This is a genomic window from Deltaproteobacteria bacterium, assembly GCA_015233135.1.
In the GTDB taxonomy this organism is placed as follows: domain Bacteria; phylum UBA10199; class UBA10199; order JADFYH01; family JADFYH01; genus JADFYH01.
The window spans coordinates 57,672-100,469 of record JADFYH010000006.1; the positions used below are offsets into that span (position 1 = coordinate 57,672).

A 42,798-nucleotide genomic window follows, 5' to 3' on the forward strand; every position below is an offset into this window, starting at 1 on the left:
GCAGTGGATACAAGGCCCCGGAAGATGCAGCCCCTCGCGCCTTAGATGCCTTGAAGCTCCTCACGATGGTTGCCTTCAAAAAGAAATTCGCTGACATCAAAGACGATGCGACCATTGAAGAAGTGGCCGCAGGAGATTCTGCCCCAGCCAATGAACTCGTCACCAACGCCAAAAATGAATTTGGAGGAGTCAACTTTGCCGGTAAGGGAAGTGTGAAGTTTAGTGATCTGGCGACGATGGTCACGAACTACAAAAAGATTGGCCCCAAGGTAAATGAATTGCTTACCCAAAATGTGGCCTCCAAATTACCCGGTGGTTTCAGTGTTTCGAAACTGCGTGAGTATCTGAAAAGTGAGTGGGCCTTAGGAGAAGGCCGCAGCGAAGGGGTATTGATTTTCGCTCTGGTCTCTGCCCCAGAAAAACGTTTTGAAGATGAAACGGCCGCTAAGGTTTGGATTGATAGAGTGGTTCAAGAATATGCTACTGCTCAAAAAATCGAACTCGTGAAACCTAAAGATTTGGTACAAGCCGGCGGCGAGGGTGGAAACGCCGTGGATGAGGCGGTACTGAACGAATACAAAGCCAGAGGAGAAGCCCACATTAAAGAAATGATGGCGGCCCACCTTCACTTTTTGGGAGAAGATCCACAGGCTGCGGAAAAAGCCATACAAATGGAAAGACAGTTGCGAAACGATCTTGAGAAAGAACTGGACGCCATCCGCAAAGAACATGGCCAGGAATATCTGGATGGCATTCGCGGAGTATTCTCAGGCAAGAAATTCAGAAATTATAATGCTGCTTGGGCCTGGGGAAGACAAGACGCCCTCATTTTATTCCACGATCTGATGAATCGTCGCCTGACCCTCGAAGACGATGCAATCTTTGAAAAGGCATTTCATCTGCTCAATCGGGCAACACCCGAATTGCTCAAGCAAATCAACTTCCATGCAGAAACCGCCCAAAAAGCCAAACGCAAAGAGGTGGCTGAATTCTTTGCCGATATGGCGGCAAAAATCCAAACCCGCCTCGACACCAAAACCTCACCCCGCACACAAATGCTGGAAGGCTCCAAAGCTCCTCGCACCACCTTTAAAGAAGATGGCAGCATGGAGTTTAAAGAGGTTGCTCGCGAAGGAATTAAAACGGGCGTCGATTATGTGAACGAAATGGAACGAGGAGGCCAGGTAGAAGTCACTCGTGAAAATGATGAGAATAAACGAACTTTGCTGCAAGGCTTCCTAAGAACACAGAAAAAACTAGTTAAAGGCTTTAGAGATGCTTTAACACAAGACCTGGATGTTCGAAGATTATTAAACTCAGCTCTTAATGCAGTACGGGAGATCAGCGGCAGCCTGAACGGTAAAAAATCGGTCGCCTATCTGAGAGCCGTAGAAATTGATTCTCCTAAAGAAACGAACCTGGAACAAACCCAAGCCTACTTTGAAACCTTGCATGACATGGCCAAGAATGGGCTTTCGTTAAAAGGTAAAGTGGCTTTGGTCACCGGTGCAGGCCCCGATTCTATTGGGCTGGCCATGATAGAAGACCTGCTACGAGCCGGTGCCACCGTCATCTGCACTACCTCTACCTTTAGCAAAGAACGGACTGATTTCTACCGCCGCATTTACAAAAATTTTGGCGCATTGGAAGGAGAACTCATTGTTCTTCCCTTCAATCAAGGCTCTGTCGCCGACGTGAATGGCCTGGTCGATTACATCTACAGCCCTACAGACGCCAAAGAAGGCCGCGCTAAAGGGTTGGGTATGGATATCGATTTCATCATCCCCTTTGCGGCCATGGAAGAACGCGGCAAAAAGATTTCCAATTTGGATAACAAATCGGAACTCTCCCACCGCATCATGCTCACCAATACCTTGCGATTGATTGGCGCCGTTCGAAATAAAAAGGTGGAGAAAAATATCCTCAACCGCCCTGCACATGTGGTGGTGCCTTTATCTCCCAATGATGGAGAATTTGGTGGCGATGGTTTGTATGCCGAATCCAAGTTGGGATTAAGATCGCTCTTGAAGAAAATCGGGTCCGAAGATCACAGCAATTATTTGAGTATATCGGGTGCCATCATTGGTTGGACGCGCACACGCCTCATGAGAGAAAATAATGCCGTCGCCGAAGAAATGGAAAAACGTGGTGTGAGGACTTTCAGTCCTCGCGAAATGGCCTTCAATCTGTTGGCCTTGTTACATCCTCGCATGATTCGCGAAGCCCAAAAACGTGCCCTGTTACTGAACTTAAATGGCGGCTTTGAAGAAATTCCAGAATTGGCAAACTTGAATCGGAGTTTAGGCAAAGAAATTTTGGAGAGAAAAACTCTAAAAGAAGCCCTCTTCAAAGAAAATGCACGCGAACTCGAAGCCCTGGGACGCACGGAGACAAAAGCCCGCGAAAGTAGTGCCAAAGCCAACTTTAACTTTGGCTTCCCGGCCCTGCCTTCTCTGGAAAGACTGCAAGAATTGAAACGTCTGCAAGGCATGCACGACCTTTCTAAAGTAACCGTCGCAGTAGGATTTGGCGAAGTGAGCCCTTGGGGGAATGCGCGTACGCGTTGGGAGATGGAAAGTACCGGTGAATTTTCAATGGAAGGCTGCATTGAGATGGCCTGGATCATCGGCAAAATCAAGTACCACAATGGCCCCCTGGAAATTGAAGGAAAGATGCAAAACTACGCCGGCTGGATCGACATCAAGACCAAAGCCCCCGTGGCGGCTCATGAAGTGAAAGCAAAATATGAAAAGGAAATATTGGAACATTCGGGCATACGCATCGTGGAACCCGAACTGGTGCATGGTTATGATCCCAGTAAAAAGATGTTCCTCCGCGAAGTAGCCCTGACCGAGGATTTAAACAATATTGAGGTAGCCAACGAAGCGGAAGCCGATAATTTTATTCTTCAGCATGGAAAAGACAAAGCCATTAAACAACAAAGAAACGGGACCTGGTTTGTCACTCTAAAAGCAGGGGCGGTGATCCGTGTGGCAAGGGCCATGAAGTTCAACCGCTTTGTTGCCGGACAAATTCCCACGGGATTTGATCCTACTCGTTACGGGATTCCAGAAGACTTCGCCAAAAAAGTGGATCCCACTACCCTCTATACCCTCATCTCTACCGCAGAGGCGTTGATTTCTGCGGGTGTCACTGATCCTTACGAATTCTATCAATACATTCACAACTCCAAATTGGGAAACACCATTGGAGGAGGAATGGGTGGAATGAACAGTATTCGTTTGAGTTTCAGAGAGCGTTTGTTGGAAGCTCAGGTCCAAAGCAATATCCTTCAGGAACAATTAATCAACGTCATCCCCGCCTGGGTAAATATGATGCTGCTCTCGGCCTCTGGCCCCGTCATTACCCCCGTGGGAGCTTGTGCCACAGCCGCGGCTTCCATTGAAGCCGGTGCAGGACTGATTGAACAAGGCAAAGCAAAAATCGTCATGGTGGGCGGTGCGGATGATTTTGGTGAAGAAGGTTCTTACGAGTTTGCAAACATGCAAGCCACCAACAATTCTGAAGAAGATATTGCCGCAGGGCGCGTACCCGCTGAACATTGTCGCCCAGCTACCGATACCCGGGCAGGCTTCCTCGAGTCTCAAGGTGCCGGTGTCCAAATTTTGATGTCTGCTGATATGGCCATTCTCATGGGACTTCCTATTTACGGCATTGTGGCTCTCACTCATACCGCGATGGATGGTCAGGGCTCTTCTGTCCCTGCACCGGGCCAGGGAATTTTGACTTCCGCTCAAGAAATAAAAAGCGCTTGGCGAGAAAATGATTTACTCGATTTTAATACTCGGCGTCGTGAGGTGCAAAGCCGAGTGAACAAGATTAGAGCCAGTGAACGCAGGCAAATCGATAAAATGAACCGCACTGCCACTGAACTAAGAGCAAGTGCTGGTGAAAGTGCAGCCCAGGCCTTTATCTGGGGAGAATCGGCAAGAATCGCCATCGACACACAAGCCGATATCAGTATGGTGCATCAAAAGTATGGTCAGGGTTTCTGGCGAACGCACAACGCAGCCATTGAACAACTCATCAACAATAATGAAGGCAGATTCAGTGATGAGGTAAAAGCAGAAGCCTGGAAACATTATATCTCTCCCTTGAGAGGCGCTTTGGCGGTTTGGGGACTTACCCCCGATGACATCGAATTTGCGTCGTTCCATGGAACCTCCACCAACGCAAACGATTACAACGAAAGCCAGGTCAACGATAAACAACAACTTCATCTGGAAAGAAGCACTGGAAATCCCTTGCTCACCATCTGGCAAAAATGGCTTACCGGACATCCTAAAGGCGCTGCCGCTGCCTTTATGGCCAATGGTGCCTTGCAAGCCATGCAGACAGGCATTGTCCCAGGAAATCAAAACCTGGATAACGTGGACCCTGCCCTGCGTAAAAATGAAAACCTGGTCTTCCTGGATAGCAGCGTCAATCATGGTCGATCGCTTAAAGCAGGCCTACTCAAGAGCTTTGGCTTCGGCCAGGCCGGCGGAGAAGTATTACTCATTAACCCGGAATATCTCTTTGCCTCTCTGGAACGACCTGTTTTTGATCGATATTCTCAAGATAGAAATAAACGCCTCAACGCAGCTCATCAATTTAACATGAACACTCTGCTCGGAAGACAAAATTTAATTAACTTTAAGTCTGCTCCTCCCTATCTTCCTGAAGATCGGGATCGAGTTTTCACCGATCCTTCCGCAAGGGCAAGATGGAGTGAAAAGTTTAAATGCTGGATTTATCATTCGGATGATACAGAGGAAGCACGACGTAAAAAGGCCGCAAAAGCCGCGGATGCTGCTGCTCCTGTCTCTGCTTAAAAAAATAAATGGACTTCAGCCAGAGGAATTAGCCTCTGGCTGATCCCCTATGCTTCTCGTTTTATGAAATCCGATTTAGAAAAACTGCTTTATAATTCAAGTCTAGCACTCAGCGGAACTTCGTTTGGAATTGGAGTAGACGTAGAAATTTTGGAAGGGTGGAAAGATCGTCTTCAAAATCAAGATTTTTTAAAGGCAAATTTCAGCCCTCAAGAAATCGAATATTGTCAAACCACCCATCATCCCCAGCAAAGCCTTTTAGGCCGCTGGTGCGCGAAAGAAGCGGTTTTAAAGGCCATGTCGAGCTTTAAACCTCATGAGGCTATTGTCAGGGGTTTTGGACAAGACCTTTCTGAAGTGGAAATCATCCCTTCCGCAGTAAAAACCCCGCTCTGTATTCTACACGGAAAACTCGAACAACGCCGAATCGAACGCGGTATACAGCAAATTAAAATATCCATCAGTCATAGTGAACAATATGCTATTGCAGTGGCAATTTGTCTTTAAGGATTCACCCCAAAACTCAATTCCTGCATCTGCAATTTTTTAATCTCATCACGCAATCGTGCCGCTTCTTCGAACTCCATATCCTTGGCGGCTTGCTGCATTTGTTTTTTCAGTTTTTGAATTCTCTTTTCGATTTGCTCAGGCTTCAGTTTTAGAATTGTATTTTCTTCTTCTAGAGACACCGTCACATAATCCTGTTCGGGCACACTTTGGATGAGATCGGCAATCTTCTTTTGAATGGTGGTGGGCGTAATCCCATGGGCCTTGTTGTACTCCTCTTGAATCGTACGTCGACGCGAGGTCTCACCCATGGCTTGTTTCATCGAATCGGTAAGATGATCGGCATATAAAATTACTTGACCCGAAGCATTTCGCGCGGCCCTTCCAAAGGTTTGAATCAGTGAGCGAGCCGATCTTAAAAAGCCTTCTTTATCCGCATCCAAAACCGCCACTAGAGAGACTTCGGGTAAATCCAGACCTTCTCGCAGCAAATTGATTCCCACCAACACATCGTATTCGCCTCTGCGCAAATTGCGCAGCAGGGCCATGCGCTCGAGGGTTTCTACTTTCGAGTGCAGATAGCGGACACGCACACCAATTTCTGAATAATATTTCGTGAGGTCTTCCGACATGCGCTTGGTCAGCGTCGTAATCAGCACACGCTCATTTTTGCCTACGCGAATTCGAATTTCTTCCAGCAGATCATCCACCTGCATATTCGCTGGCCGCACTTCGACGAGGGGATCCAACAAACCCGTAGGCCGTATCACCTGTTCGACAATCTCACCTTCTGAATGTTGCAGCTCATACTCCGCCGGGGTCGCCGAGACATACACCACCTGATGCATCAACTTTTCGAACTCTTCAAATTTAAGAGGGCGATTGTCCAAGGCTGAAGGCAGACGAAACCCATAATCCACCAGATTTTTCTTTCGTGCCTGATCTCCATTATACATGCCGCGCACCTGAGGAATAGTCAGATGCGACTCGTCTAAAATCATCAGAAAATCTTTTGGAAAATAATCAATCAAGGTTGGCGGAGGCTCACCGGCAGCCCTTCCAGTAAGATGCCGTGAATAATTTTCAATCCCCTTGCAAAAACCAATTTCTTCCATCAGTTCCAAATCGTAATTCGTACGTTGCTCAATGCGTTGCTGTTCCAGATATTTATTTTGATGGTGATACTCTTCCATCCGCTGTTTTAACTCGGCACGAATCGTGAGAATTGAGTTTTTCATGCGATAGTCTTCGGTGACGTAATGGCTGGCCGGATAAATGGCAATCCTGGCTAAATCGTGTAAAATCTCGCCTCGCAGGGGATCCATCTCCAGAATCCGTTCCACTTCATCCCCAAAGAATTCGATGCGAATGGCCTTTTCTTCTTCATGGGCCGGAAAAATTTCAATCACATCTCCCCGCACTCGAAAAGTGCCACGATGAAAATCGTAATCGCCCCGTTGATATTGAATCTTCACCAAATCTTTGAGGATGACATTTCGGTCGATGGATTGACCCTTTTCTATTTCGACGTGCAATCCCTTATAGGCCTCCGGCGAACCTAAACCATAAATGCAAGACACCGAAGCGACGATGATGACATCGTTTCTCTCCAGCAAGGAACGAGTCGCGGAGTGGCGCAGTTTGTCGATTTCTTCGTTGATGGCCGAATCTTTTTCGATGAATAAATCGCGAGAGGGGACATAAGCCTCGGGCTGATAATAATCGTAATAACTCACAAAATATTCCACCGCATTTTCGGGAAACAAATCTTTGAATTCCGAATACAACTGGGCTGCCAAGGTTTTATTGGGGGCCATCACCAGAGCGGGCTTTTGCACACGCGCGATCACCTGGGCCATAGTAAAGGTTTTACCCGAACCGGTCACTCCCAGCAAAGTCTGATGTTTTCTACCTTGGAGAATACCCTGAGAAAGTTTTTCAATGGCTTGGGGTTGATCGCCGCAGGGTTTAAAATCGGAGACAAGTTTAAAATTTCCCATGGAACTAACCCTTCACACTCCACTCCACACTCCCATCCGGTTTATCTTTTAAGACTATATTCATTTGCGCCAGTTCATTTCGAATTTCGTCCGAACGCTTCCAGTTTTTGGAGAGACGAGCCTGCTTACGTTCTTCAATCAGCTGAAGGATTTTGGATTCATCCAAATTTTGATCTTTGACTGCACGAGTTTGTGTGCGTGAAAAAAAGGCCGCTGCATCGGGCTGAAAGCATCCCAGCACCGATGAAATTTTCTCTAAATTGGAAAGAAATTCTTGTAGGGGCGCTGCTTGCCGCGCCCCCACCTGGATTTGATCGAGCATTTTATTCACTTCTCGAACCGATTCAAAAAGGAGTCCAAATACAGCAGCGGTGTTAAAATCATCATCCATGGCTTGCTGGAAGGAAGAGAGAATGTTGCTCAAAGTGTTTTCACCCTCTCCCGCCATGGGAGAAGGAAGATCAACTCCCTCCCCCCTTGAGGGGTGAGGAAAAGCCGCAGGGTTTTCGGGAGAGGGGCCATTCAAAAACTCCCTCACTCTTTTTATCGTCGTATAATAGCGCTCCAGCGCCTCGCCCATGTCGTGTAAATTTTGATCTGAAAAATCAATCGGAGAACGATAGTGCACCGAAAGCAAGAAAGCCCGAACCACTTCCCAATCGTACTGTTTCAAAATGTCTTGGATACTAAAAAAATTTCCCAGCGACTTGCTCATCTTCTCGGCATTGATATTCACAAAACCATTGTGCAACCAATATTTCACAAAATGTTTTCCGGTGGCCCCTTCCGATTGGGCAATTTCATTTTCATGATGAGGAAAAATCAGATCCCGCCCGCCGCCATGGATATCAAAACTCTCTCCCAAATATTTCATCCCCATCGCCGAACATTCGATATGCCAACCCGGGCGGCCTTTCCCCCAGGGCGAATCCCAGGAGGGCTCATCCGGTTTTGCGGCCTTCCATAAAACAAAATCCAGTGGATTTTCCTTGGCCTCCCGAATATCCACCCGCGCCCCGGATTCCAGGTCTTCGATGTTTTTCCCGGAAAGCTTTCCATAATCTTTAAAGTTTTTTACCCGGTAAAACACATCCCCGTCTGCAGTATAGGCAATTCCCTTATCGATGAGTTTTTGAATCAGTTGAAGCATTTGGGGAATGTGCTCGGTCGCCTTGGGTTCAAGCGTGGGACTCCCATTGCCCAAGGCTCGCATGTCGTTATGAAATTCAGCGATGTATTTTTCGGTCAGTTCTTGCCAGGGAATTTTTTGTTCATTGGAACGCTGGATAATTTTATCATCCACATCCGTAAAATTTCGCACAAACTCGATTTGATGATCTGGAAAACGGTGCTTCAAATAACGATAGATCACATCAAAGGCCACATTGGCGCGGGCATGGCCCAAATGGCATTTATCGTAAACCGTCACTCCACACACATACATGCGGATTTTTTTGGGTTGAAGAGGAATGAATTCTTCTTTTTGAGAGGTGAGGGTGTTGTAGAGTTTGAGTGACATTTACTTGATCCCTCCCCTTAAGCTAAGGGGAGGTCAGGAGGGGTTATGGATTCAATTGCATCCACTTGCCATAACGCCCCCTAACCCCCTCTTAGCTTAAGAGGGGGAATATTAAATCGACCTCGCCGCATTCATCTTCCAAGCCAAGGCGGCATCTTTTTCAACAATGGCTTTTTTCATCAGCAGCACCACTGCTTTTGCGGCCATGCCTTCGCCCGCACCGGTAAAACCCAAACCTTCTTCTCGAGTAGCCTTTACCGAAATTTGTGAAGGAAGCACCTGAAGGACACGCACAATGTTTTCTATCATCTGGGGAATATGCGGAAACATTTTGGGCTGCTCCGCAATAATCACTGCATCTAAATTTCCCAACTCGTATCCTTTGTCAGAAACCAGTTTATAAATGTGCTCCAAAAGTTTCAGACTGGAAATACCTTTGTATTGCGGATCCGTATCTGGAAAATGTTTTCCCAAATCTCCCAAGGCCAAAGCGCCAAGCAGGGCATCACCGATGGCATGCAGCAAGGCATCAGCATCCGAATGCCCTTTGAGCCCTTTTTCAAAAGGAATTTCCACTCCGCCCAAAATGAGTTTTCGACCTTCTACCAGGGAATGCACATCATAACCAAATCCAATTCGCATTTTAGTTTACTCCTGTTTCTTGTAGTAAAATTTCTGCAATTTTAAAATCCTGGGGCTGCGTCACTTTTAAATTGAGCGGCGTTGATTCGACGATAAAAACTTCTTCGCCCATAGCTTCTACCAAACTGGCCTCGTCGGTGCCTAAAAAATTTTCAACTTTTGCTTTTTCAAAGGCCTTTCTTAACAAATGGATTTCAAAAACCTGAGGCGTTTGGGCCAAATAAATTTTTTCTCGCGCATGAGTTTTGACAATCGCTTTTTGATCATCCACCTCTTTAATGGTATCGCTGGCAGGGGCTGCAAGCAGCGCGGCTTTTTTTTGAGCTGCAAGTTGAATCACTTGTTCCAACAAGCTCATTTTCAAAAGAGGTCGCGCCGCATCGTGCACACAAACAAGATTGATGTCGTCGCCAATTTTCTTCATTCCTGCCTGAGTGGATTCCTGGCGGTTTTCGCCCCCTGCGACGACCGATTTTAGCTTGGAGTAGAAAAAACGAGAAGCAATTTGATCTTGAAAATAAGAAATATAATCCTGAGGGAGTACCAGAATAACTTCATGAACAAGGGTACAGGCTTCAAAAAGATCTAGGGAATAACAAAGAATAGGTTTGTTACAGAGTGTTAAAAATTGTTTGGGAAGTTCAAAGCCCGCGCGAACTCCCCTTCCGCCAGCAACTAAGACTGCTGATGTTTTCATAAAAAAATCCCCTTCAGAGTTAACTAAAGGGGATTTTAAGCAGACATTCAATTCAAATTACAACGATTTGAAGATTTCGTTAATTTCTTCTTCAATATCGTCTTCATCTTTTTCGGTGCAGATGGACAGTTCTTTCATCAGTAACGATTTTGCTGTATCCAACATCTTTCTTTCACCGAAAGAAAGCTCTTTATCAAAACGCAAGATGGAAAGATCGCGAACCACTTCAGCAATTTCGTACACCGAACCGGTTTTAATCTTATCCATATATTCCCGGTAACGACGATTCCAGGTCTGGGTATCAATCTTTACATTTCGTTCCCGAAGGATGGTATACACATCATCCACTTCGGCCTCTGAAATGATTTCACGAAGACCCACAGCGTTTACGTTATTGGTGGGGACCATGATTTTCATGCCACTGTCTAAAATCTGAAGGACATAAAAGGTTTGTCTGCTACCCAAAATCTCGCGATTCTCAATGCTTTTTACTTCACCTACGCCATGAGCAGGGTAAACAGCCATATCTCCCACTTTAAAAGGAAGCTTTTCTTTTCTTTCTACTTTTAAAACTCCTTTGGCCATTTCATTCTCCTTAGAGGTTTAAGTGTTAAATACGGATTAATTGTTTGCTCACACTCCCCGTCCTTTTTTATGAGGCCGTCCTCCATAGCACAATTTTTCAAAGAGAGCAACGCCTTGTGTCACAGGAAGGCTTATAATTTGTTTATCGGCAGATTTGAAAAAACGTTGCTAAAAATACTGAAAAATCGTTATTTAAATAAATATAAAATAAACATGAAAAAAGCATAACTGTTTGAAATTAATAAATTTTATGGAAAAAGACTCTAAAAGATCGCGGCAAATAAAATCATTTATTGCAATGGAGGTTCTGGAAAAAAGTCAGGAAATGGAAAAAGCAGGAGAAGATGTCATCTCCCTTTCCATTGGCGAACCCGACTTACCCGCCCCTAAGGTAGTCAAACAAGCGGCCATTGAGGCCATCAGAAGAGATTTTACCAAGTACACGCATTCGCAAGGCCTAATTGAATTTCGCGAGGCCGTCTGCGAGTTTTATCATAAAAAACATCACGTGAAGGTGCACCCCGACCAGGTATTTGTCACTTCCGGGAGCTCTCCAGCATTTCTACTGGCCTTTGCCTCCATCCTCGATAACAAGGAGGAGATCATCGTTTCAGACCCCTGTTATCCCTGTTACCCCAACTTTATTAACTTTTTAGAGGGCAAAGCCAAGTTTCTGCCGGTTTATGAAAAAAATCAGTTTCAATATGACCCCGATGAATTGAAAAAAAAGATCACTAAAAAAACCAAAGGGATTTTAGTGACTTCCCCAGGAAATCCCACAGGCTACCTTCTGCCCGCAAAAACCTACGAGGCCTTAGCCAATTTAGGACCTTATTTGATTTCGGATGAAATTTATCAAGGCCTGGTCTACGAGGGAGTAGAAAGATCTGCCTTAGAATTTACAGACCAAGCCTTCGTTTTAAATGGATTTTCTAAATCTTATTCAATGACAGGATTTCGTTTGGGCTATCTCATCGCTCCCAAAAAGCTCTGCAAGGCCATTGCTCGCATGAGTCAGAATTTATACATCTCGGTCAGCTCTTTCATCCAACTCGCCGGCCTAGCTGCTTTAAAAGAGGGGCAAAAAGATCAACTTAAAATGAGAGAGATTTTTAGGGCTCGCCGACAAGTGGCCCTGGAAGAACTCGCCAAAATTGGACTTTCCCCCACCCACATCCCTCAAGGCGCCTTCTATATTTTTATCAATGTAAAAAAGTACACCCAAGATTCTTATAAATTTGCCTTTGACTGTTTGAAAAAAGCCAAAGTAGGCATTACCCCTGGAATTGATTTTGGAAGACATGGAGAAGGCTACATTCGAATTTCTTATGCAAATTCGATCGCGAATATTCGGGAGGGGATAAGGAGGTTGGGGAAGTTTATTGAGGGGTTATAATCATTTTTTACTTTTTACCCCAATTTTCCAAATTCCTTTTTCTAAAAAAGCTTCCAAGGTTTGGCGTTTGGCTTTGTTGATCAAGTTGGAGTGGGAGGTCTTATTTTTTTTTGATACCCAAGCCTCTCAAACCCAGCGATATCAAAATCTTCATCAAAACTAAAAACTTTGGAAATTTTCTGATCCTTAAGCAAGGCAAAAGAAGTTGCATCTGTCATGGAGAAATCTTGATCCAAGTATTTTTCAAGCCAGTTTAAAGCTAGAAGTTCAAGACTGGAGCTAATGGAAATAATCCGAATAGCCGCTGTTGAATAAATTTCACGCGCCACCCTTAAGGCTTTAAGAGTGCCAAACCGGTAAACTAAAAGTGTGATCAACTCACATAAAACAAAATTACTGGTAACACAAGTGTAACGATCTTTCTGAACCTGCTTCCAAAGTTCCAGGCTTTGAACATGCAAGTCGTCTCTCACTACATATTTTGAATAAAAAGCCCCGGTATCAATAAAGAGGTCATGCTTCATTTTTGTTTTTTCTTGGAGTTCTTCTTAAGGAAGGATTCGCTTAAGTAACGATCATGAAAGCGGGAAACATCTTTTGGGCCTTCATCTTCCAAAAGAATTTTATTGGAAAAGAAGGAGTCTTCTTGGGCTGAATGGTGTTTGGATAAAAGATATTTTTCCAAAGCTTTTCGGACCATTTCCGAAAAAGAAATTTTCTCACGAGAGGACTCTTGTAGCACTCTTCGTTTTAAAGTTTCAGGAAGGACGAGTGTAGTTCTATACATAAAGTGGACATAAAGTTATGCCCCCTATTATGTCAATTAGTTTTAAATTAAACGGAAGCAAATCACTACCACCCCCTCCGTCGCTATCTGGTTTAAGTTTGGTGGCGGCCCACATCTATCAACCAAGGCTCATCCGGTTTCTGTTTTGCCGATTGAGCGGCTTCACGAAAAAGTTGTTCGTCTAAAATTCGACCCTTGGCCAGTTCTTGATCAAGATAAGCGCCCAGCCTTGCCATTCTTCCGCTATGGCTACTGTCCACAGCTCCTGAAGCACGGAGGGCAGATCCAATCCCAGATTCTTCGACATAACCCATATGTTGTGGGTTTACTCCTTCCAGTGGTCCTTGAAAAAAATGCTCGGTCGATTTCCAAACGCGAGGATATTTTTTATAAAGGCGCTGTATAATTGCCGCCATGGCCTCCCGATGGTAGGTGTATAAATTACAACTGTCATACACATGATCAAGAGCCTTGGTTCTCAGGGAAAGTTTTTGTTTTTTACACTCGATCAGCAATTCTCGCAGAAAACTCTGAGCTTCTCTTAGTTGTTCGGAACTCGACAAATCGAGAGAAAGATAAAATTTGTAATATCTTGCATTTTCTACGGAGGCCCAGTCACAACCCGTCTCCCATAAACTCCCAACATTGACACGTAAGCGTTGGCCTTTGCGTAATGGACGTCGGCCCAAGGCAAATCCCTCATCCAGTAAGAATTGAGTATCGAGCTGAAAAGCTCCTTCACAAGAATAAGCGCTCTCTCCACCCAACACTGCAGCATAGGAACCATATTGATCCACAAGGGGTTTTAGACTTCTTAAATATTCAATATGCTTTTGAACGCGTTGGCTTTCTACAGAAGCAGTATCCGTACCAATCAATGAAACTGTTTGAGGAGTAGCCGCATCAATCTTTACTGTGGCACCTTCATGAGATGAATGATCCGGCGGAGCTGCCTTTTTTGACCTCTTACTTGTTATCCAAGCAGCCATCCTCGAAAAAATTCCCCCCAGCATCAAAGTGCCCGTGGCCAAAGAAAAGGTTTTAAGATCTACTCCGGGCTGTAACATGCCAGCCAAGATAAGAGGACTGTGGGCTGTACCTTCCACCATATGCGGAGCTTGAAATAAGTTTTCCACCCAATGCAAGGCATAGGCAGAAAAAGCAGTGGTGGCATCTAGAGCGTGGTGAAAGCCTGCACTCATTTGATTTACAAAGGGAAGCACATCATAATTTGTTGCAATTCTTGCGGCTACACTTACACCAGAAGCCACACAAACTTCGTGCTGAATTACATCCACTGAATTTTTCGACCTACTCGAAAGAAACTCCTGCTCCGCTGCAACCCCCAATCCTCCCACATGCAGCAAGGCTACAGGGCTGAGACCATGAGTGAATCCCCCACCCACTTCCTGCGTGGCATTTTCAATAAAGCCATAGATCCCTCGGGCTTGATTCAGCTGTGTTTCTTCCAATCCAAGCCGGACGCCAATCCAGTCCAATAGATCCGTCGAAACTTTTTCTCCTTCTACGTCTCCCAAACTGAAGGCAGCTGCGGATAAAATCATTTTTCCAAAAGGATGAGTGAGGGGAAGACCGTGAAGTATTTGTCCTACCAGACATTCCGCAAAGCCAGACCCTGCGCCAATGAGAGCCCCTTTAATTCCCTGCCAGACCAGTGTCGTTCGATTTTGATGCAATTGTTGTTCGTTCATTTGCCCCATTTGATGAGTGATATTGACGCAAGATTGCGTCGCGCCATTTACCAGGCCGATGACGGCGGAGAGCAGCAGGCTGTGCATCGAGAGTGGTGTGCGAGCCAGTTGATATTGTGCATAGCCGGAAACTACCGATGCGGCGTAATTGGCGAGGAGGGAGAGTCGGTCGCTGGTGCCCGTCGCAAAGAGAATGCTCGCATTACGCAAAGAATTCTCGACTGCAGCCAGGCCAATGCGTTGACCCAGGCTTCCATCGAGATGCTGCTCTGCCAAAGTATGATCGGCTTGATCCACCGTTCTTAAAAGATATTCGAGGGCTTGCGCTCGTCCTTGTTCTCTCTGTTCTTCCGGGCTGCTGTGAAAAAGTCCTTGATGAAAACAAAGGCACCACGAATCCACAGCCGATTTAGAAGCGGAAAGCAGATCACGTCCCAAATCCAACAATTCCTGGCCCAATTGAGACCTCTCCCCTGCCCCTCTCCTTTGTAAGGAGAGGGAGTGAACCAATAAAACACCAACACCCATCAAACGCGCAAAAAGCAAGGGCTGGGGAGCCAGGCGCTCCGCAGTGCGCAACAGAACAGATAAATCTCGGGAACTGAAGGGTTGTGAAGGGTTGTATGGCTCTGTAGGAGATGGAGTGCTTCGCGGTCTGCAGGATCTTGAGATAAGACAGTGCTTACTTCGCTTGGAAGGGTATTAAAAGCTCCCTCTTGAGCTGAAGAATCTTGCGTGAATTGCCCGAGTGGAGAACCTAAGCGGGGCCGAGTGTGCGGTGAATTTCCCATACCCATGACTTATCGGCAGGGAGGGGAAAAAGTTGCTAAATAATCCGCCTAAAACCCAGTCTTAGCCGCCTGCAGCGTATTCTTCAACAACATCGCAATCGTCATTGGGCCCACACCACCCGGCACCGGAGTGATGTAAGAAGCTTTTTGAGCAGCGGAATCAAAGTCGACATCGCCACACAGTTTGCCGTTTTCCATTCTATTGATTCCCACATCAATCACCACCGCCCCCGCTTTGATCCAATCACCCTTTACCATTTTGGGAACCCCTACCGCAGCAACGACTAAATCTGCCGAGCGAATTTCTTCTTCAATATTTTTTGTCTTGCTGTGCACCACAGTCACCGTCGCACTTTGCTGTAACAACAAAAGGGCCATGGGTTTACCGACGATATTTGAACGCCCCACCACCACGGCTTTCTTTCCGCTACAATCAAAATGAATTTCTTGGAGCAGACGCATCACACCCGCAGGGGTGCAAGAAACAAAGGTTTCCTTGCCTTGGGCCAGGCGACCTAGACTGAGGGCATGCAGGCCATCGACATCTTTTTTGGGATGAATCGCTTCTAAAAAATAATCGGCATTTAAATGTTTGGGAAGTGGGAGCTGCAGAAGGATGCCATGCACGCGCTCGTCGCGATTTAAATTTTCGATCCACAAAAGTAATTCTTCGGATGAAGTACTCTCAGAAAGTTCATGATGAAAACTTTGAATGCCTGCTTTTTTGCAAGCAGCGATTTTGTTGCACACATAGATTTGGCTGGCAGCATTAGATCCAACAAGGATTACCGCAAGCCCTACTTGAATACCTTTGGCCTCTAATTGTTGCACTTCTAGGGCCACTTCGTTTTTCACTTTTTCAGCAATGGCTTTTCCGTCGATGAGCTTAGCGTTCACGGTCTTCTCCTTCTTTTTTAGCAAGTAAAGGGAAAAGACTCACTCGGGCATGCCCAGGTTTTAAAATCCCCAGTTCACGAGCCGCGGCATAAGAGAGATCGAGAATTCTTCCTTTAATGAAGGGCCCTCTGTCGTTCACGGTTACTTCCACTTCTTTTCCATTATTTTCATTCACTACCTTCAGTCGCGTTCCAAAAGGGAGAGATCGGTGAGCTGCAGTAAATGCCTGCTTGCGAAACACCTCACCAGAAGCAGTACGCCTGCCATAAAAACCAGGGCCATACCAAGAAGCGAAACCCTCTTGAAGAGAATCGAGCACTAGATTGGAATTCTCCATTTCGGTTTCAAAAGAATTCAGGGCATCTTCTTTGGTAGGAAGCTTTAAAGCAGAGCTTTGAACCTGTTTATTGGGGAAGGCACAGGCATTCAAGAAAGCAAGAATAGCCAACCCTGTTAAAAAAAGTATCTTTTTGCACATAGCGCAGTCCAGTAACCAAAAAAAAAGTAGGTGAAAAGCTTTATTTTGCATTTTCAGTATTGACCTATTTGTCATTTAAGTCATAATAGTAGACATAGGAAGGAAATAAACGAAATGCTAGAGAAGAAGACTCTGACCACGGGTGAAGTGGCGAAACATTGTGGGGTACATTTTAGAACCGTAATTCGCTGGATTGAAAAGGGACACCTCAAGGCCTATCAACTTCCGGGCCGGGGGGACAACCGGGTAACGCTTGAAGATTTTCTGAATTTTCTTCAAAAGAATCACATCCCGGTTCCAGAAGAGCTTCAAGGCCACTCGGCTAAGATATTGATTGTAGATGATGAAATTCGAATGGCACATGCCATCGAACGAGTCCTTAAAAAGGAGGGTTGTTATGACACTCAAATTGCGACCGACGCTTTTCAAGCAGGTGTTTTTCTGGGGACTTATGCTCCTGCTGTTATTACTCTAGACCTGATGATGCCTAGTATCGGTGGAATTGAAACCTTGAATTTTATCCGAAGTCGTGAGGAGGCCCGATCTATGAAAATACTGGTGATCTCAGCAGCTCCCCAGAAATTAATCGACGAGGCCCTACAATCGGGTGCTGACGATTTCTTGGTAAAGCCCTTTGAAAATGGAGAATTAATCGAAAAAGTTGCCCTCTTGATGAAAAAGAAGACACCCTCCTAAGTTTACCTATCGCCCCCTAACGAACCCCGGGTCCACTCTGCCCCCTCAGATGGATTCGGGGTTTTCCTTTTACACCCACAGAAATTCGGTTAGAATGAGGAATGGACTCAAAAGAAGAACTCCCCAAGATTCTGGAAGAATATAAACAAAACAAGCGTGCCCTGGAAAAAGCCAACGAAGATCTTAAAAAGCAGCAAAGTCAGCTGGTGCAGTCCGAAAAGATGGCAGCCCTGGGCCAACTCGCGGCAGGGGTTGCCCACGAAATCAACAATCCCATCGGATACATCCTGACCAATATTTCCCTCTTAAAAGGCAACCTCCAAACTTTTAAAATTGTTTTACGAGAACTGGCTCAAGCGCTGGAGGCTCACCAGGAACAAAATATCGACAAACTCAACGCGACGCTAGAAATATTGAAGCACATCCACGAAAAAGAAAACTTGGACTTTATTACTTCGGACCTGGAAAGCCTGGTCAATGAATCGCTGGAAGGTGCGGATCGGGTAAAAGAAATTGTTCAAAGCCTGAAAAGTTTTGCACGGGTGGATGAAAGCGAACTCAAAGAGGCCAACGTCAACGATTGCATCGAATCGACCCTCAAAATTGTCTGGAATGAAATCAAATATAAGGCAAAAGTGCTGAAAGAACTCAGCCCCCTCTCCCCTCTAAAATGTTATCCGGGGCAACTCAATCAGGTTTTTATGAACCTGCTGGTGAACGCGGCTCAAGCCATCACAGGATGGGGAGAAATAAAAATAAAATCGGAAGAAAACGAAAAAGAGATTCTGGTGCATATTTCGGATACAGGAAAAGGAATTCAACCCGAGCATCTTCCCCAGATCTTCACCCCTTTTTTCACGACGAAAGACGTCGGCAAAGGAACGGGGCTGGGGCTCTCCATCTCTTATGATATTGTCCAAAAACACAAAGGCAAAATTGAAGTGCAAAGCGTGCTTGGGCAAGGAACTAGCTTCACGATCCATTTACCCAAATAAATAAACTGGCCAGTTTAATAATTTACATCCAAACCCATTTTTCTCTTTTCAAAAGCAGAGGCTTTGATTACTGATCATACTTGCCATGAAGAAAATGTTATTTATTAGTTTGTTTGTGTGCTTCTTATCCTGTGTCACTACACTTGTTTTCCCCCAAGAAAAAACAAAATTAAAATTAAGCCTCAAGGAAGCCGTCGAAAAAAGCCTGGCTCAATCTTTTCAAAGCCAGACCGCTGAGCTGAGAGTGAAAGAGGCCCAGAGCATTTCCAATCAAGTGCGTTCGCAACTTTTCCCTCAGGCGGCGCTTAATTTGAGTGAGTCGAATCAAATCAACAATCTCAGCACCTTTGGTCTTAAACTCCCCGGCTTTCCTTCCCTGGTGGGACCTTTCGATGTGTATGAGGCACGACTGGATGTTTCTGTGCAACTGATCAATTTCAGCAATATCGCTCGATTTTATGCCAGCTTGAAAAACACCCAGGCCAGCAAAACCAGCCTGCTCAAAACTGAAAATGAATTGAGTGCCGCTGCGGCCAAACTTTATTATTTGTTAAAAATGAATGAAGCCCAGATTCGCGAAGCAGCTGCCACCCTCAAATTATTTCAGGCCATCGAGAAGTTGAATCAATCGCAACTGAAGGTGGGCGTTAATACGCCCCTGGAACTCAATCGTGCACAATATCAGGTGTCGCTTCAAAATCAGCGCAAGCTGCAATTTGAAGAAAATTATCAGCAGAACAAACTGGGTTTTTTAACCCTGCTCAATGAAGATTTTAATCAGGAGATAGAACTTTCTGATAATTTCAACCTCACTTTACTTTTATCCCCTCAAGAAGAAAAACTGGATTTACCCACTGCGATTGCCATGGCCTTCGAAAAACGACCGGAACTTTTGGAAATGCAGGAAAAAATAAAAGCCAAGGAACAACTCCTCGCTGCCGAGAAAGTCAGCCGTTTTCCGAGTCTCTCTGCCAATTTTCACGGCGGATACAATGGAGATCAAGTGGAGCAATTAGATTGGAATCGCCAAGCCACCCTGAATTTAAATCTACCGATCTTTAGCGGTGGCCTCATCCAGACAAAAATCACTCAGGCCTCGACTCAACTGCAACAACAGCTGCTTGAAAAAAAGCAGCTCGAAAAACAAATCGAACAGGAAGTGCGTCAGGCTGTTTTGCATAACAGCAACACAAAACAGCAGTTGGAATTGGCAGAAAAAAACAAAATTTTATCCAAGAAAGAACTACAAATGGCCAGTGACCGCTACTCTGCGGGCCTGGGAACCAATTTGGAATTGAGTCTGGCTCAAACTAATTTTGTGAGTGCCCAGGAAAATTATTTGGCACGTCAGGCGGAATTAATCCTCTCGCAAATTGAATTTCATCGCGCTTTAGGGGATGTTAAAGATTGGATTATCGGAGAAAAAAATGAATGAAGAAAAAGAAGAAAAAATAAAATCGGGGTTGCAGAATTTCAAAATCCGCCTGCTTCTTTTTTTTATCACCCTGGGAATCGCCTTATTCGTCCTTCATTTATTGCGGGAGGCTTATCTCTACGAAGAAACAGAAAATGCCCAAATTGAGACACGGGTTTATCCCATTGTGTCGCGGGTTTCCGGCTTTGTGAAAGCGGTGCTGGTTCAAGACAACCAGGGCGTGCATAAAAACGATTTATTAATTGAACTGAATCCCCAGGATATCGATAAAAATTTAGATCAAGTTAAAGCCGCCAAAACACAGGCAGAAGCCAATCTGACCTTGGCGGAGGCCCAAAAAAAATCAGCGCTCGCCCTGTTGGATAAAAATGACAAAGATCTCTCCCGCTTTTCTGTACTCGTCAAACAAGAGGAAATTTCCAAAAAAGATTTCGATGCCATCCAGGCCTCGCAACTTTCTGCCCAGGCGCAAAAGGAAGTAGCCGAGGCGCAAATCAGCTCGGCCCAGGCCATCTTAAAAGAAAAACAGGCGCAGCTGGAAGGGCTGGAGCTTCAAAAAAGTTATACTCAAATTTTTGCTCCCGATTCGGGAGAGGTTTCGCGAAAAAATGTAGAACCCGGGCAGTTCATTCAAAATGGTCAGATGCTCATGGCCATCGTGGATTCCCAGAACCCGTGGGTGCTCGCCAACTTTAAGGAAACCCAACTCAAAAATCTTCATGTGGGTCAAAAAGTAGAGATTAACATCGATCAGTATCCCAGCCAAAAATTTGAAGGTCACATCGAAAGCATGCAATTAGGAACCGGCGCCCGTTTTAGTTTGTTTCCGCCGGAAAACGCCACCGGAAATTATATCAAGATTGTGCAACGGATTCCCGTCAAAATATTATTCGACCAGGATATGTCGAAATACAAACTTGCGGCTGGGATTTCAGTCACTCCAAAGGTAAAAATACGCTGATGGAAAACTGGAAACCCAAATACCCTCCCCTGCTGATCGCGCTGAGCGTGACCTTGGCCACCTTCATGGAAATTTTGGACACCAGCATCGCGAACGTTTCGCTGCCACACATTGCGGGAAATTTATCTTCGAGCATTGAGGAAAGCAATTGGGTGCTCACCGCCTATCTCATTTCGAATGCCATCGTGCTCCCCTTAAGTGGATGGCTTTCTTCCCTCATCGGCAGAAAACGCTTCTATATGATGTCCGTCACTTTATTTACCCTCAGCTCACTGCTTTGCGGACTGGCGCCCAATTTAACTGCCCTGATTTTCTTTCGTATTTTGCAGGGAATCGGTGGAGGGGGCCTGCAGCCCAGTGAACAAGCGATTTTGGTGGATACCTTTCCTCAGGAAAAACGGGGCATGGGCATGGCCATTTATGGCATGGCCGTCGTCACCGCACCTATCATCGGGCCCACCTTGGGTGGTCTGATTACAGACAACTTCAATTGGCGCTGGATTTTTTTGATTAATATCCCTGTGGGAATTATTTCCCTCTTCCTCACTCAAAAAATGATTGAGGATCCTCCGTATTTAAGACGCATTAAAATAAAAGATTTTAAAATGGATTATTGGGGCCTTATTCTCATCACGCTCGGCCTGGGTTCTCTTCAGTACGTGCTCGAAAAGGGGGAACGGCTGGACTGGTTCAATTCACACAGCATCCTTATTTTTAGTCTCATTGCTATTGTAGGATTAGCCAGCGCAGTAAGCTGGGAGCTGCGTCAAAAAGAACCCATTGTCGATTTACGTTTGCTCAAAGAGCGTAATTTCATGATCTCCACTTTTTTCATGTTCATGTTGGGCTTTGTCCTGTACGCCAGCACGGTCTTGCTGCCCTATTTTCTACAGGTGCTGTTGGGCTATACTGCAACCCTCGCGGGGATGGTCATCTCCCCCGGTGGAATTTTAACCATGCTGCTGATGCCCGTTGTCGGAATCCTGCTTTCAAAAGTGCAGGCACGATGGCTGGTCTTGCTGGGTTTTGTTTTAGTCTCTTTGGGATTACTGGACATGGCGCATTATAATTTAAGCATCGACTTTGCTACTGCCGTGCATTCCCGCATGATTCAAGCCGCAGGACTTTCTTTTCTCTTTGTTCCCATTAATGCGATGGCCTTTGCCTTCGTACCTAAAGAAAAATCAAACAACGCCACCGGCATCATCAACCTGTTTCGCAACACAGGAGGCAGCATGGGAATAGCATTTGGAGCCACTTTGCTGGCGAGACGCGCGCAATTTCATCAAAGCCAATTAGTGGAAAATCTGAGCCCTTACTCCTTGGCTTTTAATGAAAAACTCCATGGCATTCAGCAATTTTTAAATTCTCATTTGGGATTACTGTCTCAAAAAGCAGGCGAGCAGCTCTTTTATCAAGAGCTGATGCGGCAATCGAGTCTTATGGCTTTTTTGGATGTGTTTTATGTGTTGGGATGGGCCTTTCTTTGTTTGTGCCCTTTGGTTTTTTTACTGAAGAAAACGAAATTAGGGGGAGAGGTGGTGATTCATTAGCTCAACCCCAAAATCCCCCTCGCCTCCTCCAAACTCGCGACACTTCTCCCTCGCTCTAAAATTTTCTTTACAGCCACATTCACCAAATCAGCATTGGAAGTCGCCATCTCGCCTGAAGGCAAATAAAAATTATCTTCCAAGCCCACACGAATATCCCCGCCCAAGGCAAGTGCCTCTTCAATAAGACGCCATTGGTCTCGCCCAATCCCAATCACTTCCCAATGCGAGCCCTCAGGCACATTGGCCGCCATGGCCGCCAGGTTTCCAGCTCGAGTGGAAATACCTCCCAGCACACCCAAGATCAGAGAAAAATGGGCAGGCATTTTCAGTAGGCCCATGTCGATAAAGGGTTGAGCGTTAGCGACATGTCCGCAGTCAAAGCATTCGAGTTCTGGCAAGGCCCCCGCCAAATTAATCTGTTCGAGACAATATTGGATATCCCGAAAAGGGTTGGCGAAAACAAAATCGTGATAAAACTTTTTCTGCTTCGAACTGTAGATGGCGTAATTCATCGATCCCATGTTCAAGGCCGCAATCTCAGGTTTGTGCTGCACAATATGCGGAGTTCTTTCTTGAATGGGAAGACCAATCCCCCCTGAAGAAAAATTGAGAATCACGGGGCAACGCCTTTGAATTTCCGCTTTAATCTCCCCAAAAACGTTCGGCTCCCAAGAGGCTGCTCCTTCGGGTGTGCGTGCATGGATATGCACCACGCTGGCTCCAGCGTCATAAGCACGACGCGCTTCTTCGGCAATTTCTACAGGAGAATAAGGGATGGCAGAGCATTGCTCTTTTTTGGCCAATACACCCGTGAGGGCGCAGGTGATAATGGTTTTTTTGTTCATACCGGCATCACTCCATGCTTCTTCTTCGGCCAATGCATCTGTTTATTTTGTGCAAGTTCCAGAGTTCTTAAAATCCATTTTTTGGTATCGCGTGGATCAATAATGTCGTCGATATAGGCGCCGGCTGCGGCTTTTTCCAGGCTGATTTCTTTTTGATATTTTTCAACCAGCTCTTTTCGGGTCTGTTCGGGATTTTCAGATTCTTTGATCTGTTTTCGGAAAAGAATATTCACGGCCCCTTCCGCCCCCATAAGGGAAATCTCGGCAGAAGGCCAGGCCACAATGCCATCCGGTTCATAGCCTCGGCCACACATCACATAATAACCCGCGCCATAGGCCTTGCGGACAATCACCGTCAGCTTGGGCACCGAGGCCAGCGACACCGCATAAAGCATTTTTGCGCCGTGACGGATGATGCCTTGTCGTTCTACTTTGGAGCCCACCATAAAACCCGGCACGTCCTGTAAAAAGAGCAGGGGGATATTGAAGGCATCGCACAAATTAATAAATCGTGCCCCTTTATCGGAGGAGTCTACATCCAGCACACCCGCTAACACCAAGGGTTGGCTGGCGACTATCCCCATGGGTCTGCCGCAGAAACGACCCAAGCCTACAATCAGATTTTTGGCAAACTGGGGTTTGATTTCCAAAAATTTTTCATGGTCGACCAAGCGACGAATCACTTCATGCATGTCGTAAGGACGTTTTGAATTTTCAGGGACGACCTGCAAGATAGAGGCATCTACCTGATCGCTGGGAGCTTCTTCTTGATATTCGGAAAAAGAAAAATCGTCTGAAGTGGAATGAATTTTTAGAGGAGGTTTTTCGCCGCAGTGTTGAGGAAAAAAACCCAGATAGTCACGAATCACCTGAATACACTCCTGGTCGTTCGCTACTTCTAAATCCCCCACGCCACTCACTTCACAATGTATTTTTGAGCCCCCCAAATCTTCGACACTCACCTCTTCACCAATCACGGCCTTCACCAAATGGGGCCCTGCCAAGGCCATAGAGCTTGTACCTTTCACCATAGGCACAAAATCGGCCAAGGCCGGGATATAAGCGGTTCCCGCAGCGCAAGGGCCCATCATCGCCGCTACTTGAGGAATAAAGCCACTCATTTTCACCTGATCGTAAAAAAGCTTCCCACTCTCTGCAAACTGCGAACCCGCTAATTCCTGAATGCGAGCGCCTGCAGAATCCAAAAGCCAAACCAGAGGAATACGCTCACGCAGGGCCAGTTCGCGCAAGCGATCTACCTTGCGTTCTTGCACATAGCCAATCGACCCTGCCATCACTGTAAAATCGTAGGCTACACAAGCGACCAATCGCCCTTCAATTTTCCCATAGCCTGTCACACAGCCATCCGCAGGAGTGCTGCGTTCCTGCATGTCCGGATGCGTCGATTGATGATGAGCCAGAATCCCCATCTCGATAAAAGTACCTTTATCGAAAAGCAAGTCGATGCGCTCGCGCACACTGAGTTTACCGGCCGCATGTTGACGGGAAACTTCTTCAGCACCTCCCATCTCGAGAACTTTTTCTTTTTTGGATTTGAGTTGTTTGGATAATTCTTCGAAAGACATAGATGTGTAGCCCTCTTTACAGATTTAATAGAAAAACGAGTGTCATAAACACCAAGCACAAATTCATCCAAAATAGAACAAGATTATTAGCGTAACTGAGATAAGGGCACTCTGTGTTCAAATGATCATTTTAGATTGATCCCTCAAGCGTTAAATGCTTGAAAGACTTTCATGGAAAAAACTCTACAAACCATTTTTAGGCCCAAGCTTTTCTCCACTCTCAAAAAATATACCCTTGCCCTTTTTTGGGGGGATCTTTCAGCGGGTCTTATTGTGGGCATTGTTGCGCTTCCTCTGGCGATTGCCTTCGCTATTGCCTCAGGGGTGACCCCAGAGCGAGGGCTCACAACCGCTATCCTCGCAGGTTTTATTATTTCAGCCTTAGGAGGATCCCGAGTTCAGATTGGAGGCCCCACAGGGGCCTTTGTGGTCATCGTTTACGGCATTGTTGAGAAATATGGGATCGATGGGCTTATTCTTTGTAGTTTGATGGCAGGGGTGATGCTCATTCTCATGGGTCTCCTGCAACTGGGAAGCATCATCAAATTTATTCCTTATCCTTTGACCGTGGGCTTTACTTCAGGCATTGCCATCATTATTTTTTCCTCCCAAATCAAAGATTTCTTTGGATTAAAAACGCCCGCCCTGCCCGGAGATTTTATTGAAAAATGGGAAATCTACTTTCATGCCTTTCGAACACTCGATCATACCACCACGCTTCTTTCCTTGGCTTCCCTGGCTATTCTCGCTCTCTGGCCTCGAATTAATCGAAAAATTCCTGCCTCTGCCATTGCTCTTTTGTTCATGACCCTTATCGTGCATTTTTTTCATCTCCCCGTAGAGACCATAGGCTCACGCTTTGGAAAACTTTCTGCTGGATTACCCAGCTTCAATTTCCCCTATTTCACCTTGGCTCAAGCAAGAGGACTGATCAGCCCCGCCTTTACCGTTGCCTTGCTGGGCGCCATCGAATCTCTTCTTTCTGCAACCGTTGCCGATGGCATGATTGGAGGCAGACATCGATCCAACACAGAACTCATTGCCCAGGGAATTGCAAATCTTGTCGCCCCACTTTTTGGCGGTATTCCCGCCACGGGCGCCATCGCGCGAACTGCCACGAATATCAAAAATGGAGCCCAAACACCTGTAGCAGGCATCATTCATGCGCTTACTCTTCTTTTCATCGTCCTTCTTTTTGGCTCCTGGGCTAGCCAAATTCCCTTGTGCGTCCTCTCCGCCATTCTGGTGGTGGTCGCCTATCACATGAGCGAATGGCATGCCTTCAAATCTTTGCTCAAAGCGCCTCGTATGGACATCGCTGTGCTGATCGTGACTTTCCTGCTCACGGTTTTCTTTGATTTGACTGTAGCCGTAGAAGTTGGACTGCTGCTCTCCCTGGTGCTTTTCATGAAACGAATGACCGACGTCACCAGCATCCGTGAAATTACTTCGGAGATCTCTTATTCAGAGCCATCTTATTCTGAAAAAGATGAACTAGGAAAACCCAGGCAGAAGGATGTAGTCGTTTACGAGGCCGAAGGGGCCTTTTTCTTTGGGATTGCCGAGCTACTTCGAAATACCCTGGATATCGGAAGTGAACCGCCAAAAATTTTCATTTTGAGAATGCGGCATGTTCTGGCTTTGGATGCGACAGGACTTCAGGCACTTCGCGATCTCCACAGACAGTGTCAGCACCACAAGACACAGCTGATGATTTCAGGAATTGGTGCCCAACCTTTTCTGGCGATGCAACGCTCCGGTTTTCTTCAAGAGATAGGGAGAGATAACGTGCTGGCCACACTCGACGAAGCCATGCGGCGTGTGCAGGCACTCAAGGCGGCATAAGGGCTGGATCATCATGCAATATCTTTTATGATTTCTTTTTTTATCCATGCCGCATTTTTTTTATGACTGATTTTTCTGCCTTTCTCCTGAACATAAACCTGCACAAAAGAAGCCCCTAAAAATAACAGGAGAGAAGAATAATAAACCCAGACCAGAATAATCACGAGGGACGCCGTGGCTCCGTACACATTGGCGATATTGCTTTTGAGAATATAAAGGGCGATGAGATATTTCCCTGCGGCAAAAAGTATTGCTGTAAACAAGGCCCCTGGGAAGACATCCCTCCACTGCAATTTCACATCCGGTAAAACTTTATAAATAATTGCAAGCAGCAGGGAAACTACTGCCAGAGAAACGATTCCATTCATGAAGCTTAATGCCCCCGCAGAGATGTGAAAATAGGGAAAAATAAAATTACCAAAAAGGCTGATGCTGGCGCTCAGGATTAAAAAGAACAGGGAAAAGAAGGCAAAGACAAGAATCATCGCCAAAGAAATGAGCCTGTTTTTAAAAAAGGAGATGAAATCATTCACCTCAGGCGCTGCTCGCACGGACCATATCTGATTGAGCGCCCCCTTGAGTTGCGCAAAACCAGCACTGGCCGCCATCAAAAAAAGAAAGAGCCCAATAAAAGTGGCCCACGTGGCATGACGTTGTAACACAAGATGTTGAACCATCTTTTTTATAGTATGCGCACTGTCCCTGCCTATAAGACTATTAATTTCCAAAAACACTCGACCTTCTGCAGATCTTTCTCCAAAAATAAATCCTGAAATTCGAATCACTAATATTAAGGTAGGCCCGAGCGAAAAAAGTGCCCCATAAGCAAGCGCTGCCGCGTGCTCAAAAACGTTGTTTTGCAACCAATTTAAAATTACTTTTTTGAAAAAAATAAGCATAGGGTTATCCCTCACCCAATCGAGATAGATATTGCAGCACTTGAGAAAACACACTAGTTATTTTCGTTCCTTGCCATCTAAAAATTAAAAGTGGACTGGTTTAAATTTTAGAAATGGGCTAAAGACGAATTCCCCTCTCCCCTTGGGGGAGAGGGCCAGGGTGAGGGGAGAAATAAATGGGGACACTGCTTGGCATTTCAAAATTACTCCGAAAGAAAAGTACAAATACAGAAAATGATCTTTGGTACTATTTGAGATCCAGGCGTTTAAAGGGGTTGAAATTCAGAAGACAATATATTCTTGGAGCTTATATTGTGGATTTCGTATGTTTGGAAAAGGGGTACTAAAGTATTACGATTTTGGAATTTTGGAATAATGAATTTTATGAGAACCGTGAGGGAGTGTTGAATCAGATATTGGAAGCAAGTAATGGACCCCTCACCCTGCCCTCTCCCCCGAGGGGAGAGGGGAATAAATGAGTGAACAGTTAAAGTATATTATTTTATCCGCTCGATAGTGCGAAGACCAATTTAAGTTTATTTCCCTTTGGGGCTCTTTTCCTTTTCTCCCCAGACGTCAATCTCCAAATCATCACTAGCCGTGCGACCTGCACTGTCGCTCACAAAAACACGGATCACTGCACTCGTATTATTGACGGGGGCTCTATAAAGCACGGTGTCTCCTCCGGTATCAGAAAGACTTCCTGCCCCGCTCAGCAGGCTCCAGTTATAAGTGACTGAACCAGAAGCATTGCCCACAGTGGCTTTCATGGAAACTGTAGATTGGACATGAGCCAATTGATCTTCTCCCAAACTGACACTCAGCGGCGGAAGCAGATGGCTAATGCTGCCTGTCCCATATTCACTTTCATCTTCGTTATTACCCTCATTTTCACCATGGTCTTTATCACCATCCTTTTTATTGTCTTTATTTTTGTCTTTGTCCTTGTCCTCATCTTTATCTTCGTTCTCTTTGTGATCCACATCGGCCACACTTACGGTCACGGTATTCAGAGTTAAATGATTATAATTCCCATCCGTGCTGGCACTGGTGTGTGTGAGTGTGCGAGTTCGGCTTCCTTCCTGGATAAGATCAGGCAGCACACTCACCTGAACCGTCTGCGCAATGTTCCAGTTGCTGCTACCAAAGTTCAATATTCCTATACTGGAGGCCTTGGCACCCGGAACAGTCACCAGGACAGGGCTTGCCGCCGTTACGGTGATACTGACCTCTGCCGCAGGTTCTGCGTTGAGCATCACCGTGTAAGTATCGGTCGTTCCATCCTCCCCCACACTGACTGCGTTTTTAGAGAGCTGGATTCCAGCACTGTCATTGTCGAAGACTTGAACCTTCAAGTCGACTGCCGCGAGCGAATTATAATTCGCATCGGCAGAACTCACGAAGTGCCGGATGATATGAGTTTGAGTGCCTTCTATTTTAAAGTCGTCTAGCGCTGTTACCGTAATGCTTTGCGGGATATTCCAGTTGTCTGGAGTAAAGGTAAGATTGGAACTTGTGAGCTTGAGCCTGTTCGTTGCATCAATTGGAACAAGGCTCACAGCCACTGGCCCAGTGGGTTGAGAAGTCAGAACCACACCATAACTATCCGTTGTTCCGCCTTCTGTGACCTGAGTGGAACCTCCGCTTTCAATCAAGCTCAAACCCGCCTGATCATTATCGGTGATGTTGGCCTTTACCGAGGCTGCCGCAATCCCATTGTAGTTGGGATCAGCACTGGTGACACTCTGCTGAACTAATCCCGTGTGCAGCCCTTCTTGCACGGCATCGTCCACGGCAGTCACCGTCACGGTTTGAGGCACCTTCCAATTTTCGGCAGTGAAAACCAGAGAAGAAGGAGCCACACTGACCTGGCTGTCTGTAGCGATATTCACAGTCACCGCAGCAAGCGGTTCGCTATCCAGTATCACCGTATAAGTATCTGTAGATCCTCCTTCCGTGACATCCGTAGAGCCTCCGGTTTGGACGATGCTCACCCCTGTTACTGTAATATTAATGGATCTCGTACTCTCATTGGCGGCAGGATCTTCAGCCTTAAAGGTGACCTTACTAAACAGCCCTTTTTGTGACGCAGTGGGCATCCAGGCTACTGCGCCCGAGCTTGAATCCACTGATAATCCTGTAGGACAGTTTGACACACAAGAGTAAGTGATAGGATCGGCATCCGCGTCTACTGCATTCAGAGTAAAGGCAAGACTGCTTCCACTCTTAATCGTCTTATTTCCAGGATCTGCCAGCAGAGGCGCATGATCATCATTGAGAATGGTTCCCAGACCCTGACTCTTGCCGAGGCTTGCATTTACTGGCGAAGACAGATGGACATAAAAAGTTTCATCCATTTCAACTTTTGCATCTCCAAGAATACTGACATTCAAAGTTTTACTGTTTTCGCCCGGATTGAAAAGCAGAGTCCCCGAAGTACTGATATAATCGGAACCTGCCGTCGCGGTGTTATCGGCCGTTTCGTAATTCACGCTCACGGTTTTTCCGGATACGGCAGACAAAGTGACCGTAAAGCTCATGTTGCTGCTTCCTGAATTTCCTTCGGTCTGCGAAACATCATTAATGGAAATCGATGGAGCGCTGTCGTCATTGAGAATGGTTCCCAGCGCCTGACTGCGACTGATCGTCGCATTGGAAGCTCCCGACAGATTGACAGTGAAAAACTCATCGGGTTCATCGGTGGTATCGCCTAGAATCGGCACATAAAGAGTTTTAGTAGTTTCTCCGGGATTAAAAACAAGCACGCCAGAAGTGCTGTTATAATCAGAACCCGCGAGAGCGGTCCCATCGGCCGTGGCATAATTTACGCTTACAGTTTTAGCGGAGGCCTCAGATAAGGTAAGCGTGAAGCCCATATTGCTGCTTCCGGAATTTCCTTCGGCCTGAGAAGCATCTGCGATAGAAAGCGTGGGAGCCGTGTCGTCATTGAGGATGGTGCCTATTCCATAAGCCAAGCCAGAAATATCGGCATTCACAGGATTCGATAAGTTCAGCGTGAAGCTTTCATCCGGCTCATCCGTCGTATCTCCCCTAATACTCACTTGAATCGTCTGAGAAATTTGTCCGGCAGGAATAAGGAGTGTCCCGCTAGTGGCCGTGTAATCGGATCCCGCTGTTGCAGTGCCATCTGCGGTCGCATAATCTACCGTGGTGCTGACTCCGGAAGCCGCTGAGAGCGTGACGGTGAAGAGGAGAGGCGTCGTTCCCGAATTTCCTTCCAGCACACTGGGATTGTCTATACTGAGGCTGGGCCTGATCATTGTAGCTCCACTCACGGCCTTATCTTGATCAATGATATGAGCGGCATTGTCCTCCGTCTTAATCGAGAAAGTTCCTGTCGCTCCACTGCTTGTGGGATTACGCACGCCGGATAATACAATCGTCACCGCAGTGCCGCCAGTGAGGACTCCGCCTGTGCCATCTCGGCTCAGCGTAATAATATCGTTCATTCCATCTCCGCTTGAGAGGAGCGGTGCATTGAAGGAACCCGTAATATTTTTAGATACCAGGCTAGCTTTAGCCGCATCAAATCCGGCCGGCAAATCGATCACCAGCTTTCCATTGGTTGGCCAGGGATTGGCGGTCGTAAAGCTCACCGTGATATTTCCTTCCATCCCTATCATCAAAGACGCAGGTTCTACCTGGGTGTTCGTTAGGCTGCCGGGTAAAATTGTAGTCGCCGAAACATTGGCATCGCTATCAATAACCGCATCTGAATTGTCCGTCGTTTGAAGAATATAGACGCCTGTGGGTCCACTCACTTGAGGGTTTCGGATATTTTCGATGAAACAGCTCTGCGCCCCTAAAGAGCTTATCAATCCCGTAGAACGTGTCAGAGTGAGCATTTGACCAGACACTGAGGTGGTAAAGCTTCCATCGATACCACTACAACTCCCATTCGTTGCAGCGCTGACGTCAAAGCCTGCGGGGAAAAGCACTTTGATCTTGCCATCGACAGGAATTGGATTCGCATTCGTAAAATTCACAGTGACCGCGCCTCTTGCCCCTGCGACTAAACTTGCGGGTTCCACCTTCGTATTCGTTAAACTTCCTTGCGTCTCATTCACCGTAAGGGTGATGGACTGAGTGTCGGTATTCACTCCATCCGACACCTGGAACGTTACATTGCTATAAGTAGCGGCCTGCGAATAAGTGGGAGTCCATGAAACAGCTCCAGTGCCTGCCTCTACCGAGAGTCCCGTCGGACAATTGGCGGTGCAGGAATAAGTCAGCGGATCTCCATCCGCATCCGTGGCACTCAGACTAAAGTTGAGAGCCACATTCTCCGCCACAGACTTCGCTCCGGGATTCGTGAGTACCGGCGCATGATCGTCATTGAGGATGTTTCCTAGCGCTTGACTACGACTGATCGTCGCATTGGAAGCCCCCCACAGATTGACAAAGAAAATCTCATCGGGTTCCACTTTTTTATCTCCGAGGATACTGACATTAATTGTTTTACTGCTCTCTCCAGGATTAAAGCTGAGAACTCCAGATAGGCTGCTATAATTGGAACCTGCGGTGGCCGTATTATCGGCCGTTGCATAATTCACGCTCACGCTTTTTCCGGACATGGCCGACAAAGTGACCATAAAGCCCATGTTGCTGGTTCCAGCATTTCCTTCGGGCTGGGAAACATCCGTTATAGAAAGTGTGGGGGGGCTGTCATCATTGAGGAGTGTTCCTGTTCCATAACTTGAACCGGAAATACTGGCGTTCACTGGGTTAGATAAATTAAGCCTTAGCGTTTCATCCGGTTCATCGATCGTATCTCCGATAATATTCACGGGAATCGTCTGAGAAATCTGTCCGGCAGGAATAGTGAGCGTCCCGCTAGCGGCTATGTAATCGGATCCCGCAGTTGCAGTGCCATCTGCGGTGGCATAATCTACCGTGGTACTCACTCCAGAAGCCGCTGAGAGTGTGACGGTAAAGAGGAGAGGCGTCGTTCCCGAATTTCCTTCCAGCATACTGGGATTGTCTATGCTGAGGCTGGGCGTAATGATCGTAGTTCCACTCACGGCGCTATCTTGATCAATAAGAGAAGCGGCACTATCTTCAGTCTTGACCCAGGAAGTCCCCGTGGCTCCGCTGCTTGTCGGATTACGCACGCCGGATAAAACAAGCGTCACCGCAGTCCCGCCAGGAAGGACTGCGCCGCTGCCATCTCGGCTCAAGGTAATAATATCGTTCGTTCCCTTTCCACTGGAGAGAAGCGGTGCGTTGAAAGAGCCCGTAATATTTTTGGATAGCAGGCTAGCGTTAGCCGCATCAAATCCGGCCGGCAAATCAATCACCAGCTTTCCATCGGCTGGCCAGGGATTGGCGGTCGTAAAGCCCACCGTGAGGTTTCCCTTCATCCCTATCATCAAAGAGGCGGGTTCCACCTTTGTATTCGTTAAATTTCCTTGAGTCTCATTCACCGTAAGGGTGATGGACTGAGTGTCGGTATTCACTCCATCCGACACCTGGAAAGTTACATTGCTATAAGTAGCGGCCTGAGAATAAGTGGGAGTCCATGAAACAGCTCCAGTGCCTGCCTCTACCGAGAGTCCCGTTGGGCAATTGGCAGTGCAGGAATAAGTCAGCGGATCTCCATCCGCATCCGTGGCACTCAGACTAAAGTTGAGAGCCACATTCTCCGCCACAGACTTCGCACCAGGATTCGTGAGTACTGGCGCATGGTCATCATTTAAAATAGTACCCGTTCCACTGCTGGTTGAAATTGTTGCATTCGTTGCGCCACTCAAAGTCATCGTCAAGGTTTCATCGGGCTCAAGCAGCCTATCTCCATTCACACTCACCTGAATCGTTTTGGAAGTCTCCCCTGGTGCAAAGGTGAGGGTTCCAGAAGTAGGCATATAATCGGATCCCGCAGTTGCAGTACCATCGGCAGTCGCATAATTTACCGTGGTGTTCACTCCTGAAGCGACGGAGAGGCTCAGCGTAAAGTTAAGTGCCGTGGTGCCCGAATTTCCTTCCAGCACGCTGGGATTATCGATGCTCAAACTAGGCTGTGTAATGGTATTCGCAGCCACGGCAGGGTCTTCATCTATCATCGAGCCCAGACTATCCGTCGTTTTGATGGCATAAGTTCCTGTCAATCCACCCACTTGAGGATTACGGATATGATCAATCGTGCAGATCTCTGCAGCTGCTGCGGTTTGGATACTCCCCGCCGATCGAGTGATGCTAACTGTTTGACCTGAAACTGCAGTCGCAAAAACTCCATCCATATTACAACTTGCGCCTGAAGCAGCACTCACATCAAATCCCGAAGGGAAAACCACAAGCACTTTTCCATCCAAGGGAATAACATTTGTATTTGTAAAACGGATAGTCGCTGTACCGCTAGCCCCCACAATAAGAGTGGCAGGGTCTACATGGCTTGAAGTCAGGCGACCTTGAGTGTCATTCACGGTAATCGTAATGGCTTCAGTACTTGTATTAACCCCATCGGAGGCCTGAAAAGTAACTGAAGGATAAACTCCCGATTGAGAAAATGTAGGAGTCCATGAAACGGCGCCAGAGCTTGAATTCACGCTCAGGCCCGAAGGACAAGAAGAAAGACAAGCATAGGAAATCGCATCTCCATCTGCATCTGTTGCACTCAAGGTAAAGGCAAGTGAGCTATTTTCTGCAACCGATTTCGCACCAGGATTCGCGAGCACGGGCGCATGGTCATCATTGAGGATGGTGCCCAGACCTTGACTCTTGCTCAGGCTCGCATTCACCGGCGAAGACAGGTTGACATGGAAAGTTTCATCGGGCTCAACGGTCGTATCTCCATTCACACTCACCTGAATCGTTTTACTGGTTTCCCCCGCAGCAAAGGTTAAGGTCCCATGAGCAGCGCTGTAGTCGGATCCCGCAGTCGCAGTACCATCGGCAGTCGCATAGTAAACACTCACGTCCTGAGTACTCAAATTAGACAAGCTGACTGTAAAAGTGAGAGGGGTGGTTCCCGAGTTTCCTTCGCTGACACTCGGATTGTCTATGCTGATGCTGGGTTGAGAATCATTGTCCGTAATATGGGCCGTCACCGAAGCGAGGGGAATTGCATTATAATAACTGTCATTACTACTGGCGCTATGAGAAATAGTAGCGAGATGAGGCCCTTCGTATTTGTTGTCGTCCACTGCAGTCACCGTGACCGTTTGCGGAATATTCCAATTGGCAATCGTGAAGGTCAGACTACTGGGTGAAACGGTGACGCCATAAGTCGTATCGCTGGAACTAGCTGTTAAAGTCACACTCGACGTAGGCTGCGAAGTAAGCACCAAGGTATAAGAATCTGTCGCGCCGCCTTCGGTGACATGAGTGCTTCCCCCCGATTCTGTAATCGTTACTCTGGCGGTATCATCGTTTATAATCGTTCCAATGCCTGTGCTTCCTATAATCGTCGCATTTGTAGCGCCACTTAAAGTCATCGTGACCGTTTCATCGGCCTCTGCAACATAATCACCATTCACACTCACATTAATTGTTTGAGAGATTTGTCCGCTACTAAAAGTAAGAGTTCCTGAAGTTGCTGTATAATCGGAACCCGCTGTAGCGCTTCCATCCGAGCTTGCGTAGTTTACAGTAATTGTTTGAGTGCTAGGATTGGAAAGTGAAACGGTAAAAGCTAAATTAGAAGCACCCGAATTCCCTTCAACCACACTCGGACTATTAATGCTGATGCTGGGTTGCAAATCGTTATCTGTGATACTCGCGGATACGGAAGAAATACTGATTCCATTATAACTCGCGTCACTACTGCTTGCGCTGTGAGAGATCGTGGCTGAATGCGGCCCTTCATAAAGGTTATCGTCTACGGCAGTCACCTTTACCGTTTGGGGGGTAGACCAGTTTGCTGCGGTAAAAGTGAGAGTAGCGGGAGATACCGTTACTCCATAATTGGTATCGGAGGAAGAAGCTGTAATAGTCACTACGCTGCTGGGGGATGAAGCCAGGCTTACATTATAGCTCCCGGTCGAACCTCCTTCACTCACTGCCACAGAAGTGCTGCTGAGAGTGACGGAAGCAGGGGAAAAACTCCAGTGACTATTATTTCCGGAATCGCTGCATCCCGTCCAACAGTTGAGGGTGGCTGAACTAATATTATTAGAGTTTTTTACATCCAGATAAGAAATGCTCCGCGCGCTTTGGGAATTAATATTCCATTGCAGTGCAGGAGTCTCACTTTTTAACAAAAGCTTTTGCCCCGCGGCACCATTCAGGCTGAGATTATTGCTGACCGTTTGGGTACTCCCATTTGCAAAAGTAAGCGTGGCTGCGGAGGAAACCGATTTTGTCAGATTGTAGAAGGTATTTGATCCTGAAATGCTTTGACTGGCTGTCCCCAAATCTACCGTGCCACCACTCGCTGTGAAAGCACCTCCGGTATTTATCCAGTCGCCCAGCACCGTCAATTTATGACCATTCGCATCCAGGGTTCCTGCTTGTAAGGTAAGTGCAGACCCGATGGATAAATCGCCCGGCAAGAGCGCAGCCCCCCCTGCAATCGTCAGTTTGGAATAAGGATAATTTTTAATTGTATAATTGGAACTGCCCACATATTTGACAAGGCTTCCCGCCGCCAGTGAGGGAGAGTTCGCGTTGGTGCTGATGCTTTCTAAACCGTTCAACTGCAAGGTGGCTCCAGAAGCCACGGCCAAAGTTCCACCGATTCCATTGACCGTGAGATTGTTACCGGCCAGTGCAAATGTTCCGGAGTTGATCATGAGATTCTGGCCCGCTGCATCTAATACAAGTGCTGAGCCAAGAGTGACGGTTCCTGAGGCTTTATTCACAAGGATGTCGGCATTGAAAACAGTAGGATCTAACGCGGCACTGAGGGTTTGATCTGCAGTTCCAGAAAGGAGAAGGGCCTGGGTATTGGCGCTAGAGTAGCCGGCGCCCAGCACGACATCCCCTTGAGCTTCCAGTTTTGAAGCCCCTGCTTGAATGAAAGCCCCTGAGTTGAGAGTAAGTATGCCCAGCACTTTGAGGTTAATTCCTGAGGTCTCGGTGAGAGTCCAGGCAGAAGTGGCGGCCACAGTTAAGTGATTAAAAGTTTCTGTGCCATTCACGTTAATGCTTCGATTGCCATTGATGGCAAGTTTCACCGTACCGTTATTATGAACAAAGCTGCCAGCCGCTGCGCTATGCGTATCCCAATTGCCCGCGACCGAAAGAGTTCCAGTACTGGAAATAAAACTTCCCCCCGTGAGCGTAAATTTTCCTGAGAAAGTGTCATTGAAGCTCCCCAGACTGACCGTTCCTGCCGCTTGAGTATAATCATTGAGTACATTGAAGACCCCCGTAAGGGCCAGGGGGGTATCAGAATTATAAACCACATTTCCGGCGGTGAGCGTTTTTCCATTGTTATCCAAAGTCCCCTTGAGCACTGTGAGGGTTTTACCACTGCTTAGGGTCAAATTGGAGAAGAGGGAAACACTCCCTGTAGATACGCCTCGTCCATCCACTTTGTTGATGGTCATATTCCCGTGAAAAGCACTGCTGGCACCTGTGGCATCTAGGGTTTGATTATTCGTTCCGGAAAAAAGGAGGGGCTGCGTGTTGGCGCTGCTGTAATTTGCACCTATAATCACATCCCCTTGGGCCTCGAAGGTGGATGATCCGGAAAGCACGGCGTATCCCGAACTGAGACTAAGAGTTCCTACAGTTTTGAGTACATCATTCGAGCTTGCCAATAGTGCCGCAGTAGAGCTGGCAGCCAAAATAAAATTATTAAAAGTTTCTGTGCCATTCACATTAATAATTTTATCGATCGTATTCGCAAACTTCACCGTCCCGCCATTGTGAGCAAAAGATCCTGCGGCCGGCGTCTGCGTATCCCAGTTCCCTGCCACGGTGAAGGTCTCTGAGGTGGAAATAAAGCGCCCTCCATTGAGGGTGAAATTTCCATTATCCGTAATACCACTCTCCCCTCCTGTAAATATTCCATCGGATTGACTGTAGTGGGAAGCCCCGATCGTAACTATAATTCCCGCATTTTGGGTGATGTTTTTTTTATATCCTGCCAGGAGATTGATCCCCGCCACATTAACAGTCACATCTAAATTACAATCCACATTTCCGTTTGAGTTATAGGTGGCAACATCATTAACATCCGGAACCGTCGTCGCAACCATCGAATTACTGGAAGTACTCCAGTTTCCAGCCGTTGAAAAATTTGAATTGATTTCCCCTCTCCAAAACTTAACCGTAGCCTGGGCAGGGCTTGAGCCCAGAAAAAAGAAAAAGGCCAGAACCAAAAACCCACTCGAAGTAAATGAACGAATGGTAAAAGTTTTTTTCATCCTTCCTTGATTGTAGGAGCAAGGAATAGAAATCTAAAGAGGAGTCTTCAAAAAATGAAAGGACTGTTAAGGGGATTGAAGAAATACTTACATTTTTTTTACTTTTTCTTCCCCTTCCCAAAGATCTGCTTCACCAGCAACTTCAGTAACAGCTTCGGCAAAGCCCTGAAATCTTCACTCTGGTAATAATCTTCATACACCTTTGTAACCGCATCGGTTCCCGCTCCTATCCCTACCCCTATCGTGTGGATGCCTTTCTTTTTCAGTTGTTTCACGTAGTCACTCGTCTCAGACACTCCCGCTCCATCCGTGATCACGATCACGGTTTTTTGATCTCCTTCCTCTCGTGATAGAAGTTCCTCCGCAAATTTTATCCCTTCCAAATCGTTGGTCCCGCCGCCTCCCGCCGTCTGCAACTCTTCTAGCAGTGCGTTGAGTTGCTTCTCATTATTCACCTTTTCTCTAAAACTCTTGTGGATGTCTGCCGTGTCCGCAAATCCCACCACAGCATAATCCATCTTGAGCTCCTTCATGAGATACACAAACAAGGCCATGCCCTGCAAAGCCGAATTCTGAATCTCCTCTCCCTTCATCGAGCCCGATTGATCCAGCACCAGCACCCATTTGTGGTTGGGTTTGGTGGGAAATTTCTTCCTCAGGAATAATTTAAAATCCTCTTCACTCGTGATCCCCACTTCATTGCGAATAAAAACCTCGACTGCTTTTTTTAAATTCAATTTCGTTCCGGTATAAAAATTCCCTACATACTCATGATCGGTATTGAGTTTTAAAACATGTTTTACCAACTCCGCCGTTTGTCTTGCCAAATTCTTGACCGGGTCAAAGTACCGTCTCCAGGGATTATTCTCATAAAACTTCCGCTCGGCGGCCTTCTGCACCGCTCGCTGCTTTAACATGTCGCCCACCGTGCGTTGGTCAAAGGGTCTAAAATCTCCCCCTCCCCCTTCACCTGCAGCAGCAGGCAAACTTACTTTGGACCCATCTTTATTTTTCTCCTCTTTCTCTCTTCCCGCCTGTCTTGCCTTATTAATCTGATCTCTCTGGGGTTTATTGTTCGGGTCTAAAGCCCCCGCCATTTTATCGGCTCGTTCCTCCAATATTTTGCGGGCTTCTTCACTCAAATCCTCCCTATCAATACTCGAACGCCCTCCTGCTTGACCGGGAGATCCTTCTCCTTCTTGCCCTTGCTGCTCTCTTTCTTTTTGCAGATTCTTCTCCACCTCTTCCAACGATTCTTTATAAAACTCCTGATAGAGGGGAAGAAGATGCTCTTCCATTAAATCGTACATCCCCTTTTGTTTGGCCCGAATATCCTTCTCTTGAGGATAGTAACAGTCCGGATACGTATGCCAGATCTGATTCAAAATCGGTTGCACCTTTTCTAGGGCTGCTTTCACCTTAGAATTCATCACTCGCTCCGTCACCCGCCCGTTGGCCCACAGGTCGAGGATCCCATGCGCAAATTGTTCATGTGGCAAGCCTCCCAAGGGTTTGATCTTTCCCCTTCTCTCCGCATTGGCTACTGCTGCGGAATCTGGAAAAAATTTATCATACAAACTATTAAACGCAGGGCGTGCCCCGGGAAAGCGGGCCAGTTCATACTCATTCACGCGGGGATCTTCCACGCAATTGCCAAGTAAATGTAACGACGCCTTCTTAAACCACTTCTTATCTATCATCCTAGAAATTGCCCCATGTCCTCCCTCGTGTAAGGCAATGGCAACCAGTTGTTCCGGGCTAAAATCCTTGGCCTCATGAGGATTAATTAAAAATACTTTTCGATCCAAATCTAAAGCGGCGATGTCCACCTGTCCGGTTTTATCCACTTCCACTCGCACATGGCCAAAGGCCGCCAAAGTGGCTATCCTCTCCAACTTCTGGCCATGCTCCGCCATAAAGGCTTCTTCGTGGGCTCTCATACCCGCTATCAGCGCATTTACTTCTTCTGCCTTCTCTTCTGCTTCAGCTACTGCTGCAGGCTCTATCCCTTCTTCTCCCCTTGAAGATCTCCGGGTTTTGCCTTTGCCAGTAAAGACCGTCTCCAAGATATGACCCGGTAACGCCATATTTAATTGGTGAGAAAAGGCTCCTCGAGTTTGCACCTGAACCCCTTGGCTCATCGCCTGGGCAGCATCACTCACAGGGTTTTTTGCTCCTGCTACAGTTTGTGCACCTTGTAACAGACTTGCCCCTGCAGAAGATAGCGGCGTATTTGGGCTTACAGGGTCAGTCGGTGAAGAAGGGCCTGATTTTCCGGGAGGCGCAGGAGGGAGAGGATTTCTCTCCTTTCCTCCTAGGCGTTGATACACAATCTCTTTCTTTTCTTCCGAGTTAAAATCTTTCCTAATCTGTATCCTTCTAAATTTATTGATAAGCGCAGGAGATAAATCGATTCTCCCTCCGCTCATCCCCGCAGGGTTTTGCGTGAAAATCAGGCGGAAGTTCGGGTGGGCGTGCACAGGAACCTTTGCCCCATTCTCCGTCACCATCACCATGCGTTCATCGTCAATTAAAGAATTGAGTCTTTCTAATACCTCCGGTGGAATCAGGTTCGCCTCGTTGATGACGAGCAAGGATCCCCGCTTAATCGCCTCCAGCAGCACTCCTTCTCGAAACTGGATCTCTCCCTCTTCATTGATGAACGGCACTCCCAGCAGCTCGGAAATGCTCATGTCCCCACTGCCCGTCACCTCAAGCACCTCTTGCTTCAAGAGCTTCCCTATCCATTTGATGACCGCCGATTTAGAGACGGCAGGAAGGCCTTCCAGAATTACGTAATCCCCGCGTCTAAACGAATCGAGCACCTTGAAAGCCAGTTTCCGGGTGGTGGGCACAGACACCAGATCTTCCCAGGCGGAGCAGTGCTCTACCTTTGCGGGCCAGTGGATATTCATCGAGCCATTGTAGGATAAGACGCTTTGTTCCAACTCCTCTTCACTGGTTTCAGGATTCAATAACGCTTCTAGCCTCTCTTCTGTCATCCCCGTTTCATCGATCAAAAATAATTTCAAGGCGGTCTTGGCAGATTCATACTTCTCTCCTTCCAGTCCATCCAACACCTCGGCTCCCAAGGCCCTTAAGAGTTCTTCCCAGCCTCTTTTTGAAAGGACATACTCAAAATCTTCTCTATTTTCTCCCCGGTTTACTTGTACAACTTTGTAGCTCCCGTCCTCATTCTTCTCCCACAGTTCTTCTCCTTCCACTTCCTCAATCCGCGATGCCACTCGTTTTAAGGTGCGTATGGTAATCAATCCCTCTTCTCCGCTGCTCACTTTGATTTGCTCCAAAATCTTCGGCAGCATGGCAATGCTCGCCTCACTGAGTAATTTGGGCGCAGCGAGCGGCGCCCCTACGGTGGATGCCCCCTCTCCTTGTGAAGGAGAGGGCCGGGGTGAGGTCTTCCCCCTCTCCATCCTCTTCCTCAAAATCGTCTGCAACTCCTCCACCCGAAACTCTCTCAGCTTCATCGTCAGCCAGCGGCTGGCCACGCTCTGTTCCAGGGCCTTTCTCCCTCCGTATCCCTCCGGATTCCCTGTCGCGATCAGTCTGAAATCTTCATGCACCCGAACTTCAACTACCTTGCCTCCCTGCTTTACCCACACCACTCCACTCTTGATCTGCTGTGTCAGATCATTCAGCGAAACCAAAAACCCCTCTCGTGCCAAATTGATTTCATCCAACACACACCAGCCTCCATAGCGGATGGCATCCAGTAATCGCCCTTCCTCAAAAACAACCCTCTTTTTAATTCCCCTCTCCCTCAAGGGGAGAGGGCCAGGGAGAGGGTCAGGCTGAGGCTGAGGGCTTGAATCTTGAATCGTCTGTATCGTAAAATGCCCCAGCAATTGCCCCTCATCCATCTCTTTATGAAACTGCACCCGAAACACCGGCCGCTTCATGCGGTGGGCCAGCCAGCGGATGATGGCATTCTTTCCCACTCCCGTGGGGCCCATCAGCAGCACCGGTTCTTTGGCCATAATCCCAGCCGCCAAGGCCTTGGCGGCATCAATCGTCGGGCCGATTAAATCGATCTCTTCTTCCTGCGGAATCAGTTGGCGCAGTTCAGAATCCTCAGCTCCTTTACTTGCTTCTAACACAGCAATTAAATTTTCTATTTGAGGTTGACCCGTTGAATAAAAATCAGAAGCACGTGCCGAAACAATCTCCTGGTAGGCCTTCAAATAGTTTGAAATTTTTGTTTGAATTTCCAAATCCCAAGCGGGGTCTATTTGATACAGGGCCTGGGCCGCAGCTTGCACGATAGAAGCATCTCTATGACTTAACAAGGCCGCCAACGCAGGTTGGGATTCCTTAACCCCCAAGCTCCCCAAGGCTCTGGCTGCAGCTCGCACAACATCAGCATTTCTATGACTCAACAAGACCTTCAATGCAGCTCGGGATTCCTGGGCCCCCAAGGCTGCGGCTGCAGCTCGCGCAACATCAGCATTTCTATGACTCAACAAGACCTTCAATGCAGCTCGGGCTTTTTTCTTGTATCCCAAGCTCCCCAAGGCTTCGGCCGCAGCTTCCACAACATGAACATCTTCACGCCTTAACAAGGCCTCCAATGCAGTTCGGGATTCCTTAATCCCCAATCTCCCCAAGGCTTCGGCCGCAGCTAGCACAATATAAGCATTTCTATGACTCAACAAGGCCTCCAATGCGAAATCGCAAGACAGGGACCCAGTGATCCGCAAGGATAGGGACCCACTCGGAGCGTAGCGACGGATCTTATTTTTTCTTTTTATAGGTGGGTCCCTATCGATGCAATTTGTTTTTTTCTGGGCT

The 42,798-nt window shown here is 46.9% G+C and carries 25 protein-coding genes (1 of these 25 cut by a window edge); 10 read left to right on the top strand and 15 right to left on the bottom strand.

Annotated elements, in window-relative coordinates; translation table 11 throughout:
• A protein-coding gene (locus HQM15_03055) for a DUF1729 domain-containing protein (GenBank protein ID MBF0491737.1) crosses the window boundary here: on the top strand, positions 1-4,835 show its final stretch. 12,124 nt of this gene lie to the left of the window's left edge; only the last 4,835 of its 16,959 coding nucleotides appear in the window; its start codon lies off the left edge, out of view; its stop codon occupies positions 4,833-4,835.
• Positions 4,836-4,898: 63 nt separating this feature from the next.
• Positions 4,899-5,342 carry a holo-ACP synthase gene (locus HQM15_03060; protein MBF0491738.1) on the top strand — a complete coding sequence of 148 codons (444 nt, stop codon included), beginning with the start codon at positions 4,899-4,901 and terminating at the stop codon, positions 5,340-5,342.
• Here HQM15_03060 and uvrB read toward each other — a convergent pair.
• From uvrB to HQM15_03085, 5 genes are all read right to left on the bottom strand, one after another.
• On the bottom strand, positions 5,339-7,342 hold the full coding sequence (uvrB, locus tag HQM15_03065) for an excinuclease ABC subunit UvrB (protein ID MBF0491739.1): 2,004 nt from the start codon (positions 7,340-7,342) through the stop codon (positions 5,339-5,341). The two genes, HQM15_03060 and uvrB, sit on opposite strands and share 4 nt — an antisense overlap.
• Before the next feature lie 4 nt (positions 7,343-7,346).
• On the bottom strand, positions 7,347-8,861 hold the full coding sequence (locus HQM15_03070) for a cysteine--tRNA ligase (GenBank protein ID MBF0491740.1): 1,515 nt from the start codon (positions 8,859-8,861) through the stop codon (positions 7,347-7,349).
• Positions 8,862-8,972: 111 nt separating this feature from the next.
• Entirely contained in the window at positions 8,973-9,503 is a 531-nt protein-coding gene (locus HQM15_03075) for a 2-C-methyl-D-erythritol 2,4-cyclodiphosphate synthase (GenBank protein ID MBF0491741.1), read from the bottom strand.
• A gap of 1 nt (position 9,504) precedes the next feature.
• Positions 9,505-10,200 (bottom strand): 2-C-methyl-D-erythritol 4-phosphate cytidylyltransferase, encoded by a 696-nt coding sequence (gene ispD / locus HQM15_03080; GenBank protein ID MBF0491742.1) that lies wholly within the window; start codon positions 10,198-10,200, stop codon positions 9,505-9,507.
• A 57-nt stretch (positions 10,201-10,257) separates the two neighbouring features.
• A complete protein-coding gene (locus HQM15_03085) occupies positions 10,258-10,785 on the bottom strand; it encodes a CarD family transcriptional regulator (protein MBF0491743.1) in 528 nt (175 codons plus the stop codon).
• A 250-nt stretch (positions 10,786-11,035) separates the two neighbouring features.
• Here HQM15_03085 and HQM15_03090 point away from each other — a divergent pair, with 250 nt between their 5' ends.
• Positions 11,036-12,181 (top strand): pyridoxal phosphate-dependent aminotransferase, encoded by a 1,146-nt coding sequence (locus tag HQM15_03090; protein MBF0491744.1) that lies wholly within the window; start codon positions 11,036-11,038, stop codon positions 12,179-12,181.
• A gap of 80 nt (positions 12,182-12,261) precedes the next feature.
• On the opposite strand, the gene HQM15_03095 is transcribed toward HQM15_03090, so the two are convergent.
• The 5 genes from HQM15_03095 to HQM15_03115 all read right to left on the bottom strand — a co-directional run bounded on the left by HQM15_03095 (position 12,262) and on the right by HQM15_03115 (position 16,846).
• Positions 12,262-12,705, bottom strand: a complete 444-nt coding sequence (locus HQM15_03095; GenBank protein ID MBF0491745.1) for a PIN domain-containing protein — start codon at positions 12,703-12,705, stop codon at positions 12,262-12,264.
• Positions 12,702-12,968: a hypothetical protein gene (locus tag HQM15_03100; GenBank protein ID MBF0491746.1), complete on the bottom strand. Its 267-nt coding sequence runs from the start codon at positions 12,966-12,968 to the stop codon at positions 12,702-12,704. Before HQM15_03100 ends, HQM15_03095 begins: the two co-directional genes overlap by 4 nt.
• A 92-nt stretch (positions 12,969-13,060) precedes the next feature.
• Positions 13,061-15,259 carry a hypothetical protein gene (locus HQM15_03105; protein ID MBF0491747.1) on the bottom strand — a complete coding sequence of 733 codons (2,199 nt, stop codon included), beginning with the start codon at positions 15,257-15,259 and terminating at the stop codon, positions 13,061-13,063.
• Between the two features lie 260 nt (positions 15,260-15,519).
• Entirely contained in the window at positions 15,520-16,368 is an 849-nt protein-coding gene (gene folD / locus HQM15_03110) for a bifunctional methylenetetrahydrofolate dehydrogenase/methenyltetrahydrofolate cyclohydrolase FolD (GenBank protein ID MBF0491748.1), read from the bottom strand.
• On the bottom strand, positions 16,358-16,846 hold the full coding sequence (locus tag HQM15_03115) for a septal ring lytic transglycosylase RlpA family protein (protein MBF0491749.1): 489 nt from the start codon (positions 16,844-16,846) through the stop codon (positions 16,358-16,360). The genes folD and HQM15_03115 overlap by 11 nt, the downstream gene beginning before the upstream one ends.
• 114 nt (positions 16,847-16,960) lie before the next feature.
• Here HQM15_03115 and HQM15_03120 point away from each other — a divergent pair, with 114 nt between their 5' ends.
• The 5 genes from HQM15_03120 to HQM15_03140 all read left to right on the top strand — a co-directional run bounded on the left by HQM15_03120 (position 16,961) and on the right by HQM15_03140 (position 22,486).
• Positions 16,961-17,542, top strand: a complete 582-nt coding sequence (locus HQM15_03120) for a response regulator (protein MBF0491750.1) — start codon at positions 16,961-16,963, stop codon at positions 17,540-17,542.
• A gap of 101 nt (positions 17,543-17,643) precedes the next feature.
• Positions 17,644-18,537 (top strand): GHKL domain-containing protein, encoded by an 894-nt coding sequence (locus HQM15_03125; GenBank protein ID MBF0491751.1) that lies wholly within the window; start codon positions 17,644-17,646, stop codon positions 18,535-18,537.
• A gap of 85 nt (positions 18,538-18,622) precedes the next feature.
• Positions 18,623-19,972: a TolC family protein gene (locus HQM15_03130; protein MBF0491752.1), complete on the top strand. Its 1,350-nt coding sequence runs from the start codon at positions 18,623-18,625 to the stop codon at positions 19,970-19,972.
• Positions 19,965-20,933 carry an HlyD family secretion protein gene (locus HQM15_03135; protein MBF0491753.1) on the top strand — a complete coding sequence of 323 codons (969 nt, stop codon included), beginning with the start codon at positions 19,965-19,967 and terminating at the stop codon, positions 20,931-20,933. The genes HQM15_03130 and HQM15_03135 overlap by 8 nt, the downstream gene beginning before the upstream one ends.
• Positions 20,933-22,486 carry a DHA2 family efflux MFS transporter permease subunit gene (locus HQM15_03140; GenBank protein ID MBF0491754.1) on the top strand — a complete coding sequence of 518 codons (1,554 nt, stop codon included), beginning with the start codon at positions 20,933-20,935 and terminating at the stop codon, positions 22,484-22,486. Before HQM15_03135 ends, HQM15_03140 begins: the two co-directional genes overlap by 1 nt.
• Here HQM15_03140 and HQM15_03145 read toward each other — a convergent pair.
• Positions 22,483-23,331: a 3-keto-5-aminohexanoate cleavage protein gene (locus tag HQM15_03145; protein MBF0491755.1), complete on the bottom strand. Its 849-nt coding sequence runs from the start codon at positions 23,329-23,331 to the stop codon at positions 22,483-22,485. The two genes, HQM15_03140 and HQM15_03145, sit on opposite strands and share 4 nt — an antisense overlap.
• Positions 23,328-24,917 carry an acyl-CoA carboxylase subunit beta gene (locus HQM15_03150; GenBank protein MBF0491756.1) on the bottom strand — a complete coding sequence of 530 codons (1,590 nt, stop codon included), beginning with the start codon at positions 24,915-24,917 and terminating at the stop codon, positions 23,328-23,330. The genes HQM15_03145 and HQM15_03150 overlap by 4 nt, the downstream gene beginning before the upstream one ends.
• A gap of 192 nt (positions 24,918-25,109) precedes the next feature.
• Here HQM15_03150 and HQM15_03155 point away from each other — a divergent pair, with 192 nt between their 5' ends.
• Positions 25,110-26,762 (top strand): STAS domain-containing protein, encoded by a 1,653-nt coding sequence (locus HQM15_03155; protein MBF0491757.1) that lies wholly within the window; start codon positions 25,110-25,112, stop codon positions 26,760-26,762.
• Positions 26,763-26,773: 11 nt separating this feature from the next.
• On the opposite strand, the gene HQM15_03160 is transcribed toward HQM15_03155, so the two are convergent.
• Positions 26,774-27,661: a YihY/virulence factor BrkB family protein gene (locus HQM15_03160; protein ID MBF0491758.1), complete on the bottom strand. Its 888-nt coding sequence runs from the start codon at positions 27,659-27,661 to the stop codon at positions 26,774-26,776.
• Between the two features lie 176 nt (positions 27,662-27,837).
• On the opposite strand from HQM15_03160, the gene HQM15_03165 reads away from it, so the two are divergent.
• Positions 27,838-28,008, top strand: coding sequence for a DUF559 domain-containing protein (locus tag HQM15_03165; GenBank protein ID MBF0491759.1), 171 nt, complete (start codon positions 27,838-27,840; stop codon positions 28,006-28,008).
• Between the two features lie 189 nt (positions 28,009-28,197).
• On the opposite strand, the gene HQM15_03170 is transcribed toward HQM15_03165, so the two are convergent.
• Both HQM15_03170 and HQM15_03175 read right to left on the bottom strand, forming a co-directional pair.
• Positions 28,198-37,989: a hypothetical protein gene (locus HQM15_03170; GenBank protein ID MBF0491760.1), complete on the bottom strand. Its 9,792-nt coding sequence runs from the start codon at positions 37,987-37,989 to the stop codon at positions 28,198-28,200.
• Between the two features lie 98 nt (positions 37,990-38,087).
• Positions 38,088-42,659, bottom strand: coding sequence for an AAA family ATPase (locus HQM15_03175; GenBank protein ID MBF0491761.1), 4,572 nt, complete (start codon positions 42,657-42,659; stop codon positions 38,088-38,090).
• Between the last annotated feature and the right edge of the window lie 139 nt (positions 42,660-42,798).

Coding starts and splice junctions, on each gene's coding strand:
- HQM15_03060 (MBF0491738.1), top strand. CDS start 4,899: ATGAAATCCGATTTAGAAAAACTGCTTTATAATTCAAGTCTAGCACTC.
- uvrB (MBF0491739.1), bottom strand. CDS start 7,342: ATGGGAAATTTTAAACTTGTCTCCGATTTTAAACCCTGCGGCGATCAA.
- HQM15_03070 (MBF0491740.1), bottom strand. CDS start 8,861: ATGTCACTCAAACTCTACAACACCCTCACCTCTCAAAAAGAAGAATTC.
- HQM15_03075 (MBF0491741.1), bottom strand. CDS start 9,503: ATGCGAATTGGATTTGGTTATGATGTGCATTCCCTGGTAGAAGGTCGA.
- ispD (MBF0491742.1), bottom strand. CDS start 10,200: ATGAAAACATCAGCAGTCTTAGTTGCTGGCGGAAGGGGAGTTCGCGCG.
- HQM15_03085 (MBF0491743.1), bottom strand. CDS start 10,785: ATGGCCAAAGGAGTTTTAAAAGTAGAAAGAAAAGAAAAGCTTCCTTTT.
- HQM15_03090 (MBF0491744.1), top strand. CDS start 11,036: ATGGAAAAAGACTCTAAAAGATCGCGGCAAATAAAATCATTTATTGCA.
- HQM15_03095 (MBF0491745.1), bottom strand. CDS start 12,705: ATGAAGCATGACCTCTTTATTGATACCGGGGCTTTTTATTCAAAATAT.
- HQM15_03100 (MBF0491746.1), bottom strand. CDS start 12,968: ATGTATAGAACTACACTCGTCCTTCCTGAAACTTTAAAACGAAGAGTG.
- HQM15_03115 (MBF0491749.1), bottom strand. CDS start 16,846: ATGTGCAAAAAGATACTTTTTTTAACAGGGTTGGCTATTCTTGCTTTC.
- HQM15_03120 (MBF0491750.1), top strand. CDS start 16,961: ATGCTAGAGAAGAAGACTCTGACCACGGGTGAAGTGGCGAAACATTGT.
- HQM15_03125 (MBF0491751.1), top strand. CDS start 17,644: ATGGACTCAAAAGAAGAACTCCCCAAGATTCTGGAAGAATATAAACAA.
- HQM15_03130 (MBF0491752.1), top strand. CDS start 18,623: ATGAAGAAAATGTTATTTATTAGTTTGTTTGTGTGCTTCTTATCCTGT.
- HQM15_03135 (MBF0491753.1), top strand. CDS start 19,965: ATGAATGAAGAAAAAGAAGAAAAAATAAAATCGGGGTTGCAGAATTTC.
- HQM15_03140 (MBF0491754.1), top strand. CDS start 20,933: ATGGAAAACTGGAAACCCAAATACCCTCCCCTGCTGATCGCGCTGAGC.
- HQM15_03145 (MBF0491755.1), bottom strand. CDS start 23,331: ATGAACAAAAAAACCATTATCACCTGCGCCCTCACGGGTGTATTGGCC.
- HQM15_03150 (MBF0491756.1), bottom strand. CDS start 24,917: ATGTCTTTCGAAGAATTATCCAAACAACTCAAATCCAAAAAAGAAAAA.
- HQM15_03160 (MBF0491758.1), bottom strand. CDS start 27,661: ATGCTTATTTTTTTCAAAAAAGTAATTTTAAATTGGTTGCAAAACAAC.
- HQM15_03165 (MBF0491759.1), top strand. CDS start 27,838: ATGGGGACACTGCTTGGCATTTCAAAATTACTCCGAAAGAAAAGTACA.
- HQM15_03170 (MBF0491760.1), bottom strand. CDS start 37,989: ATGAAAAAAACTTTTACCATTCGTTCATTTACTTCGAGTGGGTTTTTG.